52 protein-coding genes (1 of these 52 running past the window's edge) are annotated in these 57,671 nt (G+C 31.6%); 30 read left to right on the top strand and 22 right to left on the bottom strand.

Going from position 1 to position 57,671, the window contains the following annotated elements; genetic code table 11:
* The 4 genes from ES044_RS08500 to ES044_RS08485 form a co-directional block, all read left to right on the top strand.
* Window positions 1–4,273, top strand: the 3' portion of a protein-coding gene (locus tag ES044_RS08500; RefSeq protein WP_147187013.1) for a CusA/CzcA family heavy metal efflux RND transporter. The gene continues 47 nt to the left of window position 1, outside the view; the window shows 4,273 of its 4,320 coding nt (coding positions 48–4,320); the start codon falls outside the window, past its left edge; the stop codon is at window positions 4,271–4,273.
* Between the two features lie 2 nt (window positions 4,274–4,275).
* Window positions 4,276–5,391: an efflux RND transporter periplasmic adaptor subunit gene (locus tag ES044_RS08495; protein ID WP_147118959.1), complete on the top strand. Its 1,116-nt coding sequence runs from the start codon at window positions 4,276–4,278 to the stop codon at window positions 5,389–5,391.
* Between the two features lie 111 nt (window positions 5,392–5,502).
* Window positions 5,503–6,030 carry a DUF3575 domain-containing protein gene (locus ES044_RS08490; RefSeq protein WP_147118960.1) on the top strand — a complete coding sequence of 176 codons (528 nt, stop codon included), beginning with the start codon at window positions 5,503–5,505 and terminating at the stop codon, window positions 6,028–6,030.
* A 77-nt stretch (window positions 6,031–6,107) separates the two neighbouring features.
* The gene (locus ES044_RS08485; RefSeq protein ID WP_147118961.1) at window positions 6,108–6,605 is read left to right on the top strand and encodes a DUF3575 domain-containing protein; all 498 of its coding nucleotides are present in this window, start codon (window positions 6,108–6,110) and stop codon (window positions 6,603–6,605) included.
* Window positions 6,606–6,823: 218 nt separating this feature from the next.
* Here the strand turns inward: ES044_RS08485 and ES044_RS08480 are convergent, their stop codons facing one another.
* Window positions 6,824–8,365, bottom strand: a complete 1,542-nt coding sequence (locus ES044_RS08480; protein ID WP_147118962.1) for a glycine--tRNA ligase — start codon at window positions 8,363–8,365, stop codon at window positions 6,824–6,826.
* Window positions 8,366–8,410: 45 nt separating this feature from the next.
* Window positions 8,411–9,043: a class I SAM-dependent methyltransferase gene (locus tag ES044_RS08475; RefSeq protein WP_223269166.1), complete on the bottom strand. Its 633-nt coding sequence runs from the start codon at window positions 9,041–9,043 to the stop codon at window positions 8,411–8,413.
* On the opposite strand from ES044_RS08475, the gene ES044_RS08470 reads away from it, so the two are divergent.
* From ES044_RS08470 to ES044_RS08460, 3 genes are read left to right on the top strand one after another with little or no spacing between them, the layout of a single operon-like run.
* The gene (locus ES044_RS08470) at window positions 9,024–9,710 is read left to right on the top strand and encodes a ComF family protein (protein WP_147118963.1); all 687 of its coding nucleotides are present in this window, start codon (window positions 9,024–9,026) and stop codon (window positions 9,708–9,710) included. The two genes, ES044_RS08475 and ES044_RS08470, sit on opposite strands and share 20 nt — an antisense overlap.
* 58 nt (window positions 9,711–9,768) lie before the next feature.
* A complete protein-coding gene (locus ES044_RS08465) occupies window positions 9,769–11,385 on the top strand; it encodes an Ig-like domain-containing protein (RefSeq protein WP_147118964.1) in 1,617 nt (538 codons plus the stop codon).
* A 5-nt stretch (window positions 11,386–11,390) separates the two neighbouring features.
* The gene (locus ES044_RS08460; protein WP_317132305.1) at window positions 11,391–11,624 is read left to right on the top strand and encodes a PLDc N-terminal domain-containing protein; all 234 of its coding nucleotides are present in this window, start codon (window positions 11,391–11,393) and stop codon (window positions 11,622–11,624) included.
* A 346-nt stretch (window positions 11,625–11,970) separates the two neighbouring features.
* Here ES044_RS08460 and ES044_RS08455 read toward each other — a convergent pair whose 3' ends face one another.
* Window positions 11,971–13,119 carry a cystathionine gamma-synthase gene (locus tag ES044_RS08455; RefSeq protein WP_147118966.1) on the bottom strand — a complete coding sequence of 383 codons (1,149 nt, stop codon included), beginning with the start codon at window positions 13,117–13,119 and terminating at the stop codon, window positions 11,971–11,973.
* A 211-nt stretch (window positions 13,120–13,330) separates the two neighbouring features.
* Window positions 13,331–13,786, bottom strand: coding sequence for a DinB family protein (locus ES044_RS08450; RefSeq protein ID WP_147118967.1), 456 nt, complete (start codon window positions 13,784–13,786; stop codon window positions 13,331–13,333).
* A 42-nt stretch (window positions 13,787–13,828) separates the two neighbouring features.
* Between ES044_RS08450 and ES044_RS08445 the strand changes: the two genes are divergently transcribed.
* Window positions 13,829–14,176 (top strand): arsenate reductase family protein, encoded by a 348-nt coding sequence (locus tag ES044_RS08445; RefSeq protein ID WP_147118968.1) that lies wholly within the window; start codon window positions 13,829–13,831, stop codon window positions 14,174–14,176.
* Window positions 14,177–14,198: 22 nt separating this feature from the next.
* Here the strand turns inward: ES044_RS08445 and ES044_RS08440 are convergent, their stop codons facing one another.
* The gene (locus ES044_RS08440; protein WP_147118969.1) at window positions 14,199–14,675 is read right to left on the bottom strand and encodes a DUF4252 domain-containing protein; all 477 of its coding nucleotides are present in this window, start codon (window positions 14,673–14,675) and stop codon (window positions 14,199–14,201) included.
* Between the two features lie 164 nt (window positions 14,676–14,839).
* Between ES044_RS08440 and ES044_RS18505 the strand changes: the two genes are divergently transcribed.
* Window positions 14,840–15,013 (top strand): hypothetical protein, encoded by a 174-nt coding sequence (locus ES044_RS18505; protein ID WP_189663244.1) that lies wholly within the window; start codon window positions 14,840–14,842, stop codon window positions 15,011–15,013.
* A 204-nt stretch (window positions 15,014–15,217) separates the two neighbouring features.
* Here the strand turns inward: ES044_RS18505 and ES044_RS08435 are convergent, their stop codons facing one another.
* The gene (locus ES044_RS08435; RefSeq protein WP_147118970.1) at window positions 15,218–16,201 is read right to left on the bottom strand and encodes a glycosyltransferase family 4 protein; all 984 of its coding nucleotides are present in this window, start codon (window positions 16,199–16,201) and stop codon (window positions 15,218–15,220) included.
* A gap of 69 nt (window positions 16,202–16,270) precedes the next feature.
* The gene (locus ES044_RS08430) at window positions 16,271–17,077 is read right to left on the bottom strand and encodes a hypothetical protein (RefSeq protein WP_147118971.1); all 807 of its coding nucleotides are present in this window, start codon (window positions 17,075–17,077) and stop codon (window positions 16,271–16,273) included.
* A gap of 125 nt (window positions 17,078–17,202) precedes the next feature.
* Here ES044_RS08430 and ES044_RS08425 point away from each other — a divergent pair, with 125 nt between their 5' ends.
* The 6 genes from ES044_RS08425 to ES044_RS08400 all read left to right on the top strand — a co-directional run bounded on the left by ES044_RS08425 (window position 17,203) and on the right by ES044_RS08400 (window position 23,650).
* The gene (locus ES044_RS08425; RefSeq protein WP_147118972.1) at window positions 17,203–17,880 is read left to right on the top strand and encodes a thymidine kinase; all 678 of its coding nucleotides are present in this window, start codon (window positions 17,203–17,205) and stop codon (window positions 17,878–17,880) included.
* Between the two features lie 41 nt (window positions 17,881–17,921).
* The gene (alr, locus tag ES044_RS08420; RefSeq protein WP_147118973.1) at window positions 17,922–19,022 is read left to right on the top strand and encodes an alanine racemase; all 1,101 of its coding nucleotides are present in this window, start codon (window positions 17,922–17,924) and stop codon (window positions 19,020–19,022) included.
* Between the two features lie 208 nt (window positions 19,023–19,230).
* Window positions 19,231–19,416 (top strand): MscL family protein, encoded by a 186-nt coding sequence (locus ES044_RS18860; RefSeq protein ID WP_317132306.1) that lies wholly within the window; start codon window positions 19,231–19,233, stop codon window positions 19,414–19,416.
* Between the two features lie 420 nt (window positions 19,417–19,836).
* The gene (locus ES044_RS08410) at window positions 19,837–20,832 is read left to right on the top strand and encodes a glycosyl hydrolase (RefSeq protein ID WP_223813547.1); all 996 of its coding nucleotides are present in this window, start codon (window positions 19,837–19,839) and stop codon (window positions 20,830–20,832) included.
* Window positions 20,833–20,905: 73 nt separating this feature from the next.
* Window positions 20,906–22,750, top strand: a complete 1,845-nt coding sequence (locus ES044_RS08405) for a PLP-dependent transferase (protein WP_147118974.1) — start codon at window positions 20,906–20,908, stop codon at window positions 22,748–22,750.
* Window positions 22,751–22,939: 189 nt separating this feature from the next.
* A complete protein-coding gene (locus tag ES044_RS08400; protein ID WP_189663247.1) occupies window positions 22,940–23,650 on the top strand; it encodes a DUF6090 family protein in 711 nt (236 codons plus the stop codon).
* 184 nt (window positions 23,651–23,834) lie between these two features.
* Here the strand turns inward: ES044_RS08400 and aat are convergent, their stop codons facing one another.
* The gene (gene aat / locus ES044_RS08395; protein ID WP_147118976.1) at window positions 23,835–24,461 is read right to left on the bottom strand and encodes a leucyl/phenylalanyl-tRNA--protein transferase; all 627 of its coding nucleotides are present in this window, start codon (window positions 24,459–24,461) and stop codon (window positions 23,835–23,837) included.
* A 125-nt stretch (window positions 24,462–24,586) separates the two neighbouring features.
* On the opposite strand from aat, the gene ES044_RS08390 reads away from it, so the two are divergent.
* Together ES044_RS08390 and ES044_RS08385 are read left to right on the top strand one after the other, a co-directional pair.
* Entirely contained in the window at window positions 24,587–25,216 is a 630-nt protein-coding gene (locus tag ES044_RS08390; RefSeq protein ID WP_147118977.1) for a YqaA family protein, read from the top strand.
* A 30-nt stretch (window positions 25,217–25,246) separates the two neighbouring features.
* The gene (locus ES044_RS08385) at window positions 25,247–25,489 is read left to right on the top strand and encodes a DUF1456 family protein (protein WP_147118978.1); all 243 of its coding nucleotides are present in this window, start codon (window positions 25,247–25,249) and stop codon (window positions 25,487–25,489) included.
* A 451-nt stretch (window positions 25,490–25,940) separates the two neighbouring features.
* Here the strand turns inward: ES044_RS08385 and ES044_RS08380 are convergent, their stop codons facing one another.
* Together ES044_RS08380 and ES044_RS08375 are read right to left on the bottom strand one after the other, a co-directional pair.
* Entirely contained in the window at window positions 25,941–26,309 is a 369-nt protein-coding gene (locus tag ES044_RS08380) for a DUF3127 domain-containing protein (RefSeq protein ID WP_147118979.1), read from the bottom strand.
* Window positions 26,310–26,314: 5 nt separating this feature from the next.
* The gene (locus ES044_RS08375) at window positions 26,315–27,175 is read right to left on the bottom strand and encodes a flavin reductase family protein (RefSeq protein ID WP_147118980.1); all 861 of its coding nucleotides are present in this window, start codon (window positions 27,173–27,175) and stop codon (window positions 26,315–26,317) included.
* Window positions 27,176–27,300: 125 nt separating this feature from the next.
* Between ES044_RS08375 and ES044_RS08370 the strand changes: the two genes are divergently transcribed.
* On the top strand, window positions 27,301–28,452 hold the full coding sequence (locus ES044_RS08370; protein ID WP_147118981.1) for a sensor histidine kinase: 1,152 nt from the start codon (window positions 27,301–27,303) through the stop codon (window positions 28,450–28,452).
* Between the two features lie 395 nt (window positions 28,453–28,847).
* Here the strand turns inward: ES044_RS08370 and ES044_RS08365 are convergent, their stop codons facing one another.
* The 3 genes from ES044_RS08365 to greA are packed head-to-tail and all read right to left on the bottom strand — an operon-like array spanning window position 28,848 to window position 30,728.
* On the bottom strand, window positions 28,848–29,759 hold the full coding sequence (locus ES044_RS08365) for a DUF5655 domain-containing protein (protein WP_147118982.1): 912 nt from the start codon (window positions 29,757–29,759) through the stop codon (window positions 28,848–28,850).
* Between the two features lie 47 nt (window positions 29,760–29,806).
* Window positions 29,807–30,196, bottom strand: coding sequence for an HIT family protein (locus ES044_RS08360; RefSeq protein WP_147118983.1), 390 nt, complete (start codon window positions 30,194–30,196; stop codon window positions 29,807–29,809).
* 58 nt (window positions 30,197–30,254) lie between these two features.
* The gene (greA, locus tag ES044_RS08355) at window positions 30,255–30,728 is read right to left on the bottom strand and encodes a transcription elongation factor GreA (RefSeq protein WP_147118984.1); all 474 of its coding nucleotides are present in this window, start codon (window positions 30,726–30,728) and stop codon (window positions 30,255–30,257) included.
* A 222-nt stretch (window positions 30,729–30,950) separates the two neighbouring features.
* On the opposite strand from greA, the gene ES044_RS08350 reads away from it, so the two are divergent.
* The 5 genes from ES044_RS08350 (at window position 30,951) to ES044_RS08330 (ending at window position 36,518) form a co-directional block, all read left to right on the top strand.
* A complete protein-coding gene (locus ES044_RS08350; protein WP_223813546.1) occupies window positions 30,951–31,280 on the top strand; it encodes a phosphoribosylaminoimidazole carboxylase in 330 nt (109 codons plus the stop codon).
* 52 nt (window positions 31,281–31,332) lie between these two features.
* Window positions 31,333–32,490 (top strand): 5-(carboxyamino)imidazole ribonucleotide synthase, encoded by a 1,158-nt coding sequence (locus ES044_RS08345; RefSeq protein ID WP_147187010.1) that lies wholly within the window; start codon window positions 31,333–31,335, stop codon window positions 32,488–32,490.
* 93 nt (window positions 32,491–32,583) lie between these two features.
* Entirely contained in the window at window positions 32,584–33,063 is a 480-nt protein-coding gene (gene purE / locus ES044_RS08340; RefSeq protein ID WP_147118987.1) for a 5-(carboxyamino)imidazole ribonucleotide mutase, read from the top strand.
* A 68-nt stretch (window positions 33,064–33,131) separates the two neighbouring features.
* The gene (locus ES044_RS08335; RefSeq protein WP_147118988.1) at window positions 33,132–35,147 is read left to right on the top strand and encodes a M3 family metallopeptidase; all 2,016 of its coding nucleotides are present in this window, start codon (window positions 33,132–33,134) and stop codon (window positions 35,145–35,147) included.
* Window positions 35,148–35,297: 150 nt separating this feature from the next.
* Entirely contained in the window at window positions 35,298–36,518 is a 1,221-nt protein-coding gene (locus tag ES044_RS08330; RefSeq protein ID WP_147118989.1) for a carboxypeptidase-like regulatory domain-containing protein, read from the top strand.
* Window positions 36,519–36,562: 44 nt separating this feature from the next.
* Here ES044_RS08330 and ES044_RS08325 read toward each other — a convergent pair whose 3' ends face one another.
* Both ES044_RS08325 and ES044_RS08320 read right to left on the bottom strand, forming a co-directional pair.
* Window positions 36,563–37,798: a glycosyltransferase gene (locus tag ES044_RS08325; protein ID WP_147118990.1), complete on the bottom strand. Its 1,236-nt coding sequence runs from the start codon at window positions 37,796–37,798 to the stop codon at window positions 36,563–36,565.
* The gene (locus ES044_RS08320; RefSeq protein ID WP_147118991.1) at window positions 37,799–38,272 is read right to left on the bottom strand and encodes a heme-binding domain-containing protein; all 474 of its coding nucleotides are present in this window, start codon (window positions 38,270–38,272) and stop codon (window positions 37,799–37,801) included.
* A 102-nt stretch (window positions 38,273–38,374) separates the two neighbouring features.
* Between ES044_RS08320 and lpdA the strand changes: the two genes are divergently transcribed.
* From lpdA to ES044_RS08295, 5 genes are all read left to right on the top strand, one after another.
* Window positions 38,375–39,775, top strand: coding sequence for a dihydrolipoyl dehydrogenase (gene lpdA / locus ES044_RS08315; protein WP_147118992.1), 1,401 nt, complete (start codon window positions 38,375–38,377; stop codon window positions 39,773–39,775).
* A gap of 108 nt (window positions 39,776–39,883) precedes the next feature.
* Window positions 39,884–41,185 (top strand): anthranilate synthase component I family protein, encoded by a 1,302-nt coding sequence (locus ES044_RS08310; RefSeq protein ID WP_147118993.1) that lies wholly within the window; start codon window positions 39,884–39,886, stop codon window positions 41,183–41,185.
* Window positions 41,186–41,254: 69 nt separating this feature from the next.
* Window positions 41,255–41,449, top strand: coding sequence for a hypothetical protein (locus ES044_RS08305; protein WP_147118994.1), 195 nt, complete (start codon window positions 41,255–41,257; stop codon window positions 41,447–41,449).
* 304 nt (window positions 41,450–41,753) lie between these two features.
* Window positions 41,754–41,993: a hypothetical protein gene (locus ES044_RS08300; protein WP_147118995.1), complete on the top strand. Its 240-nt coding sequence runs from the start codon at window positions 41,754–41,756 to the stop codon at window positions 41,991–41,993.
* Window positions 41,994–42,006: 13 nt separating this feature from the next.
* Window positions 42,007–42,936 (top strand): sterol desaturase family protein, encoded by a 930-nt coding sequence (locus ES044_RS08295; protein WP_147118996.1) that lies wholly within the window; start codon window positions 42,007–42,009, stop codon window positions 42,934–42,936.
* 1,127 nt (window positions 42,937–44,063) lie between these two features.
* Here the strand turns inward: ES044_RS08295 and ES044_RS08290 are convergent.
* Both ES044_RS08290 and ES044_RS08285 read right to left on the bottom strand, forming a co-directional pair.
* Entirely contained in the window at window positions 44,064–45,260 is a 1,197-nt protein-coding gene (locus ES044_RS08290) for a multidrug transporter (RefSeq protein ID WP_189663246.1), read from the bottom strand.
* Window positions 45,261–45,316: 56 nt separating this feature from the next.
* Entirely contained in the window at window positions 45,317–48,115 is a 2,799-nt protein-coding gene (locus ES044_RS08285; protein WP_147118998.1) for a TonB-dependent receptor, read from the bottom strand.
* A 324-nt stretch (window positions 48,116–48,439) separates the two neighbouring features.
* On the opposite strand from ES044_RS08285, the gene ES044_RS08280 reads away from it, so the two are divergent.
* Both ES044_RS08280 and ES044_RS08275 read left to right on the top strand, forming a co-directional pair.
* Entirely contained in the window at window positions 48,440–49,648 is a 1,209-nt protein-coding gene (locus ES044_RS08280) for a porin (protein WP_147118999.1), read from the top strand.
* Window positions 49,649–49,721: 73 nt separating this feature from the next.
* Window positions 49,722–51,974, top strand: a complete 2,253-nt coding sequence (locus ES044_RS08275; protein WP_147119000.1) for an inorganic phosphate transporter — start codon at window positions 49,722–49,724, stop codon at window positions 51,972–51,974.
* A gap of 91 nt (window positions 51,975–52,065) precedes the next feature.
* Here ES044_RS08275 and ES044_RS08270 read toward each other — a convergent pair whose 3' ends face one another.
* The 5 genes from ES044_RS08270 to ES044_RS08250 all read right to left on the bottom strand — a co-directional run.
* Complete coding sequence (locus tag ES044_RS08270) at window positions 52,066–54,264, bottom strand: patatin-like phospholipase family protein (RefSeq protein ID WP_147119001.1); 2,199 nt, start codon at window positions 54,262–54,264, stop codon at window positions 52,066–52,068.
* Window positions 54,254–56,059 carry an excinuclease ABC subunit UvrC gene (uvrC, locus tag ES044_RS08265; protein ID WP_147119002.1) on the bottom strand — a complete coding sequence of 602 codons (1,806 nt, stop codon included), beginning with the start codon at window positions 56,057–56,059 and terminating at the stop codon, window positions 54,254–54,256. Before uvrC ends, ES044_RS08270 begins: the two co-directional genes overlap by 11 nt.
* Window positions 56,060–56,089: 30 nt before the next feature.
* A complete protein-coding gene (locus ES044_RS08260; protein ID WP_147119003.1) occupies window positions 56,090–56,695 on the bottom strand; it encodes a DUF4230 domain-containing protein in 606 nt (201 codons plus the stop codon).
* A 137-nt stretch (window positions 56,696–56,832) separates the two neighbouring features.
* Complete coding sequence (locus tag ES044_RS08255) at window positions 56,833–57,450, bottom strand: lipoprotein signal peptidase (protein WP_147119004.1); 618 nt, start codon at window positions 57,448–57,450, stop codon at window positions 56,833–56,835.
* Between the two features lie 117 nt (window positions 57,451–57,567).
* A partial coding sequence (locus ES044_RS08250) for a transposase (RefSeq protein WP_147118358.1) occupies window positions 57,568–57,671 on the bottom strand: 104 nt, incomplete at its 5' end.

The following is a 57,671-nucleotide window of genomic DNA, read 5'->3' as shown; positions in this document are numbered from 1 at the left end:
TTTTATATTTACTGCTTTTATTATCGGTTTTGGTATCTATTCCTTAACCAACATTTCTGTGGGTGCTGTGCCAGACATCACCAATAATCAAGTACAAGTTATTACCACGTCTCGTAATTTATCTACACAAGACGTAGAACAATTTATTACCTATCCGGTAGAGCTAGAAATGGCTAATTTACCCGGAGTTGTAGAAATTAGATCTGTTTCAAAATTTGGTTTATCGGTGGTAACCATCGTTTTTGAAGACGATTTAGGCACCTATTTACCAAGACAATTAATTGCAGAAAAGATTAAATCTGCTTCCGAGAAAATTCCTGATGGTTTTGGCTCACCAGAAATGGGCCCGATTACCACAGGTTTAGGCGAAATTTATCAGTATATATTAGATGTAGAGCCGGGGTTTAAAGATCAATATTCTGTAACTGAACTCCGAACCATTCAAGATTGGATTGTTAAACGACAGCTTTCAGGAATCCCAGGAGTGGTTGAAATAAATACCTGGGGCGGCTTTTTAAAACAGTATGAAGTTGCCATCAATCCTACAAAATTAAATGCCATGAATATTTCTGTGGCTAAAATTTATGAGGCATTAGAAAAAAATAACAGTATTGCAGGTGGCGGATATATTGAAAAAACCAACGAAGCTTTTTTTATTAGAGGTGAAGGTTTGATAAAAAATCTAGACGATGTTCGCAATATCGTGGTGCAAAATGAAGGCATCCCTATTTATATAAAAGACATTGCAGAAGTAGGCTTTGGTAGTGCTACTCGTTTTGGCGCTATTACCGGAAACGGTGAAGGTGAAAAAGTACTTGGCCAAATTATGATGCTTAAAGATGGCGACTCTCAAGCCATTATTAACGCTGTTAAAAAACGAGTTGCATCCATTCAGAAAACATTACCCGAAGGCGTTTTTATCAACGGATTTTTAGAAAGAAGCGAATTAATTGATAAAATTACCTTTACCATCGCAGAGAACTTAAGTATCGGATCGCTTATTGTAATTTTTATTGTGGTTTTACTATTGGGTAATATCCGCTCTGGTTTAGTGGTAGCCTCCGTAATTCCTTTAAGCCTTTTATTTGCAATTTCATTGATGCGTATTTTTGGTGTAGATGCCAATTTAATGAGTTTAGGTGCTATAGATTTCGGAATTATCATTGATGGCGCCGTTATCATCGTAGAGTATATTACGTTTAGAATTGTCAGTAAAAGTGATGAATTAAAACTCCTAGAGAAACCAGCACAACAAGAACAAATTGATGCAATTACCTTAAAAAGTGCTTCAAAAATGATGAATTCTGCCATTTTTGGACAATTAATTATTTTAATTATATTTATTCCTATTTTAACCTTAGATGGTGTAGAAGGCAAAATGTTTAAACCCATGGCGCTTACTTTTAGTTTTGCTTTAATTGGCGCTATGTTGCTTTGTTTAACTTACGTTCCTGTAGTTTCTTCGTTATTTTTAAAACCTCAAAAACCGGGTAAAAACAACGTTTCTATAAAAATAATGAGCTTTTTAAACTGGTTTTATAATCCGATTATTAACTGGTCTTTACATCACAAAAAAATAGTCATCGGTTTTGCAAGTTTGCTTTTAATCTCTAGTATTTGGATTTTTAGTAAAATGGGCGGCGAATTTGTGCCCACGTTAGATGAAGGCGATTTTGTAATTCAGCCTGTGTTAAAAACAGGAACCTCTTTAGGAAGAACTATAGAAATTACGACAAAAATTGAACAGATTTTGTTAAATAAATTCCCCGAGGTAGACCAAGTTGTAAGTAGAATTGGTGCTGCAGAAGTTCCTACAGACCCAATGTCTATGGAAGAAAGTGACGTCATTATTAAATTAAAGCCCAAAGCAACATGGACTTCTGCCAAAAGTAAAGACGAACTCGCTGATAAATTTAAAGAAGCTTTGGCAATTATTCCAGAAATGGAAGTAGAATTTACACAACCTATAGAAATGCGTTTTAATGAATTGATTACGGGTGTTAGGGCAGATATTGCCATCAAAATATTTGGCGAAAATTTAACGGTTTTATCAGATAAAGCAGCGATCATAAAAGACCTGATTCAGCATGTAGAAGGCGCTGCCGATATTGTTGCTGAAAAAGTAGAAGGTTTACCGCAAATGACCGTTCAATTTAATAGAAGTAAAATTGCGCGTTACGGGTTAAATATTTCTGATGTAAATGATTTGATTTCTATGGGTTTTGCTGGCAAAATTGTAGGAAATGTTTTTGAAGGTGAAAAACGTTTTGATTTAGCAGTTCGTTTCGCAGAAGATAACAGAAAAGATTTGGCCAGCCTTCAAAATTTATTTGTCGATACGCCTGCCGGAAATAAAATTCCTTTGAGCGAATTGGCTAAAATCAGCTACACAACTGGGCCTGCACAAATATCAAGAGATGACACAAAACGAAGAATTGTAGTCGGTATTAATGTTAGAAACCGAGATGTACAGTCTGTAGTCGATGAAATTAGAACTATTATTGATAAAAACTTACAACTCCCAGTGGGTTATACCATTACCTATGGCGGGCAATTTGAAAACCTACAAAGTGCAAAAGCAAAGTTGTTAGTTGTAGTTCCTATCGCCCTAGCGCTTATATTTCTACTTTTGTATTTTGCCTTCGGATCTTTAAAAGAAGCGCTCTTAGTGTATGCTGTAATTCCGCTTTCTGCAGTTGGCGGTATCTATTTATTATGGCTTAGAGATTTACCTTTTAGTATTTCTACTGGCGTTGGCTTTATTGCTCTTTTCGGAATCGCAGTTTTAAACGGCATTGTATTAATTGAACATTTTAAACAACTTAAAAAAGACGGGATACAGAATATTGAAGAACGAATTAAAACAGGAACAAAAGAACGTTTACGACCTGTAATTTTAACAGCAGCGGCAGCAGCACTCGGTTTTTTACCCATGGCAATTTCTACCAATGCAGGTGCAGAAGTACAACGCCCGTTAGCAACTGTAGTTATTGGCGGTTTAATAACAGCAACGCTTTTAACCTTAATTGTGTTACCTGTTTTATATGCTTGGTTTGAAGAGAAAAAAGCAATTAAATTAAATAAAACAAGTGTACTAACCCTTATTGGCTTTTTGTTTGTATTGCAGACCAACGCACAAACAAAACGAACCTTTCATGAAACCTTAACGTTGGCTTTAGAAAATAACGCCGCTTTAAAAGCATCGAGTTTGAAAGTAGAAGAAAGCAATGCTTTGATTAAAAGTGCTTTTAGTTTTGATAAAACAAGTGTTTATTATGGGTTTGATGAAAACAATTTAGCCCTAAACAACTTGCCTTTAGCAGTCTTTGGTATTGCACAAGATTTTAAATTCCCGACTGTTTATTTTGCTGATAAAAATGTAAATAAGGCACAATCTAGTTTAGAACAAACAAATTACGACCTTGAATATCAACACATAAAAAAAGAGGTTTCTAGCAGTTATTATCAATTGGTATACACCAAGAACAAAGTAGAAAGTTATCGCTTTTTAGATAGTTTGTATCAAGATTTTGTAAAAAAAGCAACGCGTAGGTTTGAGTTGGGCGAAACTAATTATTTAGAAATGATTACCGCAAAATCGAAACAAAAGCAAATAGAAACGTTGTTTAAACAAGCGTTGCAAGAAGTACTCTTATCCAAAGAAAAATTAAGAGCATTGGTACAAATTGACAGCTTACATATTGTTGATGAAACCTTGGTAATGTTAACAATGAATACCATTTCTGCCAAAGACAATGTGGGATTACAGTATTTTGAAAACGCTAAAAATCATGAAGATGCGCTTTACAAATTAGAGAAACAGCGTTTACTGCCCGATATTAGTTTCGAGTATTTTCAAGGAAGCAATAGTTTACTGAATACTAATTTAAGAGGCTATCAAATAGGCTTAAAAATTCCGTTGTTATTTTCTGGAAATTCAGCAAAAATAAAAGCTTCAAAAATTGCTAAAAATATTGTTGTTGAACAAGAGCAAAATTATAAAGTAATGCTAAAAGCGAAATACAATGAACTTTTAGCCGTTTTAAAGCAACATAAAGAAGCCATCAATTATTACGATCAAGAAGGCGAAAATCTTAAAAATGAAATTATAAAAACAGCGAATAGAACCTTTAAAGAAGGCGAAATAGACTTTTTTCAATATATACAAAGTATTGAAACTACCAAAGAAATAGAGCTTTCTTATTTAGACAATTTAAACGCTTACAATCAAACTATTATCAGCATAAATCACCTTATTTTAAATCCTTATTAAAGATGAAAAGCATATATATACTCTTATTTTCGTTTGTACTTTTTGCTTGCGGAAATCCAGAAAAAACTACTGAAATCATTGATGAAACAGCAATAAACAGTACCTTAATAACCATTAGTAAAAAGCAATTTGAAAGCGAAAAAATGGCCTTTGGTCAACTTTCAGAACAAGCGTTTTATACCACGGTAAAAACAACTGGCATTATTGATGTTCCGCCAGAAAACAAAGCGAGTGTGAGTACATTTATTGGTGGTTATATTACTAAAATTCCGCTTTTAATTGGTGATAAAGTAAAAAAGGGCCAACTAGTTGCTAGTTTACAAAACACAGAATTTGTAGAAATACAACAACAGTATTTAGAAATTACAGCACAATTAAGTTATTTAAAAAATGAATATGAAAGACAAAAAACATTATTTGACGAACTCATTACCTCTGAAAAAAACTATCTAAAAGCCGAAAGTAATTACAAAAGCAATTTGGCAACTTACAATGGTTTGCGTAAAAAATTAGAAATGATGCACATCAATCCTACTGCAGTAGAACAAGGAGAAATTTCATCGACCATAAATTTATATGCACCAATAAGTGGGTTTGTAACTAAAGTAAATGTTAGCAATGGTTCTTATATTTCATCGGCAGATGAGTTGTTAGAAATAATAAATACAGATCATATTCATTTAGAATTGAATGTTTTTGAAAAGGATATTTTAGGAATTAAAAAACATCAGAAAATACAATTTAAAATTCCAGAAGCATCCAATAAAATATTTGATGCCGAAGTGTATTTGGTGGGTACTTTTGTAAATACGGATAGAACTATAAAGGTTCACGGTCATATTAATGATGATGAAAATAGCAATTTTATAACAGGTATGTTTATTGAAGCTTCTATTATTAGCGATGTATCAAAAGAGATATCGCTCCCTAAAAGTGCTATTTTAGAAAGTGAAAGCAATTATTTTGCACTGGTTTTAAAGGATGAGAATACAGATTCATATCGTTTTGAAAAAATAAAGATCACTATTGGTTTGCAAGAAGAAAACTATGTGGAAATTAAAAATCATCAACAACTAAAAGATCAAAAAATACTTACAAAAGGGCTTTCTATGTTTTAAAAAATAGTTGGTATCGCTACCTTAAAAAAACAAATGAATCTATTAAACCATTTTCTATTTTTAATGGGTTGCTTTTTGCTACTTTTGTTATTCATATTAAAAAAAAATATAATGAAAAAAATCACGCTAGCACTTCTATTATTGGCAAGTTCTTTTTTAGTTGCACAAGACAAAGAAAAAGAAGAGTACCCCCAAGATATTAATAAGAAACACGAACTAAAAATAAATGCGCTAACGCTGCTTGCGGCAAAATGGATAGATGTTTCTTACGAAAGATTAATAGATGAAGAGTCTTCTTTTGGAGCCGCTGTAACTTTAAATACAGATGCCGATGTTTCTGATTTAAACTATGCAATAACACCTTATTATAGACGTTATTTTTCTGGAAAATTTGCACGAGGCTTTTTTGTTGAAGGTTTTGGGATGTTATTTTCGGCAGAAGACGATAATTTTCTTTTTGGTAGTAATAACAATGAAGACGTTACTGGGCTTGCACTTGGTATTGCTGTTGGTGGTAAATTTGTTTCTTATAAAGGTTTTACAACTGAATTAATATTAGGTGTTGGTCGAAATTTTTTAGAAAGCGATAATAATGAAGCTGTTGGTCGATTAGGAATCTCTGTTGGTTATAGATTTTAAAAATAATTTTGCACGTAGCATTTTTGGAACTTTCATAAGATAGACTCAAACAAATTATTATTCTAAAAAATAAATCGATGAAAAAAGTTATTATACTATGTACACTGTTTATAAGCACTTTTGCCTTTTCTCAAAAGGAAATAAAATTAGATATTGCCGATGCGCTTGTAATTCGAAGTTTAGAATTTTCTTATGAAAATTATTTAACTGAAAACTCTTCTTTTGGTGTGTCTGCTCTTTTTAATTTAACCAAACAAGATGTAAATTTCAGGTACAATGAAAATATGATGATTACGCCTTATTATCGTCATTATTTTACAACCAATAAACAATGGAACTTTTTTGGAGAAGGTTTTGTGGGTATTAATTCTGGTAAAAAAGAAATGATGAAAGACTCCGGAGTTTACGATATTAGCTATACTGATGGCGCTTTAGGTATTGCCGTGGGCACAAAATATGTTGCAACAGGCGGTTTAATTATTGATGGGTACGTAGGTGTTGGTCGTAATTTATTTGGTTCAAACTCACCAGTTCTAGTACCTAGAATTGGTTTAAATATAGGCTGGAGGCTTTAGTGTTTAGTGTTTAGTGTTTAGTGTTTAGTGTTTAGTGTTTAGTGTTTAGTGTTTAGTGTTTAGTGTTTAGTGTTTAGTGTTTAGTGAAAATTAAAAAAAAATCCGTTAGAAAATAATTTCTAACGGATTTTTTTATGTTCAATTATAAATATGTTTCGATATGCTGATTCTGTGATACTCAAAAAAGTTCAGCACAAGCGCACAACAATTAATTGTCATTACATTTTTTGCAACCACGTTTTTACATCAACTTCAGCTTTTATAATTTCTTTTAAATCTGCAATGGCAACTCTTTTTTGTTCCATGGTATCTCTATGTCTAATCGTTACGCAATTATCCGTTAAAGAATCATGATCTACTGTGATACAAAAAGGAGTACCAGCAGCATCTTGTCTTCTATACCGTTTACCAACGGCATCTTTTTCGTCGTAAAATACATTAAAATCCCATTTTAAATCCTCCATAATTTCACGAGCAACTTCTGGCAAACCATCCTTTTTAACCAAAGGAAAAATGGCCGCTTTAAAAGGTGCCAAAACTGATGGTAATTTTAAAACCGTTCTTGTGGTTCCGTTTTCTAGTTCTTCTTCTTGCAAAGAAGTAGAAAAAACAGCCAAAAACATTCTGTCTAAACCAATAGAAGTTTCTACCACATAAGGCACATAACTTTTATTTTCTTCGTGATCAAAATACTGTAGTTTTTTACCAGAATGTGCTTCGTGCGCTTTTAAATCGAAATCGGTTCTTGAGTGTATTCCTTCTAATTCTTTAAATCCGAAGGGAAAATTAAACTCGATATCTGCCGCCATATCTGCATAATGTGCTAATTTATCATGATCATGAAAACGATAATTTTCTGCGCCTAAACCCAAACTTAAATGCCATTTTAAACGGTCTTCTTTCCATTGATCGTACCATTCTTTTTGTGTTCCTGGTTTTACGAAAAATTGCATTTCCATTTGTTCAAACTCACGCATTCTAAAAATAAATTGTCTTGCAACAATTTCATTTCTAAAAGCCTTACCTGTTTGCGCAATTCCGAAAGGAATTTTCATTCTTCCTGTTTTCTGCACATTTAAAAAATTTACAAAAATACCTTGAGCAGTTTCTGGGCGTAAATAAACCTGTGTAGAGTTTTCTGCGGATGCACCAATTTGCGTTCCGAACATTAGGTTAAATTGCTTTACCTCTGTCCAGTTTTTAGAGCCAGAAACTGGGCACACAATATCTAAATCGATGATCAATTGTCTAAAACCTTCTAAATCACTTTCTTCTTGAACCCTAGTTAGTTCTGCAGTAATTTCATCCATTTGTTTTTGACGACGCAACACATTTGGATTTGTTTTTACAAATTCATTTTCATCAAAAGAATCACCAAAACGTTTTTGTGCTTTTGCAATGTCTTTCTTAATTTTATCTAGAATTTTCTCTCTAAAATCTTCAACTAAAACATCTGCTCTGTAGCGTTTTTTAGAATCTTTATTATCTATTAAAGGATCGTTAAACGCATCTACATGCCCAGAAGCTTTCCAGGTTGTTGGGTGCATTAAAATTGCTGCATCGATACCCACAATGTTTTCATGCATTTGCACCATTGCTTTCCACCAATAATCTCTTATATTTTTCTTTAGCTCAACTCCGTTTTGAGCATAATCGTAAACCGCGCTTAAACCATCATAAATTTCTGATGATTGAAATACATACCCGTATTCTTTTGCGTGCGATAAAACTTTTTTAAATTGATCTTCTTGTTTTGCCATAATTAGGACAAATATAACGGTTTGCTCTATTTTATCAAGAAAAAATTACTCGACTTTTTTACAACGATAAATAAAGGCCGGAGGGATGTTTAAAGGTTCGAATTCTAACGAAATAGACTCTTTAAACACTTTTTTTAGTTTCTTAAAATAACTTAAACTATACTGAAACTGAATAAAAGAACCATTTTTAGCTAAAATTTCAAAAGATCTGTCTAAAATTTCATCAGAAACTTCATCCGGAATAATGGTAAGCGGTAAACTAGAAATAATATAATTTACTTTGTAAATATGAAGTTTTTTTAATTCTTCAATAATATTTTCTGCAGATGCTTTTAAAACAATGAGTTGTGGATGTTTTAAATCTTGCAATTGACGGTAAAAATTATCATTAATCTCAAAGCAAATTAATGTTGCTTTAGGAGATAACCTCTCTAAAATATACTTGGTTATCGCTCCATTACCAGGCCCTAGTTCCACCAAAACATCTGCTTTAGAAAAATTAATTTCTCGTAGCATTCTTTTTGATAAAAACCGAGAACTTGGCGCAACGGTGCCCAATGTTTTGATGTTTTTTACAGCTTCCTTAAAAAATTTTATTTTGCTAGACAATTGTTCTTTCTTTTTTATTAAGTATCTTTCTAAAAAAAGTTCCGTAAAGATGATACTTTTAAAAGACATATTCCATCTTTTTTACCCAAATTTATGCACTATTTGTACAAAACATTTAGTTGAAAATGAAACAGCAATTTGTACTTTTTGCAGACATGATTTGCCACTAACCAACTTTACTGATTATAACAACAATAAAGTAACTCAAACTTTTTATGGCAGTATTCTTTTAGAAAAAGCATTTTCGTTGCTTTTTTACAGAAAAAAAGGAAGTACTCAAAAACTAATTCACGATTTAAAATATAAGGGAAATGAGGAAATTGGTGTCTTTTTCGGGAATTGGTTAGGTGAACTTTTAAAAGAAAATCAAGAATTTAAAGCAGTAGATTTTATCGTTCCCGTGCCTTTACATCCAAAGAAATTAAGAGAAAGAGGCTATAATCAGGTTACAAAATTCGGGAAACGACTAGAACATCATTTACAAATACCCCTAATAGAAAATAATCTAACCAGAACTTCAGCAACAAAAACACAAACTTTTAAAGCTCGTTTTGAACGTTTTAGAAATTTAGAGACGACATTTCTATTACAAGATCCTTCTTTTTTTAATGACAAACATGTTTTACTACTTGACGATGTTATTACTACAGGTGCTACTTTAGAAGCGTGCGCAAAAGAATTCGAAAAATCTAAAAACTGCAAAATAAGTATTCTAACAATGGCCTACACCGAATGAATTTTATGCTTTTTTATTCAAAAAATAATTGTTAATTTGTATAAAATTTACTTTTTTTGTGAGAGCCTTTTACAGATTTTTCTTTTTTATATTTTTACTCGTTTTTGTTTCTAATTGTGCTAGAACAGGCAGGCCAGAAGGTGGCCCAAAAGATGAGGATGCACCGTTGTTTGTTGCTGCAAATCCGCCTTACGAAAGTATCAATTTTAAGAAAAAAGAAATTGTCATAAAGTTCGATGAGTTTGTAAAACTAAAAGACCTTAATAAGCAGCTGGTTGTTTCACCCCCTATGAAATATCCACCATTAATTTCTCCTCAAGGATCTGCAAGCAAGCAAATTAAAATAGAAATTATAGATACGTTAAAACGAAACACCACCTATATTTTTAATTTTGGTAATGCTGTTGAAGACAATAATGAAAGTAACCAATTAGAGAATTTTAAATATGTTTTTTCTACCGGAAGCTATATCGATTCTTTAACAATTTCTGGCGGTATTAAAGATGCCAAACTTCTTGAAACACCCAAAAGTAGTAACGTTTTATTGTACAGAATAGATAGTGCGTTTAATGACTCGATTGTTTACAACAGAAAGCCAGACTATATTACAAGCACTTTAGATACTACTGTATTTAGATTTACCAATTTAAGAAAAGGCAACTATTTAATGATTGCTTTAAAAGAAGTTATCAACGATTATATTTTTGATCCTAGAAACGATAAAATTGGTTTTGTTGCCGATACAATTCAATTACCTCGAGACAGTATTTTAAGCACACCAATTATTTTATTTAAAGAAGATTTGCCCTATGAATTTAAACGAGGAAAAGAAATCACCAAAGGAAAAATAGCGTTTGGTTTTGAGGGTGATGCAAAAAACATGAAAATTAACATGCTTTCTAAAGTGCCTGCTGACTTTAAAAGTGTATCAAAATTTGAAGTTGATAAAGACACTTTAAACTATTGGTTTACGCCTTTTGAGGCAGATTCTTTAAATTTTACAATTACTAACAACCAATTTATAGACACTTTTACGGTTCGATTAAGAAAGAATAAAATAGATTCTTTAATTATGAGTTCTACAATAAAAGGTACTTTTCATTTTAGAGACACCTTTTTTATAACGAGTAATACCCCAATTATTAAGATTGATACTAGTAAAATTAGTCTTTTTGATAAAGATACTATTGCCGTTAACTACAGAACGTTGTTATCAAACAAAGAAAATAAAATTGGCTTTATTTTTGAAAAAGAACCGAAACAAAAATATAATCTAAAATTTTTACCCAATTCATTCACAGATATTTACGATGTTTCAAATGATACTCTTATATATAAAGTTGCCACCAAAGCAATAGACGATTATGGTAGAATTACCATCAATGTAGAGAACGCAAAGTCTCAAAATTTAATTATAGAAGTACTCTCCGGAAAAAAACAAGACGAACTTGTAGCGCGTCAATTTGTATCAACTTCTACAAAATTAGTTTTCGACTTATTAGAACCAAAAAAATATACCATTAGAGCTATTATTGATGATAATAAAAACAATAAATGGGACACTGGTAGTTACTTGAAAAAGCAACTTGCTGAAAAAATTATCTATCATAAGGTCATTAACAACACCGAATTAAGAGCCAATTACTTTTTAGAAGAGCGTTTTACTTTTGAATAAATAAAATGATTATGGAATCAACAATGATGATTATACTTCTAATTTTAACAATTTTATTATGGTTTTGGGCAATTTTTGATATTTCAAAGTCGAAATTTGAAAATCAAACTATAAATACTATTTGGCTTTTAATCGTTTTGATTTTCCCTATTTTAGGATCCATAGTATATTTCCAATTGAAGAGAAAGTTTATTAGGCTTGAAACCAGAAAATTTGAACCAAAATTTTTAAAACAATAATAAGAATTAGGTTAAAACCCAGAAAAGGTTTGAAAACCGTTTTGGGCTAAATTATTTAAAATTCTATTCGTTTAAAAGACCTCATAGGCTTTTAAAACCTGTAAGGTCTGATAAAATTCAAGTTTATTTATTAATTTAAACCTTGCTCTAAATTTACCAAAAAACACTCAAGACAAAACACTTAACCTTATTAAAGAATCTGAAACCAGAAAATTTGAACCGAAAATTCATAAAATCAAAGTATAAATAAAAAGGTCTGACAGGTTTTAAAAACCTATCAGACCTGATCATAAATTATTTTTTTATTGACGTATAAAAACCGAGGGTATTTAAAGCTCTAAATTTTTTATTGATTTAACGCTTGTTCTAAATCTGCCAATAAATCTTCGATATCTTCAATACCAACACTTAACCTTACTAAAGAATCTGTAATTCCGATTTTTAAACGTTCTTGCTCTGGAATTGATCCGTGAGACATGGTTACAGGATGATTCACCAAACTCTCTACACCCCCTAAAGACTCTGCCAAGGTAAATAACTTTGTGTTTTCTAGAAAATTAAACGTTGCTTCTTTACTTTCATCTTTTAATTTAAAGGAAACCATACCCCCAAAATCTTTCATTTGCTTTTTTGCAATTTCATGACCTGAATGATGTTCTAAACCCGGATAATAAACCGTTCCTACTTTTGGATGTTTCTCTAAAAAATTAGCAACTGCACTTCCGTTTTCGCAATGACGCTGCATTCTAATATGTAGAGTTTTGATGCCTCTTAAGGCTAAAAAAGAATCCATCGGGCTCGCGATGGCACCTGCTGCAAACTGAATAAAATGTATTTCTTTTGCCAACGCTTCTTCTTTTACCATTAACGCTCCCATAATTAAATCAGAATGCCCGCCTAAATATTTTGTTGCAGAATGCATCACAATATCTGCACCTAAAGTTAGTGGTTGTTGTAAATAGGGCGTTGCAAAGGTATTATCTACCGCAATTAAAATGTCTGAATTTATATCTTTTACCGCTGATGAGATTGCCGCGATATCTGCAATTTTCATTAATGGATTGGTGGGCGTTTCTAACCAAACTAACTTTGTGTTTTCTGTAATTGCGTTGGTAATATTCACTATATCATCGGTATCTACATAAGTAAATTCTAATCCGTACTTTTGAAATAATTGCGTAAACATTCTATAAGTTCCGCCATATAAATCGTCTCCTGTAATGATTTCGTCGCCAGGTTTTAATAATCTTAAAACACAATCAATGGCAGACATGCCTGATGAAAACGCAAAACCATGTGTACCATTTTCTATGGAAGCAAAATTATTTTCTAATGCCGTTCTCGTTGGGTTTGACCCTCTTGCATACCCATACCCTTTATGTTTTCCCGGACTGGACTGTGCAAAGGTTGATGTTAAAAAAACGGGAGGCATTACCGCTCCAGTTGTTTCTTCTGGTTGCTGACCTCCGTGAATTGTTTTGGTATTGAACTTCATTTTTATAAGTTTTCTGATGTTCTTAATTTTATGTTTCTAAACTTGCCTACATTCTTATAGTTTGCCAAAACAAGTAAACAAGTTTAGCCATGATTGAATCTTTCCTTAAGCTCAAGACACGCTAATTATTCGGCATCTCTCAACTTTTGCGTGAAACGAGCAGTGAACGCTAGAAATCTGCTTAGCAGCATGCGGGCAGCTTCAAATAATACTACAAAAACTTTTTGATAGACCTTACGATGCCGTAATGAATGCCTTCATGAAAATTATTGAACGGAATTGCCGTTTCCATAGAATTTAAAACAACGCCTGCACTTGTTGGGTATTCTGTGTAATTCTCAAAAATACCTGCTTCAAAATCTTCCTCTAATGTGTCTGGTAACCCCATTAATAAATCTTTTACTTCGTCAAACTCTTCTTCCGTAAAAACTTTTGTTGGCGCTGTTCCTTTTTTATAATCATCAATTAACTCATCTGGACATAAGCAATCTAAACCCGATAATTTATAATGTAATACTTGTTGCGTAACTAAAACGTGTGCCACATTCCAAGCAATATTGTTTTTAAATCCGTTCGGAATTTCATGCAACTGTTCTAACGTTAAACCCTCTAATTCTTTTAAAAGAAGAGCTCTCGATTTTCTTAAAATATCAAATTGTATGTTCATTTTTATGTGTAGTTTTGATCCTGTAAATATAATTTAATAAAAATGAAGAAAGTCTATTTTTTACAAACTTGTGATACCTGTAAAAGAATTTTAAAGGAAGTAAATACAGAGGGTTTTGAGCTTCAAAACATTAAAGAAAACCCTGTTACAATTGGGCAATTAGAAGAAATGTATGCAATTTCTAAAAGCTATGAAAACTTGTTTAATAAGCGTGCAAGATTATACAATTCTTTAGGTTTAAAGGATAAAAACTTATCTGAAACAGCTTATAAAAATTATCTTTTGGAAGAGTACACGTTTTTAAAACGTCCTGTTTTTATGGTTGGTGGAGAAATTTTTATTGGAAATAGTAAGAAAGTAATTGAAAAATTAAAAGAGAAGATTGGTTAAACCTTCTCTCTTATATTGGATTTTAGTCTGTTGAAAATTTGACATCTGAAGAAGAAATCATCGCGGCTAACTCGTCTTTGGTTATTTTTGTTTTTAAGCCAAATAAAACTAGGTTTTCAGAATCGCTATTTGCTTTGATGATAATTTCTCTGATATAGTTATTCTTTTCGATAAAAAATAGCGCAGCATTACTGCCACTATCTTTTACTCTTACCAATGTTTTTAAATTGTTCCTTCTTTTAAACTTGTTAAAATCTTTTGCAACAGTAGCATCTTCGTTATCAAAAATCATCAATTTAAAATCACTCGATTTTTTAATAATATTCATTAAATCACCATCATTTTCGTCATCTAAAAATGAACCCGCTAAAGAAGCCGATAAATTGATTGCAAAAGTTGACTTCGCTTTATTGACTTTATAAAAATCCTCAAAAGCGACGACTTGCGCTGAAATAGCCGTGATAAAAAATGCGAAGAAAATGGTTACTAATAGTTTCATGATAGTTCGTTTTAATTTTAGACGACTATCAAAAGGGTTTGTTACAAAACGGTATTTTTTATCAAAAGTTCATTGAAAGACCTAAACCTAAACCTTTTATATTTAAATTGAATTCAGGTTGAAAATTAGAACCCACGATTGGTAAACCCGTGTTATACAATTCTATGGCCTGCTTCGTTTTTCTATTAAATCCTTTTAAAATTGGTATAGTAGCTAAAACTAGAACAACGCCTGCACCTGCCAAAACCTATTCAAGATCTCCACCACCAATTGCCGTTCCTATCGACAAACCTATTAAAAGACCTCCTAAACCCGATAAAATCATTCCCCAAGTTTGATTTTATTTTGCCGATTTAACCAAATCAAATGCTTCAGAATTATTTTTCATCAACTCTTTTAATTGATTAATGTTTAATTTTTTGTCATTTTGATTAAATATATTTTCTCTAAAAGATCTTTTTATCTCAACTTATTAAGCATTGATCTTTGAAAATGTAAACAAACTAATTACTAAAGCAAATACAATTTTTTTCATCTTTATTTTAATTTGATTGATATACTTTCATTAAACTTTCTGCCTCTTCTTTTGCACTGCAATTTTTTATAATTTCTGCTCTAGCTTGTTTTCCTAAGAGCGGAATTTCTCCTTTTAATTTTTGAGATAACAGCCTTTCTAATTCAGAAACATTGCCGGCTTCAAATAAATATCCGTTTTTTGTATCCGTAATTAATTCTGAATGTACTCCCACATTTTTTGTGGCAATTAAAGAACATTCGCAAGACATGGCTTCTGCGGTCACTAAAGAAAACCCTTCGGAATAACTTGGGGCAACAACAATTTTTGCCGCTTGATAATAGGAAATAATCTCTCTAGTTTCATCAATAAAATATACTTGATTTTCTATTTGATGTTTTTTTGTAATCTCTTTTAATTCTTCTGAAAATGTTGGTTTATCAATTTGACCAACAATTAACAGCGCCCAATTCTTATGATCTTTTAAAACTTTTGCAGCTTCCAACAAAACAAGCTGTCCTTTTGCTTTCCTTACTCTACCCGCATTTAAAATGATATTTTCTTGCTTAATTTCTTTAAAAACAACGCCTTCTTTTGGTACAAATTCATTCACTTTTACGCCGTGACCCACTATGATATTTTCCATCCCTAGATTCGCGCTCATACTTTTAATGAGCGTAATCACTCTATCCGCTTTTTTTAAAAGAAATTTAGTCAATCCCGAAAGTTTCGTTTCTGCGTGTCTTGTTGCAATTAAAGTAAATTTTCCACCTAAAAAACGAAACCATAACATTCTTATAATTTCATTATTTCTGTGACAATGTACTACTGTTTTTACATCAGAAAATAATATAGATTTTAATTTTGAGGTAGTAATTTGTGTTCCATCAATATTAGAACCGTAAACATAAGTTTCAAAATTATCAACAAAAAAAGGAAGTACATTTTCTATACTTCTAGTAACCCCAGTTTTGCGTTTATGAAAATGTGTGTGAATTAGAACTGGTTTCAAAAGCTTCTTATTAGATTTTAAAAATTAGATTCTTAATTTTGAATTTTAAACTCAAAACTTTGAACCTATTTAAGCAAATTTACGTTCTATAATTCCCATAAAGCGCGTTTCTAATTCTTCTTTAGTAGACCAATCATAATCTGGTTTTACCATTTGATCAATAAAATCTTTTGCTTCTTTATATGATTTAAAAGTGTTTAATTGAGAAACTACTCTGTTAAAATCTTCCTGACTGCCGCCAAACAAATTTTTAACAAACACAATTCTATCATTTAGCCCTATTTGAATGTTGCCCGCTAATTTATCATTTAACGATTTAGGTTGCACATTTTCAAACAAATCTGCCATTAAATCGACAGAAAAAGTGTCTTGTAATTCTTCTTCTAAAGACGTTGTTTTACGTTGCTCTATCTGAACAATATCAAGAGGAACATCCTCTTCTACTTTATCTTCAGAAAACATTATTTCTTCTAGTTCTGCAAATGGTTGCTCTATAACTTCGTCTGCTTTGGGCTGTACTTTTTCTGGTGTTGATGCAACTTCGACCTTTTTTTCAACAAACTCTAAAGCATCCTCTAAATTGTAAACTACTTTTTCATCTACTATCGTATCATTTTCAGAAACAGTTTCTTCTGCTTTAACCTCTTTAATCTCTTCTTTTATTTGATAAGCTTTTTCAACTTTTTCTAATAATTCTGATTTTGTTTCTTTTAAATTTACAGTCGAGTTTACATATTCTTCAACAAATGCTAAAACAGATAATTTTTCATAAATTTCTTTCGATTTTTCTTTTAACAAAAACACATTTTCTTTGTTTTTCATCTCTAAAATACTGTGCGCTAAACCTATTAAATCGCTTTCTATTTTTTTGTGCATGGGTTGTTTGTTCAAGTTCTAAATCAAGTTGGGAATAAATTATTTTTTAACCTTAAATATGTATAAATTTGTTCAGCATAAAAGGTAAACAAAATTACAAAAATTATAATGCTTAAAATTACAAAATGTTTCTTGAAAATACAGTAAATCATACAGAACAATTTGGTTGGATAGAGGTAATTTGTGGTTCTATGTTTTCTGGAAAAACCGAAGAATTAATCAGACGGTTAAAACGTGCACAATTTGCAAAACAAACCGTAGAAATTTTTAAACCCGCTTTAGATACGCGTTATGATGATACCGAAGTTGTATCTCACAACGATTCTAGAATTCGTTCTACTGCGGTGCCTGTTTCTTCGAACATTAGATTATTAGCCAGTAATGTAGACGTTGTTGGTATTGATGAAGCCCAGTTTTTTGACGATGAAATTGTAGCTGTTTGCAACGATTTAGCCAATAGAGGTGTTCGTGTAATTGTGGCTGGTTTAGATATGGATTTTAAAGGAAACCCTTTTGGGCCCATGCCTGCTTTAATGGCAACTGCAGAATACGTTACAAAAGTGCATGCAGTTTGCACCCATACAGGCAATTTAGCGCATTATAGTTTTAGAAAAGCACAAAATAATAAGTTGGTGATGCTTGGCGAAATGCAAGAATATGAGCCATTAAGCAGAGCTGCTTATTACAAAGCAGTAAAAAAGAAACAAGAAGAAATTGTTTTGGGAAAAAAAACTGAACATAATAATGAAGTATTGAAACAAGTTCAGCAGGAAAAAAATACCGAAACAAATTCAAAAAACTGAATTACATAAATTAAAGAAACCGAATAAGGTTGCACCTATAGATGAATAACCACGTTACTGTTTTAGAAATTGACGGACATGCGCTAGAACACAATCTAAATTATTTTAAGAAAAAATTAAAACCTGAAACTAAAATTTTAGCAGTCGTAAAGGCTTTTGGTTACGGCAGTGATGGTGTACAAATTGCTACTTTTTTACAAGACAAAGTAGCCTATTTTGCAGTTGCCTATGCGCATGAAGGTATTGCCATAAGAGAGGCAGGCGTTCAAACCCCTATTCTTGTGCTGCATCCACAAATACCCAGTTTACAATCTATTATAGATTATAAATTAGAACCAAATCTATATAATTTTAAGATATTTAATGCTTTTTTAAAATTAGCAAGTGAAACTAACTTATTAAATTACCCTATTCATATTAAATTTAACACAGGTTTAAACAGATTGGGTTTTTGGCATACAGATATTCCTAAAATTATTTCTGAATTAAAGGAAACAACTCATCTTAAAGTGCAATCTCTTTTTTCTCATTTGGCAGCTAGTGAAGACTTAAAGGAAAAAGAATTCACGATGAAGCAACTGAATAATTTTACAAATACCGCACAACAATTCTTAAAACAATTAAGCTATACGCCAATGTTGCATGTTTTAAACACTTCTGGTGTTGTTAATTATGCACATGCACAGTTTGATATGGTGCGAATTGGCATCGGTTTATACGGTTTTGGGAATGATGACCAAGAAACTGCCCAACTAAAAAATACGCACAACTTAAAATCTATCATTTCTCAAATTCACACTATTGAACCCGGAGAAACCGTAGGTTATAACAGAGCTTTTGTGGCAAAAGGTCTTACGAGGTCTGCTACAATTCCTATTGGCCATGCAGATGGACTGTCGCGAAAATTGGGAAGCAAAAAAGGCTATGTACTCATCAACAACCAAAAGGCAGCAATTATTGGTAATGTTTGTATGGATATGATTATGGTAGATGTAACTAAAATTGACTGTGATGAAGGCGATGAAGTAATTATTTTTAACAGCCAAAAAGCCATTAAACAGATCACAACTATTTCTGAAACTATTGTTTATGAAACTCTGACAGCTATTTCTCCACGTGTTCATAAAATATTAAAACAGTAGTTGTTTTCATTACTTTTGAAGTCTAACTAATCAAAAACAAACGGGAGTACCTAAAGAGTTTAAAAACTTTGCAATGAAAGGAAACTTGATCGATATTGCGGTAAGTTTTGGCAATGAGTGCAGCCTTTAAACAAGTGGTAACTTCTTTTGTTGGCAGAATTGTTTCACAGTTAATCTGTATTATTTAATACTGATTAAAAAAAATTAAATTGCCAAAGAAGGCCTTACAGACAATACCAGAGAAATTATTGGAGAAGTAACCATTTTATATGGTGATTTTTGGACCAACCTTATCGATTTTATTATTGTAGTATTTGTTATGTTTATCACTGTAAAAGCAGTGAACGCGAGTAAAACTAAAGAAGCTCCAAAAGAACCAAAAGAACCAAATTAAAAAAAATTGTTAGCTCAAATTAGAGATTTATTAGCTAAAAAATAGCCTATTATATTTCTTATAAATATCAAAATCTTGAACTATTATTCAGGTTTTTTTTATCTATCATTACACAGTACATGTTTACCTTTTTGAAAAATAAAAAAAACTTTTAAAATTATTGCAACCATCGATAAAAAACATCCTCCTTAAAATTAAACACAAAAAGCGACGATATTTTTCTACAAAAAAATAATTCCATTTTTATTTGAGTTTTAAAACAATCATTTTCGTAAAAAATGGTCGTTTTTGTTTAAATTAGTCAGCTCAAAACACATTCTTTTACCCTTGAAAAATAAATTTATAGCCGTGCTTTCTATTCTAATTTTCATCCGTGCTATCGATGTGAATCGAATGTATGCGCAACAAAAATCAAAAGAAATGAAACAAAATAAATTTGAACCTAAAGACGGAGAATGCCTTTTTTTTATTGGTCAAGATTTAGAAGCTGTTGGTGGTTTTAATGAGTATAATGAAGGTTATGTAGATACTTTTGCTGTTCCGGCAGGTTTTACAGTTTACACAAATTTATCTGCTGGCGGTTCATCTTTTAGATACAATTTTAAAGGTTTAGACGGTATAAAAACCAAAGCCAATTGGGGTGCAGGCGATACCTGTGCACAGTCTTATATTGAAAGCCCGAAATTTAAAAACAGCATGATTTCCATAGGTTTGTCTTTGGTAAATGCTGAAAAAGAAATTGCTAAAGGAAAAAATGACGATTTAATTATTGAATTAGGTGAATGGATTAATGAAATAAAACGCCCTGTCTTTTTAAGAATTGGTTATGAATTTGACGGCTGGGATTGGAACGATTACGAAAAGAAATATTTTTTAAAAGCCTGGAAACGTATTCACAAAATATTTACAGATATGAATGTTGATAACGTTGCTTATGTTTGGCAGTCTAAAGGAACAGGTTCTAATCAAGCAATTTTAGAAGATTGGTATCCAGGCGACGAATTTGTAGATTGGTGTGGCTATTCTTATTTTGGGAATCCCGATGAAGAAATGATCACTTTTGCCAGAAAGCATAAAAAACCTGTTTTTATCGCAGAGGCAACACCTGTTTTTCAAAAAGGTGCTCTTTATTTTGATGCAAATTTATCCAAAGAAAAAATTGCAAAAAAAGCTTGGGATGAATGGTTTACGCCGTTTTTTAAAGTGATCAATGAAAACCAAGATGTTGTAAAAGCATTTAGTTATATTAATGTGAATTGGCCTTCACAACCTATGTGGATTGATAATTTGACTTTTCAGAAGGTAGATTCTAGGATTCAAAAAAGCGCGTATATTTCTAAAAAATGGGCAGAAGAAATTAATAAATCTAACTACTTAAAACCTTCGGATAGTTTGTTCTCTAAATTAGGTTATTAATAAGTTCTATGGTTTCTAATCTTTGAGAGCATCTAGTTATTGTACCTTTGATGCATATTTAAAGATAGGAATTATGCAAGAAAATAAGATAGAAAAGTATATCAAAGTTGTGTTAGAAAACATGCCAACAGACTGGTTACATCTAACCACACATAGACTAGATATTTACGATGAAAAATTAGCTAAAAATCAATTTTTAAATCACTTTGAAACCTTATTTCAAAGTAATAATGCTGAAGCATCGGCACTACACCAATTACCAACTGCGTATGATTATATTCGTTTAGGGCATCCATTATCGTGTGTTTTAGAATGGGCAATTGCGCATATAAATCATCAAAAACCAGAAAATATTATCAGTTTTTCTTCACAAACGATGCCTATTTTAGCCATTTTAAGAAAAAACTTATTAGAAAATAAGAATACTCAAATTTTGTACACGGATGAAATTCCTGATTTTTTTGATGCAGAAATTCTCAAAAATGTCTACGATTATAAATTTGATGTCATAAAGATTGATCAAGTAGCAGATATAGCCAAGTTTAACGGCAGCACTATCTTACTTTCGAATCATGATGATATTTCTAGTTTTGATATCCATTCAAATATTGACTTTCTTATCAATCTAACTACTCATTTAGGAAGTGTTTTACTGATTAATGGTGAACAAAACGAAAATTATATTTCAGACATTCAGCATGTAAGAAGAAGAGAAACGATTGCAATGACACCATCTAATGCTCTTATTGCGCTGCAATATCTTATAGAAAAAGCTTCTTTTAAAAGTAACAATAGCACCATTGAAGCAGACAAAAAAAGTGTTTTAAAATCTATCAAAGAAATTACAGGTACCACTTTAAAACCTTTGGTTGCTTCGAGCGGCTTATCTATTCAGTACCCAATTATGATGGGCTTAATTCATGATGCCCAAGAAAACCATGCAGGAAAAGCGATTAAATTTATTGTTCCGCCAAACTGCTATGGTGGCACAAATGACCAAGCAAGACGCGTTGCTGCTTGTCTTGATCATGTTGAAATCGTAGATTTACCTGTGGATGGTGATAATGAAATGGTGCAAAGTATTGAAAACATTTTAGCTAAAATTGCTCATGATGATGCAGTACCTTATATTATTGCTGAAATACCTACAAACCCAAGAGTTGAAGTCCCTAACCTCATCGATTTAAAAAACACCTTACGTAAGAAACGTACTACTGCAAATGGTGAAATGGCCATTGATCCTGTTTTTATATTAGATCAAACGTTTTGTCCTAATATTCACTTTTTAGGCAAAGGTGAAATACTCTCTACCATCAGAACTATTTCTTATGCGAGTGGATCAAAATTTCCGAGTGGCGGAAAATGTACGGCTGGTTATTGTGTAGGAAATGACAAAACGGCAAGTTTAATGGAGAAAATAGAAATTCATCTGCAACTTTGCGATAATGAAGCTACGCATCATCAAATGGCAATATTAGCAAAACAATTGCCTTCTATGAATCAGAGAATACATGATGCCTATAAAAATACACGGGAGTTTGTAAATTTTATTGGCGAGACTTTGCCAGCAGCAAAAATTAATTTTGTTTCAGAAGAACTAGCAGCGCAAGAAATTACGCCCTCTGTATTTTCATTAGATTTACCAACAAAAGGAAACACTGACGCAGAAAAAGAAACTTACAAAAGAGCTTTGAATCTGAAATTAATCAATTTAATGATTGCAGAAATTCCTGATGAAAGTAAATTTTGTGTGAGTTACGGGCAATTAAATGGATGTTATTGGACGATTCCAGCTACCTCAACACAAGGAACCACAAAAGAAGGTGATAAAGATTATATTGTGAGAGCATCACTTTCTCCGAATATGGATTTGGAATTGCATAAAAAGGTGTTTTTAAAATTTGTTGAGGGGATTTAAAATCTTGAGAGATAGCTTATTTTTTTTGGTTCAAAAATGGTGCTTTTTCCTGTTGATTTTCTGGGAAAACAATCCGAAATTCGCCAACTTGTATTATAAGTTATGAAAAGGATTTCATAGTAGTCTAACGTTGTGCTTCATTATAACTAACCAATGATTAAATTCTTTAGAAAAATTCGATACGACCTTATGCAGAAAAGCAAAACTGGGAAGTACTTTAAATATGCTATTGGAGAAATTATCCTTGTAGTTATTGGAATTTTGATTGCTCTGCAGATAAATAACTGGAATAATGAAAGGTTGAATAAATTGGACGCAGATGTTGCGAAAGAAAATCTACATAATGAATTCATTAAAAATCAGAATATTCTAAAAACATCTAAAGAACATAATCAATATGCCCTAGAAGCTTGTTTATCCTTAATTAATCTAATTGGTGCTACCAAAAAAGAATTGGCTCAACAAAATCTAGACAGTCTATTTAATTCTTCTCTTAAAGCAGAATTTTATTTCCCCACTCGCAGTTCTTTAGATAATATATTGCAAACCGGTTCAATGAAACTGATAGAAAGTGAAGAACTTAAAAACACTTTACAAACTTGGATTGCATCTCTTGAACAAATGAAGTCTTACAAAGAAGTGCAGACTAATTGGCAAAATAATCAATACACTCCCTTTTTATTAAACACTGTATCGTTTAGACAAATGGATATTTATAATCAAACAGCTTGGTCGGGGAAAAGTAAGATAAGCACAGATTATTACAGTATTTTTCAAAGCATTCAGTTAGAAAACCTATTAGATAACAACCTTTTTTTAATTGAATTAACTATTTCACAACTTACTGGTTTAGAAACGCTACAACATACTATTATTGATTTGACTGGTAAATCACTGTAACATAAAACAGAATAGCGTATTAATAAACAGGCATCACTTAAAAGAACAAAACAGGCTATAATTTATGACTAATGCTGGTCTTTAAACAGAATATTCGCAAACTTTCTATTTGTGTTTATCCATTAACTTTGGTGCTTACAACAAGTAACTATTCAAGGACAACAACTTAAAAAATTCCAAAAAATCAACCCTTTAAAATCTCCAAAAACAAATCTCTATCAATTTCTTTAGCGCCCAAACTTGCTAAATGATCATTATAAACCTGGCAATCTATCAATTTGTAATTCTTACTTTTTATCAAATGAATAAAAGCTAGTTTAGAAGCATTAGAAACTTTACTAAACATACTTTCTCCGCAGAAAATAGTGTTAATTTCTAATCCGTATAACCCCCCAACCAATTCGTTGTTGCACCAAACTTCAATAGATTTTGCAATTCCTTTTTTATGCAAGTTGATATAAGCTTGTTCCATATCATCTGTGATCCATGTTCCGAAACCATCATTTCTATCAATATTTTTACAATTGTAAATGACTTGTTCAAAAACTGTATTTTCTGTAACGGTAAACTCTTTTTTATTGATAATTTTCCGCATTGATTTTGACACTTTTAGCGCTTCAGGAAATAAGACCATCCTTTTATACGGGCAATACCAAACAATTGGATCACCAGCTGAAAACCAAGGGAAAATTCCGTTTTTATAGGCAAGTATTAATCTCTCTACAGATAAATCCCCGCCTAAAGCAAGAATACCCTCTTTAGTTGTATATCTATACGCTGGAAATTCTATTTTTTCTGTTAACCAAATCATACTATAAACTCTTTTTTTTTTGGCGAATTTAGTGAATTCTTAAAAAAAAAGTTAATCTAAACTACAAAACCAATTTATCTATAATTTGTTCTTATTTTTGCATTACTATTAAAACAATTAATTTCTTGGAAAAAAAGCGTAAAAAAAGAAAAAAAAGAACTGCATTTATAGGGAAAAGGCTCCATAATTACTATGGTAGAACAGGCTTCTATCTATTTGTTTGGGAAAGTGTGAAAAAAGCTTTTTTACCCATTGTTCTTGTCGTTGTGGCCTTATATTTTTTTAATAGATATGTATATGATATTAATAAAGGTCTAGAAACTGTCACAGAAACTTTTTCTAAAACAGGCGTTTTAATTACTTTCTTTATTTCTGAAACCTTGTTAGGATTAGTTCCTCCAGAAATATTTATTGCTTGGTCTAAAAAAACGGCTCATCCTGTTATAAATTTATCTATTCTGGCCACACTTTCATATACAGGTGGTTTAGTTTCTTACTTTTTAGGTAAAATGACTTTAAGAATAGCCTCTATAAAAAATTATCTGCAAGTAAAAATGGCAGAAAACCTTAAAAACACCAGAAAGTGGGGCGGTTTTCTAATCCTAGTAGGTGCTTTATTACCACTACCCTTTTCTATAGCATGTTTTGCCGCAGGAATGATAAAATACCCTTTTAGAAACGTTGTTATCTTTGGTCTATTCCGATTTTTACGTTTCGCACTCTATGCTTGGGCAATTTTTCAGGTTGTAGATTAAATCAATATTAAAAATAAGTACCTTTGCTTTATGGGATTAACGAATAATGACATTTTTAAAAAATTACGCGTTGCACACAAGTTTCGTGATACCGATATTATTGAAATCTGTGCTTTGGTTGATTTTGAAGTAACTAAAGGCGAATTAGGCGCTATTTTTAGAGCAGAAGAACATCCGAAATATATAGAATGTGGCGACCAGTTTTTACGTAATTTCTTGAATGGCTTGGTAATTCATATGCGAGGACCAATGCCGAAGAAAAAAGAAAAATAATATTTCTTTTTTCTTCTATTAAATTGCTTCGCTTTTAAATGCAAGAACCAAGACAAAATAAAAAAGACTTTTTAGTATTATTTTTGTCTAGTAAAAGACTCAAGATTATTTCGCTTTAGAGCCACGCTAGTAGGCAAGGTAACAAGACTTGACCCTAACTATCTGACAAACATACATAATTTGAAATATAATTATTTACTTTGCCTTCCTGAAATTATTCTCAAAAAGCAAGGTATCATCTAAAAAAATCTTGGCATCACTAATTTTAAAAGGGTTTATCAGGCTAAAAACATTTTTAATCAGACACTACTGTTTTAGTAGGTAAGATTTATGGCTCGTGAATGATTCCTAATAGAAAAATAAGTCATAAAAAAAAGAGTGAAATTTTAAAAAATTGCACTCTTTTTTTTATTATGATTCTTGACTTTAAAAAGTCTTGTCTCATTTTTTTTTAAAATGGTAAATCATCTGGCTCTTCATCAGAAACATTAGATGCTGGCTCAAACTGATCTACTGGTGGTAAGTCTTTTCCTTGTGGCGCTTGAGCTAAACTCTCTATTCTCCAACCTTGAATTGCATTAAAATATTTAGCTTCTCCTTGTGGGTTAATCCATTCTCTACCTCTTAAATTGATCGAAACTTTAACCTCTTGCCCCACTTTATAACTATTCAATAAATCTGTTTTATCTTGTACAAATTCAATCATAATCATTTGCGGATACTGCTCGTCTGTAGTAACAACTAACTCTCTCTTTTGAAATCCGTTAGCACCAAACGTTTGTACTTCTCCAATCAATTTTACTTTACCAATAACTTCCATAATATTTATTTTAATAAAAGTACTTTCCAAGCACTTTCTACATCATTCTTTTTTAAATACTCTTGAGCAAATGTATGTTTTTTTGTAGTTTCTAACCCAATAAATTGCGGATGTTCTTTCCCAAAGTTATCAACAGTTGCCTCCATTGGTAATTGGTCTACGTTGCCTAGCATCCCCAAATTATTACCTGTTAAAATAGTACTATTTCTAATTTCAGAAGCTATCGCATCTACTCCGATTCCTAGCGTAGAAATTGGTTTCGGAATTTCAAAAAAGCCCTCTCTAGCTCTAGAATAGTAACTTCCTCCTGCTCTTGCTACCAAATCAATTTTATGTTGATCTATGCCTCCGTTCTCATCTAAAACGTCATCAGCAATATGAATTTTTACAACTTCACAAACAATTAAATTTCCAGCACCTCCTTCATCACCAGTAAAAATTACATCTTTTACAATACACTCAAATTGTACCGGAGATTCTGCAACTCTAAAAGGTTTTATTTTGTCTGATTTTAGCATCGTAAACCCGGCCTTTTCAAACTCATTAACACCTTCTGGGTATTCTGTAGAACTCAAAGACATTTGCTGCACAATAGCATAATTTACCACATTAATCACTACTTCTTTCGTAGCTAAAGCATTCTCTAAGGTGTGTTTTGTGGTATTATCTCGCACTCTTCTGGCAGGAGAAAAAATCATAGTTGGCGGATTCGAGCCAAATACATTAAAGAAACTGAATGGAGATAAATTAGGATTTCCGTCTGCATCCATAGTACTTGCAAAAGCAATGGGCCTTGGCGCAACAGCCCCTAATAAATAACCGTGTAATTTACCTGTTGATATTTCTTTTGGATCTATAGATAGCATATTCAAAAAAATTTAAGTGAATGTCACTTTATAAGTTCACTAAAAATGACAAATAATTTTATTATTGTAAAGATACTATCTAATCTTGAAATGAGTTATATACAGGAAACCTTATATTTGTTTTGATGAAAAATTTTTCGAAATTGCTTCTTTTTAAGCGAATTACCATTTTTATATCTTTTGTAATTGTAACCTCAATTCTTTGGAACACCTATACTTTCTTTCAGAAATTTAAGCAAGAAGAACGTGTAAAAATGCAAATATTAGCAACTGCCCAAAAAGAAATAGGAAGTGATGAAAACCTAGATGCCAACGTAGATTTATCATTGATGATTATTGAGAATAACAACAGTATCCCTATGATTTTGGTTGATGAAAAAGGTGACATTTTAAATTATCAAAATTTAGATTCTATTAAAGCTTTAAACCCTACATATTTAAAGCAGCAATTACTAGAAATGAAGTCTGGAAACGCACCTATAGAGGTGAGTTATAAGGGTAAAAACAAACAATATATTTATTATAAAGATTCAGATTTATTAAACAAACTCACCTATTATCCGCTAGCCCTAGTCTTAATTTTAGTCCTGTTTTTATCTGTTGTATATTTATTTTACAACTCTACCAAAGCTGCAGAAACTAATAAATTATGGACAGGAATGGCAAAAGAAACAGCGCATCAAATTGGGACTCCCTTATCTTCTTTATTAGGTTGGATCGAAATTTTAAAAATGGAAAAAGTAGATGAAAGCTATATCAAAGAAATAGAAAAAGATGTGACGAGACTGAATGTTATTGCCAATCGTTTTTCTAAAATCGGCTCTAAACCAGCTCTTAAAAAAGAGAATATAGTGGTGCTTACAAAACAAGCTTTTGATTATTTAGAATCTAGAAGTTCTAAACAGATTTCGTTTTCTTTTTCTGCTTCTGATTCCGAAATTTATACAGCTCTCAATACAGAATTATTTGGATGGGTAATAGAAAACCTCATCAAAAATGCAATTGATGCCATGTTAGGAAAAGGAGAGTTAGCGTTGCACATTCAAAGCAATCCATCAAATGTAGAAATCACAATTTCTGATACAGGGAAAGGAATGCCTAAAAAATTATTTAAACAAATATTTAGACCTGGTTTTACGACCAAAAAACGTGGATGGGGATTGGGTTTATCGCTCTCAAAACGTATTATTGCAGACTATCATAACGGAAAAATAGTTGTGAAAAAATCTGAAATTGGCAAAGGAACCACTTTTGAAATTTTATTAGACAGAATCTAATACACGATACGATTTGGCTAAAGTATAACAGAAGGTTTTGTCACTCTGAAAGAATTCTACGTTATGTTTTTTAACAATATATGTTTCGTGAGATGCTTGCAATATAACAAACTAAATCGAGCTTGTTTGTAAAAAATAGTTTAAAGTTTTATGCAAACAGCACCTTTTATCATTCTAAAAAAATATCACGATATACTTTTAGTTTTTGCTTGAGTTCCTTGCTGAAAGACACACTAGAAGCTGTTAGTTTAATAAACGCACTATAACGTTGTTGTACAAGACTAGTTGCTGTGGTTAAGCACTAAGTTTAATAAATAAATCATAGAAAGTCAGCTAGGACTTTCCTAAATAAGCCAAAACCAAAGCAATTAATTTTGTACGATGTTAGCATTTCGTTATTTTTTATTTTTCTTAATTGACTGTTTAATCAAACTCAAAATATATTCTAAATGTTCGTCCGATTTTATTTGTAATTCATAATCTCCATTTCCCCAATGTCCAGTTGAAGAAACATCTCTTGTAATTCCTTTCGGGTCGTCAAGTTCTCCAATTGTCATATTAATCCAAATTTTCAAAGCTTTTCTTTGCGGATGAATATCAACTACATTTCTCCCTGAAACAAAAGCAATATATTTCTTTTTTGGTTTAACTTCTATGTTGTCAAAATTCAGAATTGCATTTTTCATTTTCTCATACAATTCCTTTATTTCTTCGCTTGCGTTTTCCAAATGTTCCTGTTCCGAATAGACTTTAATTTCTTTCGCAACACTGTCTATTGTATGGTCGGTTTTTGAAATAGTTTTTATACTTTCTTGAGCTCCTGGTTTTTGTCTTTGTTCGTAAGAAACAGTATTGTTTTCAAATCTTTTGACTTCCCAAAGTTCAATAGGTAAGTCTTTAAAATTTATTGCCTCACGTTGATAATTAGTAAAAGCTGGTGAAACAAATAAAACTCTTGATTGTGACCAATCCACGTCATTCCGTTTGAGTGTTTTGTCAAGATTTTCATTAAATTCCAAAATAAAGTCTGCTTTATTATTTAGCATTAATGATAAATAAGCATAACCTTGGTCAATTACGCTAAAGTTCTTATCTCTCTTATATTCAATTATTACAAAAGCATTTGCTTCTTTGTCAAACGCAAGCGTGTCAATTCGAAAATTATTTAGGGCAAATTCAGATTTCACAAAGTCAAGTCCGAGAATTGTCTTTAAATTTCTTTCTGTCAAATCTTGAATTTCTTTTTCAAGTCGAAAAGGTTTTTCCTTTATATATTCAAAAGATTTCTCAATTTTAAATAATGCCATTTATTTTCTTGATTTTCATTTTTTTTTAATAAACGCACTATAACTACCTACTCAAATTCACTAGAAATACTTTTTGCCAAAGCAACAAATTCTTCACTAGACACTTTTACTTTATCTGTAAACTGCATATCTACCATCTTATTTGTAGGCACTAAATGCACATGAACATGAGGCACTTCTAAACCAATTACACTCATTCCGATTCTTTTACAAGGAACTGCTTTTTCTAACGCTTTCGCAACGCGATAAGAAAAATCCATTAAGTTTCTATATTCCTCTATTGACAAATCAAAAATCTTATTTTCTTCTTTTTTAGGAACCACCAAAGTGTGTCCTTTTGCGTTTGGGTTGATGTCTAAAAACGCAATAAAATTGTCATCTTCTGCAACTTTGTAACTTGGTATTTCTCCTGTAATTATTTTTGTGAATACACTCATATTTTTTTAGCTTTTGGCAATTTGCTAATGACTAATTGCCAAAAGCCAAATATTTTTTTTACCTAGAAATCTCTATAACTTCAAATTTCATAATTCCGTTTGGCACTTGAATTTCTGCTACATCACCTAATTTCTTACCCAATAAACCTTTACCAATTGGCGAGTTTACAGACAATTTTCCGTTTCTAACATCTGTTTCAGAATCGGCAACTAAAAGATAAGCGAACTCCATTCCGTTTGCCGCATTTTTTATTTTCACTTTAGAGTGAATCAATATTTTTGTGGTGTCTAACTGACTTTCATCTAAAATACGTGCATTAGAAATTACATTTTTTAATTTTGCAATTTTAAACTCTAAATGAGACTGTTCTTCTTTTGCTGCATGGTATTCTGCATTTTCACTTAAATCACCTTTATCTCTTGCATCTGCAATTTCTTGGGTTACCCTTGGTCTTTCATATTGCTCAAGTTGTACCAATTCATCTTTCAATTTCTTTAATCCTGCTTCCGAATAATAAGATATGTCACTCATAGTTTTTTAATTTAAAAAATCCCACTGCCTAAAAAAAATCCCATTGCCTAAATTAGCAATGAGATTGGTTTACAAATGTACAAAATATTTGTAACTTGTCATCGTTTTTATATAAAACGCAACGCTTATATGTTTAAAAAAATAATGCTTTTAGTTTGTTTCTGTTTCTTTATAAACTGTTCAGACACAACCAATTTAACCAATTGTATTCGGTCTGTTAACTTGAGTTTTAATACAGATTTAAACAATCCTTCGTTGATAAATGCACAAACTCCGGGTGGTTTTGCAGAACTTCCTGGCGGAATTAAAGGAATTTTACTTTTTAATAAAAACGGCTTTGACAATGGTTTTGTAGCTTTCGATAGATTATGTCCGCAAAATAAATGTGTAACTCCAATGACCTTTAAAAACAGACTTTTAAAATGTGTTTGTCATGAAAGTACATATAGTGTAGATTTTGGTGGTGCACCACAAACGGATGGTTTTGAATGCCCCGCAATTGAATATAGAGTTACAAAAAACGGAAGTTCGATTCGAATCAGTAATTTTTAGTAGCTTTCTGTCCTTTAGATGATTATTTTTGCTAAACACAAAACTTTACAACGTGATAAACTATTTCTCTTCAGATTTTAAATTAGGTATTTTAGGTGGCGGTCAATTAGGCAGAATGCTATTGGCAGAAACTCAAAAATTAGACATTCATACTTCAATTTTAGACAACAATAAAAATGCCCCTTGTGCAAAAATTTGCAATACTTTTGTTGTAGGAGATTTATTAGATTTTGATGCCGTTTATAACTTTGGTAAAACCGTAAATCTGTTAACCATAGAAATTGAAAATGTAAATTTAGATGCGCTAGATAAACTAGAAGAAGAGGGATTAAGCATTTATCCGAAACCTAAAAATTTACGCATTATTCAAAGTAAAGCCAAACAGAAAAATTTTTATATAGACAATCAAATACCCACGGCAGCATTTTCTCATTATGCGTATTTAGAAGAATTAAAACATTCTTATGAAAATGACATCATCAGTTTTCCTTTTGTATGGAAAGCCGCACGTTTTGGTTATGATGGCACTGGCGTAAAAATTGTTAGAAACAATAAAGATTTAGAAAACTTGCCAAATGTAGAGTGTATTACAGAAAAACTAATTCCTTTTAAGAATGAATTGGCTGTAATTGTGGCAAGAAATAAAGCGGGCGAAACCAAAACATATCCTGTTGTAGAAATGGAATTTCATCCAGAAGAAAATCAAGTAGAGTATGTAATTTGCCCAGCAAGAATCGATTTTAAAGTTGCTGAAAAAGCAAGAGAATTGGCTTTAAAAGTAGTCAGTAAATTAGACTTTATTGGTTTGCTAGCCGTAGAAATGTTTCAAACAGAAGACGATAAAATTTTAGTAAATGAAGTTGCACCAAGACCTCATAATTCTGGTCATTATTCTATAGAAGCCAGTTACACCAATCAGTTTGAGCAACATTTACGCTCTATTTTAAATCTTCCTTTAGGAAATACTAACAGTAAAGTTGCCGGAATTATGGTAAATTTAGTAGGTGAAGAAGGGTTTTCTGGTGATGTGGTCTATCAAAATATAGAAGAAATTTTAAAGATTGATGGTGTTACTCCGCATATTTACGGAAAAAAAGAAACCCGCCCTTTCAGAAAAATGGGTCATGTTACCATTATAAATGCTGATATTGATAAAGCCAGAGAAATTGCGCAAAAAGTGAAGGAAACGATTAGAGTGATCTCAAAGTAAGTAGTCTTAAAAACAAAATTTAAATTATTTGACTGATTTTGATTTCGTTGATAAAAACAAAATAAATAGAAAAAAATTAGCATAATAAAGAGTATGATAGGAATAATAATGGGAAGCGATTCAGATCTTCCAATAATGCAAGAGGCAATCGATATTTTAGAAAGTTTTGATATTCAGATAGAAGTTGATATTGTTTCTGCTCACAGAACACCAGACAAGTTAGTTGAGTATTCTAAAAACGCGCATTTACGAGGTATAAAAGTAATTATTGCGGGTGCTGGTGGCGCTGCACACTTGCCGGGAATGGTGGCAAGTATGAGTCCTTTACCTGTAATTGGCGTTCCTGTAAAAAGCAAGAATTCTATTGACGGCTGGGATTCTGTTTTATCTATTTTACAAATGCCAGGTGGCGTTCCTGTTGCCACCGTTGCTCTAGATGGTGCCAAAAATGCAGGTATTTTAGCTGCACAAATTATCGGAACATCAGACAAGTGTGTTTTAGATAAAATAATTGCGTACAAAGAAGGCTTAAAACTAAAAGTTGAGCAAGCCTCTAAACGTGTAAGAAAATAAATCAATAAATTTAATGACAACAAAACCACGCAGGTTTTTAAAACCTATGAGGTTTAAACATACACAAAATGAATCCACTTTTACAAGATTTTAATACAGCGCCGTTTTCTCAAATAAAAACGGAACATTATATACCCGCAATTAAAAAAGGAATTGAAATTGCAAAGTCCGAAATTGATGCAATCGTTAATAATGCAGATGCACCAACTTTTGAAAATACAACGGTTGCTTTAGATTTTTCTGGCGAACAGTTAAACAGAATTAATGGTGTTTTTTTTAATTTAAATTCCGCAGAAACTTCGGATGAAATTCAGAAAATTGCCCAAGAAGTATCGCCTTGGTTAAGCGAATTTAGAAATGACATTACCCTAAATGAAGCACTTTTTAAAAGAGTAAAATCTGTTTTTGATCACAAAGAAACTTTAGATTTAACCTCTGAGCAACACATGTTAGTAGAAAAACAATACAAGGGTTTTGCTAGAAATGGTGCCAATTTAAAAGATGCTGATAAAAATAAACTTCGTGAAATTGATGCAAAACTTTCTAAATTATCATTACAATTCGGAGAAAATGTTTTAGCAGAAACCCACGCCTTTGAAATGCATTTAACAGATGAAAAGGAAGTTTCTGGATTGCCAGAATCTGTAAAAGAAGCGGCAGCAGAAGTTGCAAAATCCAAAGAAAAAGAAGGCTATATTTTTACATTAGACTACCCAAGTTACATTCCGTTTTTAACCTATGCAGATGACAGAGAGTTGCGTAAAAAAATGGCAATTGCAGCTGGTAAAAAAGCTTTTCAAAACAACGAATTTAATAATGAAAAAGTAGTTTTAGAAATTGTAAATTTACGCCATCAAAGAGCAAATTTATTAGACTATAAAACCCACGCACATTTTGTTTTAGAAGAAAGAATGGCAGAAACGCCAGAAAAAGTAATTGAGTTTTCTAACAATTTATTAGAAAAAGCGAAACCTGCTGCCGAACGTGAATTTAAGGATTTAGAAAATTACGCTAAAAAATTAGACGGAATTGATCAGCTTCAAAAATGGGATGGCGCTTATTATTCAGAAAAGTTAAAAAAAGAAATCTTCGATTTAGACCAAGAAATCTTAAAACCATATTTTAAATTAGAGAACGTAATTAATGGTGTTTTTGAAATTGCAAATCGTTTATATGATTTAAAATTTGAAGAAGTTTCTACGATTGACAAATATCATCCAGATGTTAAAACTTATAATGTAACCGATACAAAAGGGAATTTTGTTGCTGTTTTCTACGCTGATTATCATCCGAGGAAAGGAAAAAGAAATGGTGCTTGGATGACCTCTTATAAATCGCAACAAATTAAAAACGGCATCAATGAAAGACCTCATATTTCTATCGTTTGTAATTTCACGAAACCAACTGCAACAAAACCATCTTTATTAACCTTTAATGAAGTAACAACCTTGTTTCATGAGTTTGGGCATGCGTTGCATGGAATGTTAGCAAACACAACATACAACAGTTTATCAGGCACATCTGTTTCTTGGGATTTTGTAGAGTTACCAAGTCAGGTTTTAGAGAATTGGTGTTACGAAAAAGAAGCTTTAGAGCTGTTTGCAAAACATTATGAAACGGGTGAAGTTATACCTATGAAATTTGTAGAAAAAATTAAAGAATCTGCAAGTTTCCATGAAGGCATGCAAACATTACGTCAATTAAGTTTTGGCTTATTAGATATGAGTTGGCACTCACAAAATCCGTCAGAAATAAAATCTTTAAAAGACTTTGAAAACGCTGCTTTTGCAGATACAAAATTATATCCTGATGTTGCAGAAAATTGTATGAGTACCGCTTTTTCTCATATTTTTCAAGGAGGATATTCTGCTGGATATTATTCGTATAAATGGGCAGAAGTTTTAGATGCAGATGCTTTTGAATACTTTGTAGAAAAAGGAATTTTTAATAAAGAAGTAGCAACAAAATTTAAAGACACTATTTTATCTAAAGGTGGAACTGAAAAGCCGATGGAATTGTATAAACGTTTTAGAGGACAAGAACCAAAACCAGATGCTTTATTAAAAAGAGCAGGTTTGGTTTAGTATTGCTTTTTTAGTGGCAGTTTGCAGTATTTATCTGACTACAAACAGTTCCTAAAAACCGAGACTGAATGCTGATATTTCTTTAATTAGCTAAACACTAATTAACATTAAATTTTATAAAATCGATTTTTCTTTGATTATTTTTATCAAATGAAAAATCGATTTTTGTTCGTCTGCCTTTTTGTAACCTCCATTTGTTTAGCACAAATTACCATAAAAGGGAAAGTTTATCAAGTAAACGAACCTTTAGAAGGTGTTGCTGTATATTTAAACAACACCATGTTGGGCGCGACAACAAATACCGATGGTGAATTTTCTATTCCTGTAAAAGAAGGGCAATATGATTTGATCATTTCTTATTTAGGTTTTAAGAAAATTAATTATGCATTAAACACAACAGAATACAACAAACCTTTAATTTTTAATTTAGAGGAAACCTATGATCTTTTGGATGAAATTACCATTAAAAAAGTAATTTACGATGAGGACTGGCAGTACAATTTAACTGCTTTTAAACAAGATTTTATTGGTATTACCGAATTATCTGAAAAATGTATACTTCTTAATCCGCATGTTTTATATTTTGATTTTAATACCAATAAAAATATTTTAACAGCGTATGCAAAGAAACCTTTACAACTAAAGCACAAAGGGTTAGGGTATTTAATCACCTATGAATTAGAGAGTTTTGTCAGAAATAAAAACACAGTTACCTATTTAGGCTACTCTCGTTATCAAGAATTAAAAGGGGGTAAACGAAAACAGAAAAAATGGAAAAAGAATCGATTAAAAGCGTTTAATGGCTCTGTAATTCATTTTTACAAAGCCGTATTAAACAACTCGTTTACAGAAGATGGCTTTATTGTAAATCAATTTAAAAGAGTTCTGAACCCAGAAAGACCAACCGATACTGTGATCAAGAAAGCTAAAGAACTAGTACGTTTAAGTAGCACGAAAATTAATTTTTATACGGATATTAAAAGACCGAAGAGTGCATTAGACAGCGCAATGGTTGTGTTAAAAAAAATTCAATTGCCTAAATTTATCGATTATTTATATAAATCTAAATTGAGTAAAGACGATATTATTACTTTTAAAAATGAGGCTTTTTACCTCTCTTTTAAAGATAACTTAAGCATTGTGTATACTAAAGAAAAAGAAGAACTGCGCTATATTACAAGAAATGCTTTTAGCAAAAAAAGAGAACCACTGCCGCAAACGTCCTCGTTAATCCCTTTAGAAAAAAATATATTTTTAGACAGAAATGGTATTTTAATAAATCCTTTAGCTACTTTTTATGAAGGCTATTGGTCTTATGAAAAATTTGGGAATTCTTTGCCGTTAGATTACATTACGGATTCTAACTTTTAGTAAATCTGTTTGTAATATAGCATCGATTATGTCATCAAAACTGCCTACTTATTTTTAGCCTCAATCCATTTACTCATATATTTTGTAGCTTGTAGTGTTTGATGTTGTATTAAATTTCCTAAAAAATTATGCGTTCTATGTTGCTCTAAATTTTGTTGTATTTCTTGTATTTTTTTGATAAAAAACGGACTAATTTTATCTTTATCATAGATTTCATTTATAATCTCTATTCCTGTTTCTTGTGCATTTTGCCACACATTTTTCTTTGTGTAAAGTTCTGTAGCGATGCATGCAAAATCAGAAAAATCATCTTCAATAAAACCATTCCAAGGCAAGTTACCACACATCCCTTCTGCCCCAATTGAGCTGGTTACGCTTGGCGTTCCGCAAATCATCGCTTCTGTTAACTTTCCTTTTATACCCGCACCAAAACGCAAAGGCGCTAAAACCACTTTAGCATTTGTTACAACCTCTTTAGAATTCTCTGCAAAACCTTTAATTAAAAAGCCTTCTTTTTTGTCCTGTAATTGTTGAATTTGAGGAGTTATGTACGCACCGTAAATGTGAATTTCTGCTTTAGGCAGCAACTTTCTTACAGTTCTCCAAACTTCTTTTTTTAAAGTAATGACGGCATCAACATTAGGTTTATGAAAGAAATTACCTATAAATATAAAATGATTTCTTTCTTCAAAAGACTTCCATTTTGTAATTTGACTTGCATCAATCTTATCCAACAGAAAAGGCAAATAATAAAGAATGTGTTCATCAATCTTAAAAACCGATTTTAATACATCCATTTCATACGTAGAAATAATTAAAGACAAATCACATCTTAAAATAGCGGCAATCTCTCTTTTTGCATTCTCAGAATTTAACAAGGCTTCGTTGGTACAATCTTCTCCTTTTTTTAATTGTTGATGTCTTACTTTTCTTAAAAAATGTAAATCTTCGGTATCTAAAATTCGGATAGCATTTGGACAACTTTCTGCAACGCGCCAACCAAATTGCTCTTCTGTCATAAAACGATCAAAAACAACTATTGTTGGGCTTAAATTCTTAATAAAATCATCAAACGAAGACGAGTTTAATTGAATAGAAACCTCCTCAACTCCTAAAGAAGTTAAATTTACTGCCTTTTCTGATTTTTGAGAAGCCGACGCAAAAGTAACCGTCCAATTTCGTTTTAAAAAAACCTCAATTAACTGCAACATTCTACTGCCAGCAGCAGACGAATTCGGTTCTACCCAAACGGTTCCAATAATTAAAACAGATTGGCTCAATTATTTTGCACCCATTTGAGCTCTATAATCTTCTTGCACAATTTTACCCCAATTAACAACAGCATCAATCTGTTCTTGCGTTAAACTTGCTTCAGCGTGCGTCCAAGTATACGAATTTAAAGGCATTTCTTTTTCGCCCACTTCTTCGTGCAACTCATCCATTTTATGCTCTTTCTTTTTTAAAGAATAATTGTTCCAATCAGAAAAATTTAAGTGTTTTTTTCCGTCTTTCACATGGCTATCTAACCAATAATTTACGGGTGTCATAGAATTATACCAAGGATAATTGGTTTTAGAAGAATGACAATCGAAACACGTAGTATTCAAAATTTTTAAAACATCTTGTGGCGGATTCGTTTCTGCAATAAATGCATTTACGGTATCTCGTTCTCCATCATTTTTTTCAGGACTAAAAAATTGTGCAACTACCAGTGCTATTATTAAAACGATTCCTATTTTTTTAAGAATTTTCATGAAACAAATTTAAAGATCTATAAGAATGTAAAACTAATGATTTCTACCAATATTCTATAAAAATATGCTTATTTTTGTTTGATTTTCATTTAAAAACATCTCATGAAATACGATATTATTGTAATTGGTTCTGGTCCTGGAGGGTATATTGCTGCTATCAGAGCATCACAATTAGGAAAAAAAGTAGCGCTTATAGAAAAATATGCAACTTTAGGTGGCACTTGTTTAAATGTTGGATGTATTCCATCAAAAGCATTATTAGATTCTTCTCATCATTTCTATGATGCTGTTCATCATTTTGAAGAGCACGGAATTTCCGTTGAAAAACCAACAGTCGATTTTACAAAAATGGTAGCAAGAAAAGCGAATGTTGTAGAAACTACTACCGGTGGAATCAAGTTTTTAATGGACAAAAATAATATTGATGTTTTTGAAGGTATAGGCTCTTTTGAAGACGCTACACACGTTAAAATAACCAAAAATGACGACTCTTCAGAAATAATTGAAGGGAAAGACATTATCATTGCAACGGGTTCAAAACCAGCAAATTTACCTTTTATCACCATTGATAAAGATAGAATTATTACCTCTACAGAAGCGTTAAAACTAAAAGAAATTCCGAAACATTTAATCGTAATTGGTGGTGGTGTGATTGGTTTAGAATTAGGTTCTATATATGTGCGTTTGGGTGCAAAAGTTACTGTTATTGAATATATGGACAAAATTGTTCCTGGAATGGATGCTGATGTTTCTAAAGAATTACAAAAAGTATTTAAGAAACAAGGAATTAAATTTGCAACGAGTCATAAAGTAAATTCTGTTAAAAGAGATGGCGAAACTATTGTTGTAAAAGCAACGGATAAAAAAGATAGAGAAATAGAGTTTTCTGGTGATTATTGCTTGGTTTCGGTAGGAAGAAAAGCATATACAGCAGGTTTAGGTTTAGACAAAGTTGGTTTAGAAGTAAACGAACGCGGACAAGTTTCTGTAAACGATCATTTACAAACCAATGTTAGCAATATTTATGCTATTGGTGATGTCGTAAAAGGAGCTATGTTAGCGCACAAAGCGGAAGAAGAGGGTGTTGTGGTTGCCGAATATTTAGCCGGTGAAAAACCACATATCAATTATAATTTAATTCCTAATATTGTATATACTTGGCCAGAAGCGGCTTCTGTTGGTAAAACTGAAGCCGAATTAAAAGAAGCTAAAATTGAATTTAAAGCAGGTAAATTTCTAATGCGTGCTTTGGGTAGATCTAGAGCAAGTGGAGATATTGATGGTTTTGTAAAAGTTTTGGCTGATAAAAATACAGACGAAATTTTAGGCGTTCACATGGTGGGTGCACGTGTTGCAGATTTAATTATGGAAGCTGCTGTAGCGATGGAATTTAGAGCATCTGCAGAAGATTTGGCAAGAATTTGTCATGGACACCCAACCTATTCTGAAGCTGTAAAAGAAGCTGCAAAAGCTGCTTGGGACGGGAAACCGTTAAATGCATAAACAAATTTATAGAATTACAGACCTCACAGATTACATACTGAATCACCTTCAGCATACATCTGTGAGGTCTTTTTTATTTTAAAAATTTTCAAATATTTTTACACCAGTATGCAAAGAACCATAAGAAGTTTTTCTGTGGATGATATTTCAGAATTCAAAAAACGATTATTGCCTTGGGCGCAACAATTTGAAACTGTTTTGTGGTTAGATTCTAATACCTATAAACAACAATATAGTAGTTTTGATTGTGCTTTGGCGGTCGAAGAATTTACGGCTATAAAGACAGATTATTTAAATGCTTTTGAGAAGTTAAAAGAATATCAAACCATTACAAAAGATTATATTTTTGGATATATTTCTTATGATGTAAAAAATGATGTAGAACAACTTTCTTCTAAAAATTTTGATGGATTAGATTTTGCTGATGTCCACTTTTTTCAGCCGCAAAAATTATTTTTCATCAAAGGAAATACCATTGAATTTCAGTATTTAAAAATGGTCGATAATGAAATTGAAGATGATTTTGAAGCCATTAAAAAACATGAAGATTCCAACCCTCAAGAATTAGCAAATGACATTAAAATAAAACTACGAATTCATAAAGACGAATATTACGCAAAAGTAAACACCGTTTTAGAACATATTAAAAGAGGTGATATTTATGAAGCCAATTTTTGTCAAGAATTTTACGCAGAAAATAGTACTATAGATCCGCTAAAAGTTTACCACCATTTAAACGAAATTTCTACACCTCCCTTTGCTACTTTTTTAAAGATAGAGCATCAATATGTATTATCTGCTTCCCCAGAAAGATATATTAAAAAAGTAGGAAACAAAATTATTTCTCAACCCATAAAAGGCACTGCAAAACGTTTACGGAGTAAAATTGATGATGATAAAATTGCCTCTGATTTATCGAGAGATATTAAAGAGCTTTCAGAAAACGTAATGATTGTAGATTTGGTAAGAAACGATTTATCTAAAACTGCAAAAATAGGTTCTGTAAAAGTTGAAGAACTTTGTAAAGTATATACTTTTAAACAAGTGCATCAAATGATTTCTACAGTGGTTTCTGAAATTAACGAAACTACACACCCTATAGACGTTTTACAAAGCACTTTCCCTATGGGAAGCATGACTGGTGCTCCTAAAGTTTCTGCCATGAAAATTATAGAACATTTAGAAGAAACAAAGCGTGGTTTGTATTCTGGCACAGTAGGCTATTTTACTCCTGAAGGAGATTTTGATTTTAATGTAATCATTAGAAGCATCTTATATAATGAAGAAAAAAAGTACATATCGTATTCGGTTGGAAGTGCTATTACCGCAAAATCGAATCCTGAAAATGAATATGAAGAATGTTTGTTAAAGGCAAAAGCAATGAAATATGTCTTATTAAACTCTAAATAACTTTACAATTACTTAATTTTATTTCGCGTGCCGTCCTATAATTATTGCCTAGATTGTAAGAAAAACAAGATGAGTAGTAAATTATCAGAAAAAGAGTACAAAAAGCTAGTTATTGAAATTGCCGTGCATATTAGCCCTGTAATAATTGATAAAAAACTAGACAGTATTACTGCCGCAGATCAGATTGCAGTATTTGCGAAAGATATTGCAAACGCCGTAAATTTAGTTTTAGAAAATCAAATTAAAAAAGATTACATAAATTAATTATCATTAGTGTGCGGTTACAAATATTGTTAGTTTGATAAACTCTGTTAAAATAAGGGATTCCACGAATTTTTTAAATGATACCTTGCTTTTTTGAAGATAATTTCAGCAAGATAAAATTGATAATTATATTTCAAATTATGTTTGTTTGTCAGATAGTTAGGATCAAGTCTTGGTTCCCTTCAAAGCAATCTTGCCTCTTTTACCAGACAGGAATGATGAATTATACTACTTTTTACTAATTAATCAAAATAAGCCCTGTATCACAGTTGATTTTCTTTTTTTTTCTTTTTATATTTACAAAATGCTTTTAGACCAAGAAGAAAAATTCCAACTTATCTTTGAGAAACTCCAAGAAAAACAGACTGAACAGAGCATGTTCAATAAGTTTTTAGCGATGTATCCTGAAGAATGGAAGCAATTAAAAATTACGTTTTCTAAATTTAATAGGAGTAAACAATTCGGAAAAACGATTCCTTTACCAAAGCCAGAGCAATCTTTAAGAAAACAGATTAGAGCTTGGTTGAAAAAAAATAATCAATAAAAACTAGTAAACAATGGATTTCACAAACCCTTTAATATATGGTGTTCCCTGTTTTTTGGGACTCATTTTATTAGAACTAACCTACAGCAAAACACACGATAAAAAAGATCTTTATAACTGGAAAGACTTGACATCGAGTTTAACAATGGGCATTGGTTCTGCCATTCTTGCGCCTTTAATTAAAACAATTTCGGCAATTATTATTTTTAATTATGTGTACGAATTTTTTAATCCTTTATTAGAGGGGATTCGTACTAATATTATGGGATGGGAATCTTTTGGATATGCTTGGTATGTTTGGATTATTTGTCAAATATTAGATGATTTTAGTTATTATTGGTTTCATAGACAGAATCATATGGTGCGTTTTCTTTGGGCGGCACACATTGTTCATCACTCGTCAGATAATTTTAATTTAGGCACCGCCGTCCGTAACGGTTGGTTTACTATTTTATACAAACCTTTTTTTTACATGTGGCTGCCAGCTATTGGTTTTCCGCCAGAAATGGTTGTGGTTTGTTTAGGTATAGAGGCTTTATGGCAATTTCAATTGCACTCTGTTTACATACCAAAACTTAAATTTGTTGATAAGATCTTTAACACCCATACCATGCATCAAGTACATCACGCAAAAAATGTGGAATACATGGACAAAAATCATGGTGGTTTTTTAAATATTTTTGATAGAGTATTCGGAACTTGGAAAGAGTTAGACGAGAATATTGATATAGAATATGGAGTTACAAAAGCACCAAACTCTTACAATCCTTGGACAATTTTAACCCACGAATATAAAGATATTTGGAACGACACAAAAAAGTCTAAAAACTTGTATCACAAAGCAATGTATGTTTTTGGACCTCCAGGATGGAGCCATGATGGAAGTTCTGTAAGCGTAAAAACGATGCAAAAAATTATTTTACAAGAAAAGCAAAGCTCTTAAACAAATAGCTTAACTAGATTTAATAGAACATTTTATTTAATCGCTTTATAAAGGGTTTGTAAAGGGTTTGTAAACAGTACATACTATTGCTAAACTTAATCAAACACCTCTCTAACAAAATAATAGCATGTTAATATAACGCTCTAACTTTTAAATACAGAATCTTACATTTAAAAAAGCACTTAATCTTAAGTGCTTTTTTTGCGCTACTATTAGTACATTCTCGTTGTTTTCGGGCGCAATTATGAAGTAATTTCTCTAATGTCTTTATAGTGCTTTAACCTTAAGTTAGTTGGTAAACTTTAATCTACAAAAAATAAACCTCGCTTTTAAAAATATAATACTCATTGCATCCATCCTTACTTTTTTAGGATGTAGTTCACTCCATAATTTATTTGTGAAAGATATTGACGCTTTGCAGGATAACTTTGGGACTGCAAATAAATTTGAAAAAGATCAGGAAAATAATTCATGGAAAAGCCTTGCGTATTATGTTTTAGAAAATAACTATTTTCAAAATAACAACAATAGTAAGAACAAAAGACTATGTAAAGTTAGGAGTCAAAAAAAAAATCAACAGGAGCCCGTAAATGAAGCATTTTTATACCGAAATCTACCTTGTATAAACAAATTAATATTGGGTCTTTTTTCATCACAATCAACAAAAAGAATATGAATTTAAATTTGTGATTGGTTTAGGGAATAAAGAATACCTATAAAAAATCAACCTAAAAAAATGAAGTATTTATGTTTTATTTTCAATGTTTTCAGCATCGAACTCCAATCATTTTTCTGCAAAAATGACTGAATATTTTGATTTTAAAATGAAATTGACAGCTGTAAATGGTTTCTATTTGGTAAAATGGACCCCCAATAATAATTTGGTAAAAACCTTACAAACAGATCTAAAATGCACGATTAACTTTAGAGTCCATAACAGTTTAGAAAACTTACATTTTTTGAATGACGTACAAAAAACAAAAAAATAGGTGCTATTTGAGACTTTAAGTTATGAAAGTACTCGTTAGTAATATTATTTTTTGAAGCAAAAAAAGAGTGTCTAAAATTTAATTTTAGACACTCTTTTACTACTTAAATATTCTTGTTACTAATTCTTTAGACTAGCATTACTGTCTTGTCCAACCTGCACCCCAAGTTGCATAATCTGTTCCCATTAAAGTGGTATCTTCTGTATAGAAATCTGCATCTGTAAAAGTGAAATCTGTGTCGTTTTGTAATTTTTTTGTTACATCCGCAAAAATTACAGAATTTACTTTTAATGTACCATCTAACACTCCTTGACCCGTTGGGCTGTTTCCTGTATTACCATCTAAATCAAAAGCTTCTGCAAAACCTTCAATCCAAACATTTGTAAAAACACCTTGAGTTCCTTCTCTTAAACGAACAGCTTCATTCGCTGTACCGCTTCCTAAACCAATGATTGTTAAATTAGTTACGGTTGGGCTAGACCAAAATATTGGGCTAGAATTGTTACCAATATCAGAATTATAACCATCTGCTTCAATACCTTTATCGTGTTCTACACCGTGCTTTACATATGCATCTGTTATATTACCCGTGTAACCTTCTGTCCAGTCTATAGAGTCATCTTCTGCATTTACAATAGATAAATAACGCACATTTACAGTACCTCCAAAAAACTCGATACCATCATCTTTACCTTCAAACATTTGAATGTACTCTAAAACAGTTGTATTCCCAACTCCATAAAGAGAAAAACCATTATTTTCTGACTGCCCATCTGCTTTTCCTCCAGAATATTCTACTCTTACATACCGTAACATTCCAGAATTATCATCTGCAAGTAAACCTCCATAAGGTAAATTTGCAATTTCTGAAGTTGCTGTTGCATTACCTGAAACCGAATTTACTGGCGCTTTACCTAACATAATTAATCCGCCCCAATCTCCTGCATTTGGAGTAGATGCAGCAGATGTAAAAATAATTGGTTGAGATGAAGTACCTTCTGCATTAATTTTTGCTCCTTGAGCAATCGCTAAATAAACATCTGCACCAGTTGCAGCAGCTTTAATTGTCATCCCAGCAGGAATCGTTAAAGTTGTTCCATCTTCGAAAATAGTAGGCCCTGTAATGGTATACGTATTTGCTATATCTAGCGTTAAGCTTTCTGTGTAGTTCCCTGATAATGAAATAGCTTCGCCCGTAGTTCCTGAATTACCCGTTCCGTTATTATTGTTTACAACGCTATTATCATTAATTATGATGTCAGCAGTTCCGTCTTCGCCACATGAAGTGAAAAGTGCAGCAGCAATTGTCATTGCAAATAAAAATTTATTTCTCATTGTTTTAAAGTTTAATTTGTTCATTTTTAGTTTCTAATTCTAGTTATTTATACTATTTAAAATTTATAATTGAAGCCGATGCTTATGGTTCTTCCTATTTGATATTCTGATAAAATTACATCTCCCAAAGAAGTGTTTTCTCTTAATCTTGTAATATTAGGATCTAATAGGTTTCTAGCATTTAGATTAATTTCTATGTTCTCGCCTATTTGATTTTTAAACACAAAATCTAAAGTTGATACAGATTTTTCTATAATATTGCCTAATTGACCTGCGCCTAAAGCATCTATTCTATCAGAAAAGTAAGAAAACACTATAGATGCTATTGGTTTATAGTTTTCAAATTTTGTTGGACTATATGTAAGATTTGCATTTAATAAAATTGGTGATGCACCTTGAAGTTGGTCTGAAGCTCTATTAAAGTTTGCACTAAACAATCCGTTTACATCTTTTAAATCTTGTTTGGTGTGCATGTAGGTAAAATTAAAACCTGCGGATAATTGCGTTTCATCATCATCATTGGTAATGAAATTTTTTCTGCCTTCAAACTCAACGCCAAGAACAGTTGCTTTGTCTCCTGTTCTAAAATAACGCTGTGTACCTGTTGCATCATTTGCAATAACGAGGTTTATAGGATTGTTAATTTGCTTACCAAAAGTACTTAACGATAAGATTTCTCCTCTAGATAAAAACCATTCATATTTTAAATCTAAATTAAATACTTCTGAAAAAGATGGGTCGTTTAACAAATCTGGGTTACCACCAACTCTTTGACTTACCGCCTCATAAACAAACGGAGCTACTTCTTTAAATTCTGGTACAGAAACGGTTTTACTAAATGTAAAACGTAAATTTTGATTATCGTTTAAAGCATATTTAATATTTAAACTTGGTAAAATAAATGTTTCATTTGCTTGTCTAAATTTAGGATCATTTGGGTTGATGTTGATCACATCATAATTAATCTGTTGGCTAAAAGCTTCTACACGAACTCCAGGGACAATCGATAATTTTTCGCTCGCTAAAAGCACCGCAGAAATAAAACCTGCATGTATCTCTAACTCGCCATTATAAGTATTTTCATTAGCTCCAGGAAAATTTGTTGTTCCGTATCTGCCCGGTGCAATAGAATTAAAAACCTCAGTATTGTAAACTGTTCCAAAATTTTCAACGTTAAAAACAGCATCTAAATTATTAGGATCTGCAACCTGCAATCTTGGAGTGTTAAAATCGTACCCATAACGTATGTTCTCAAAATCACGTTTTTTAATCCTTCCGTTATACCCATAATTCAAAGTAAACGTCTCTGAAATAGTATGTTCTAAATTTATTCGGCTATTTAATTCCTCATCGATAATTTTTTGAAAATATCTTTGATTATCAAATACCGTATTGCTGAAAAAAGAAGCATTGGTGTTTGGATCTGAATCTAATGCATATTGATAATTTTCTAAACTTATTCTTTTTCTGTCTGGCTCGTGTGCAAAAACATTATTGTAACCTACACCCCAAGTAAGTTTATAAGTAGGATCTTCTTTACCATAATCATAAAAATTATGTTCTCCTGTAAGCTGATTTACAAAAATTAAATCTTGATTAAACTGAACGTTCATCTGATAAAAGCCTCTGTCTGTATCTAAAATAGCATCTCTATTTTGACCCAAACCTTTTACACCATAATAACCAACTTGATCAGAAGAGCTATTAAAAAACATCGTGGTATACTTTACTTTATGATTGTTATTAATTTTATAAATAGCATTACCCATTACCGTGCTTGCTGTAGAATATTCAAATTCTTGAGCATTTGGATAGCGTACTTTATAAACATTTGTAAAATCTACAACAGGTCCTTCTCTGTATTCGTATCCGTTTTGAAAAGAGGCTGTACCAAATAAACTTAAACGAGAATCATCTTTAAAATTAAAAGATTTACCACCACTTAAACCAATAGCTATATTTACAGGAGTACCCCCATTTTCGGGATCTACACCATGAGAAAGAACAACAGCAAAAGGATTGTGCGCATATCTTCTATAAAAGCCTAATTGCCCAGAACCTTGCGTTTTTCTAAAATCCTTATCGGCAGCTCTTGTGTTCACTCCAGAACCAACAGATACATCAAAGAAAGAATCTCCTTTGTATTCTTTAGAAGTTATATCGATGTTACCCGCAGCAAAATCTCCATAAAATTCTGGCGAATATGCTTTACTAATAGAAACACTTTGTATTACATCTGACGGAAATAAAGTTAAATCTATATTCTTTTTATTTACATCATTAGAAGGTAAAGACAAACCATTCATAGTTGTATTTAAATATCGATCTCCTAAACCACGAACATATACATTATTAGAGCCCTCTTGTTTAGAAACACCTGATATTTTAGTAACCGCACCAGCGGCATCACTAACCCCTTGTTTCGCTAATTCTACAGAGCCAATACTCTCCTTAATCACTGTAGCCTTTTTTTGTTCTAATAAAAGTGCGTTTGCAGTATTTTTAGTTGTTGTGGTGGTTATAATGATATCATCTAAAGCAACACCTTCTTCAGCAGACAATAATTGATTAATTGTAACCGTTTCTCCCGATTTAATAGTGAATGCTTTCTCCACACTTTTATATCCTAAAAAGCTAAAAACAACAATATGTCTTCCGGCAGGCACTTGTATCGAATACAAACCATCAAAATCTGTAGTTGTACCTGTTGTTGTGCCTTTAATAATTACATTCGCAAAAGGCAAAGATTCATTATTGGTTTCTTTATCCGTTAAGAACCCTTTTAAAGTACCTTTATCTTGAGCCGTTAGTAACTGACTCAAAAATAATATAGTGATCAATAGAATTTTCTTCATTTTTAAAACATAATTTTTACGCTACAAAAGTATATCTACATCTGTAAACTGAACGTTAGCTTTAAATTATGGTTGGGTTACAGAAACATTAACTAAAAGTAAAATCGAAAAATTTGTTAACCATTTCTTAATTTAAGTTAAACATTAAATTTAAGTTCGGGTTGCATCTTTGTAGTAATCTTTAAAGAGCTTGTCATTATAATTATATTAGTTTTTGTCGACTATGTTATATGACTTACTGCCTTTGGCCAAGGCAGTTTTTTTATCTTTTAATGTTGCATTAACATTATTGTTGGTTCTTTGCGTTGACAAAAACTAATAATAATGAAATTATCTACGCTGCAAAAAGTAGTAATACTCTTGTGCACATGCGTTTTCTTGAGCTCGCAAGCACAAGAAACGAACACTCCAAAATTCGGAAAAGGTCTTTTCAATTTAGTAGGTGAAGACAGCACTTGGGTCATGAAAATAGGTTTAAGGTTTCAAACTTTGGCAATTTCGCAGTGGGATCATCAGAATGGTTTATCGAACCCCGAAACATCCATGCTAATTAGACGGTCTCGTTTAAAGTTTGATGGTTTTGCATTTTCTCCTAAATTAAAATACAAACTAGAACTAGGATTATCTAATAGAGATCAATCTGGCGCTTCAGAATTTACGCACAACTCTCCTAGATACATTATGGATGCTGTTTTAAAATGGAACTTTTCTGGAGAATTTGTCTTGTGGTTCGGACAAACAAAATTACCAGGCAATAGAGAACGTGTTATTTCTTCTGGAGATTTACAAATGGTAGACCGATCTTTACTAAATAGTAGATTTAATATCGATCGAGATATTGGAATACAATTAAGACATAAAACAAACATTACCGACTCTTTTATAATGAAAGAAATTTTTTCAATTTCTCAAGGAGAAGGAAGGAATGTTACCAGAGGAAACAAGGGAGGACATCAATTTACAAGTAGAATAGAATTTCTTCCCTTCGGAAACTTTAAAAACAAAGGCGATTATAGAGGAAGCGATTTAAAATTTGAAGACAGTTCTAAACTGTCTTTTGCTTTTGGATATGACATTAATAAAAACGCTGTAAGAACCAGAAGTAATATGGGTGCTTATATGACTACTGATCTTGGTTTTTATGCAACCGATATTTCTACTGTGTTTATAGATGCCATGTTTAAGCGAAAAGGATTTTCATTGATGGCAGAATACGCCAACAGAGAGGCAGATGATGCTATTGCTAAAAATTCTGATGGAACTTTAACAGGAGCTGTAGTGCAAGTTGGTACTGGCTTAAATTTACAAACAGGATACTTGATCTCTAAAACTGTTGAAATCTCTGCACGTTACACCAATATTTCTCTGAATAAAAATATTACAGGAAAAGGTTCAGAAAATCAATATACTTTGGGTTTATCTAAATATATTGCAGGTCACAAATTAAAATTTCAGACAGATATAAGTTACACAGCTATTGGTTTTAACTCAAACCAATTAATGTATAGATTACAAGTAGATATTCATTTTTAATATAAATTAAATAACATAAGCATAACATTCACAATTTATTGTGTTTGTAAATTTGCAAACTAAATTCAAAACAATGGGAGATCCATATATTTTAATGCTTGTTGCTTTAGCTGTTTTAGCGATTGTAGACTTGGTTGTAGGTGTAAGTAATGATGCCGTAAATTTCTTGAATTCAGCAATTGGCTCTAAAGCAATTTCTGTTAAAAACATTATGATTATTGCTAGTTTAGGTGTGTTTTTTGGAGCCATTACTTCTAGTGGAATGATGGAGGTAGCCCGTAAAGGTATTTTTAATCCTAATATGTTTATGTTTCAAGACATTATGTTCATTTTTATGGCCGTAATGATTACTGATATTCTACTTTTAGATATTTTTAATTCTTTAGGCATGCCAACATCAACCACAGTTTCTATTGTATTTGAATTGTTAGGTGCGGCTGTTTGTATCTCTTTAATAAAAATATCTGCAAATAATGACCATTCAATCTCCGATATCTGGAACTATATTAATCATAAAAAAGCGCTAGAAATTATTAATGGAATATTACTTTCTGTAGTGGTAGCTTTTTCTGTTGGTGCTATGGTTCAATTTTTATCAAGATTAATCTATACTTTTAATTTTAATAAGAGACCTATTTATATAAATGCATTGTTTGGCGGCTTTGCGATAACGGCCATTACTTACTTTATATTTATTAAGGGTATGAAAGGAACTCCTTTCTACGATGATATTAAGTTCTTAATTGAAGGAAATTCACTTTCCATAATAGCGGGTAGTTTTGTTGTTTGGTCAATTATTTCTCAACTATTAATACAATTCTTTAAAGTAAATATTTTGAAGTTAATTATTGGGGTTGGTACATTTTCTCTAGCCATGGCCTTTTCAGGAAACGACTTGGTAAACTTTGTTGGCGTGCCAATAGCAGCTTGGAATTCTTACCAAGCATGGGAGGTTTCTGGCGTAAATGCAGATGCTTTTTCTATGGGTATTTTAGCAGAAAAAGTACCCTCTAATGTGTGGTTACTATTAGCTGCAGGTACTATAATGGTTATTACTTTATGGACTTCTAGTAAAGCTCAAAACGTTATAAAAACAGGGATTGACTTATCTCGCCAAGGAGAAGGGCATGAAAAATTTCAGCCAAATCCCTTATCAAGAGTTGTTGTAAGGTTAGCAATGAGCATCAATACTGGTATTAGCTATATTGTTCCAAAATCAACTTTATCTCTTATCGATTCTAAATTTCAAAAACCAAAAATTGAAATAAATAAAGATAAAAGCTATGAATTACCTGCTTTTGACTTGGTAAGAGCTTCTGTAAATTTAATTGTTGCTGGTATTTTAATTTCAGTTGCAACCTCTATGAAGTTACCTTTATCTACAACATACGTTACTTTTATGGTTGCCATGGGTACTTCTTTAGCAGATAGAGCTTGGGGCCGTGAAAGTGCTGTTTACAGAGTTGCGGGTGTACTTAATGTTATTGGGGGTTGGTTTTTAACAGCTATCACAGCATTTTTAGCCGCTGCTTTAGTAGCGTACTTAATTAGTTGGGATATGGTTATGATTCCTGTTTTGTTAGCAGTTGTTGCCATTTTAATAACTAGAAATACTTTAATCGTTAGAAACAAATCTAAAGAAGTTAAAAAAAGAGAATATATTGAAAGAGCCGAATTAATAACCATAAACGGTGTTATTGAGGAAAGTGCAGATCATATATCAGAAGTTGCAACTCGTGTAAATAAATTATATACCAATGTTGTAAATGATTTATCGAATCATGATTTGAATAAACTTCGTAAAACAGATAAGCACGTAGCTAAATTAAATGATGAAATTGATGGTTTAAAAGACGGTGTTTTCTATTTTATAAAATCTTTAGATGAAACCTCTGTGCAAGCAAGTAGGTTTTATATTATGGTTTTAGGCTATTTACAAGACGTAGCACAATCTATTAGTTACATCTCTAGAGCAAGTTACAAACACGTAAATAACAATCATAAAAACTTAAAGAAGGCACAGTTAAACGATCTAAAACAGATCAATGAAGAATTAACTGAACTTTTAATAAAAGTAGCACAAACTTTTGAAAAAAGAACCTTTGATAATTTAGGTGATATTTTATTCGAAAAACAAGAATTGATAAAAAACGTATCTTCCTCAATTGAAAAACAAGTTGCAAGAATAAGAACGGATGAAACCAGTCCTAAAAACACCACTTTATACTTTAGCCTATTGCTAGAAACTAAAGACTTAATTTCTGCTCTAATGAATCTTTTAAACACCTATGAAGAGTTTTATTTAAGCACAAAACAAGTAAAATAAAGAAAGGTTGTAGCTTATATGATGCTTAAATAAGCGCTATAAAAATTATTTAAAACGGAAACCAGTGAACTTCTTTTCACTGGTTTTTTTATTAAAACCAAAAGCCTAAATTAAACAACCAGTAATTTTGCTTGGTGTCTGGAGACCAACTATATTTTAATTCAATAGGACCAATTAAAGAATCATAACTGTAGCCTAAAGCATAACCCGATTTAATGTTTTTAAAAATCTCTATATCTTTAAAAACATTGTCATCTAAACGACCATAATTCGCAATAGCGGTGGCGTAATGTTTGTCATAAAAACGGTATCTTAAATTGAATTCTGACTTTACAAAAGAGTCGTTAGATAAATCTGCAAATTCATATCCATAGAAAGAAACAAATGTGTTTATAAAGTTTTGATTATACCCCCCAACATAAAAATCAAAAACGTCTGATGTAGGATTGTTAAACGTAAAACCAGCCTCGTTGGTGTTTTGAAACGTTAACCTATCACCAAAAGTAGTTGCAAAGCCCAAAGTGCCTTTGGCTTGAGAAAATGATCTAAAATTGTTATTAAAATCAGATGATGCCGTATACCATTTAAAGTTTAAATCGGCAAAATATCCTTTTGTTACAAAATATTTTTTATCATAAGTGTCTAACCTTAAATACCCATAGAGGCTATAGTAATTACTATCGTCTAATATCGTTTCATTATTATTGGTTGTAATTGTTGCTGTTTTGGCACTTATGTATTTATGTTCTACGCCAAGGCCCAGTGCAAATTTTCTATTAAATGTAGTTTGTACAAATAATTGGTTGGTAATATCGGTGTAATTTAAGTTGATGTTTGTAACATTAGGAACTTGAGATGCTACTAAATTAAACTTTGCATTGTCTCTAAAATGATCGTATCGCGACCTAAAACCGTAGCTAATATAAAAACCATTATCTACAAAATAGCTTAAATTATACCGTAAATTATCTCCTAAAACGACATCTAAAGCCAATAGATCGTTCTTATTTAAAAGGTTCTTCTGCTTGTAACTTGCCAACACACCAGATTTGTATAATAAATCATAATGTGCACCCAAGCTAAGTGTCGCATTTTCTTTCGTCTCTTTTAAAGTAAAAGTTAATTGATAAGAAGCATCCTTTTGCTTTTTTAAACTATAAACAATGCGCTCATAATTTTTAGTGGCAGATAATAAATTAATTCTTCTAGAAATCTCTTCCCTATAAACACTATCTCCTTCTTTAATCTTTAATTTACCCAGCACAAAAGCTCGTGTATACTCTTTGGCTCCAATAATATTGATATCTGAAATATATCTTTTCTTTCTATTTATTATAATTGGTTTTCGCTCTTTTTTAATAATTTGCTTTGTTGCTATTTCTCTAAAAATTTTTTTAAAATTTTTTACCTCCTGCTCGCCTTTGTTAATAATCTCATTTTTTCTATCAAAATCTACCACGCTATATTCAAAAATATCAGGATGAATGTAGACATCTAATTTTAATTTTTCTTGCTTTGTTTTCGCATACATTTTATAGCTTACAATCTGGTTTAAAATAGCTATCGCCGAAGTTAATTTTTCTTTTTCGTATAACCTTCCTTCTACATCAACCCCAATTACAATATCCATATCTTTAGATTTCATAACGCTTACAGGAAAATTATTGGCAATACCACCATCTACTAAAAGTTTATCTTCTAAAATAACAGGATTTAATAATGTAGGAAAAGAACCACTTGCTCTTAACGCTAGCGGTAAAGAGCCTTTTTCTAGTAATACTGCACCGCCATTCTCTACATCGGTTGCAATACAAAAAAAAGGAATTGGTAGTTTAGAAAAATCGGTTACATCTTCTGTACTATCTAATAGTTCAAAAAGCAGATTCAAAATATTTTGTCCTTTAGAAACGGCTCTTGGCAAACCCAAAGAACCCTTTGTTACCGGTAACGTTATTTTTGTCTTTTCTCCGTATTCCTTTTCAAAAAAAGTAGAAGTACTTCTTGGTAGCTCATCTCTTAACAAAGAAATAAAGTCTATTTTTTGAACAATTTCTTCTATCTCTAAACCAGAATAGCCAACTGCATACAGCGCACCAACAATTGCGCCCATACTTGTACCACCAATATAATCTAACTGAACACCTGCTTTATCAATCTCTTTTAAAACAGCAATATGGGCAAAGCCTTTTGCCCCACCACCACTTAAAACCAAACCCACTTTAGGTTGTTTTTGTTGCGAAAAAACAAGCATAGGAACTATAAAAATTAAAAGAAATATTTTATTTTTCATTTTCTTTTTTTGGGTGATAAAACTGATATATTTTCATGGCTCTCGCATTTCCTATTTCTTCTTTTATCTCATTAAAAGTAGCTTCTTTTACACGCTTTGCCGATTTAAATTTACGCAATAAAGTTGTAATAGTCTGTTTACCAACACTAGGAATTTGTTCTAACTCTGATTGTATAGCACCTTTACTACGTTTATTTCTGTGAAAAGTAATACCAAATCTGTGTGCCTCGTTTCTTAAATACTGCGTAATTTTTAAAGTTTCAGATTTTTTGTCAAGATACAACGGTATTGGATCATCTGGATAATAAATTTCTTCCAAACGTTTTGCAATGCCGATTATCGCAATTTTACCCCGTAGCCCTAAAACTTCTAAACTTTTTAATCCTGATGATAATTGTCCTTTTCCACCATCCACAATAATTAGCTGTGGCAAAGATGAACCTTCTTCTAACAGACGTTTATACCTTCTATACACAACCTCTTCCATCGAGGCAAAATCATCGGGCCCGTTTACGGTTTTTATATTATAATGTCTGTATTCTTTTTTACTAGGTTTCCCATCTCTAAAAACCACACAGGCCGCCACCGGGTTTGTACCTTGTATGTTCGAGTTGTCAAAACATTCTATATGTCTTGGCTCTTCATGCAAACGCAAATCTTTCTTCATTTGCGCCATAATTCTTTTTACATGTCTTTCTGGATCAACAATTTGTGTTTGCTTAAACTGTTCCATTCTATAATATTTAGCATTTCTTTCAGAAAGCTCTACAATACGCTTTTTATCTCCTAGTACAGGCACCGTTACTTTTACACTTTCGCCAATATTTACTTTAAAAGGCACATAAATTTCTGGTGATTGTGAGTTAAAACGTTGTCTTATTTCAACAATAAAAAGCTCTAATAATTCTTTATCAGTTTCATCTAATTTTTTCTTAATTTCTGTGGTATTTGATTGAATAATTGATCCGTTAGAAATCTTTAAAAAATTTGCATATCCGTGTGTTTCATCAGAAATTAAAGAAAAAACATCTACATTGTTTATAGACGGATTTATAATAGTACTTTTTGATTGATAATTGCCTAATAAAACTAATTTTTCTTTAATTTTTTGCGCTTCTTCAAACTCCATCTCCTCTGCAAAATGCAACATCATTTCCTGAAACTTCTCTAAACTTTCTTTAAAGTTTCCTTTTACAATGTTTCTAATTTCTTTGATAGATTCGTTATACTGCGTCTCGGTTTCAAAACTTTCACAAGCTCCTTTACAGTTTTTTAAATGATACTCTAAACAGACTTTATACTTGCCTTCATTTATATTTTGATGGCTTAAATCGTAGCTACAAGTTCTAATAGCATATAGTTCCTTTATTAAATCTAATAAAATTCTTACCGTTTTAATCGAAGTATAAGGGCCAAAATATTCAGAGCCATCTTTGATAACTCTACGCGTCATAAAAATTCTAGGAAACCGTTCTTTTTTAATACAAATCCAAGGATATGTTTTATCATCTTTTAAGAGAACATTATAGCGTGGCTTGTACTTTTTAATTAAGTTATTTTCTAATAAAAGTGCATCTGTTTCTGTATTAACAACGATGTGTTTTATGTTGACAATCTTTTTTACAAGAACTCTCGTCTTGCCATTTTCATGAGTTTTAGTGAAGTAAGAATTTACTCTTTTTTTTAAATTTTTTGCTTTACCAATATATATAATAACATCGTCTTTATCAAAATATTGATAAACACCAGGTTCATTTGGTAAGGTTTTTATTTGAAGTTCTAAAGGTGCAGACATAATAAAAAATACTTCTTTTTGTGTGATAAATTAATCTAGTTTGCCGACAAATTCTGTGAAAAAACTTGAATTTGTATTGTCTACAACTTCCCAACCATAGAGCGCCGAGAGTTGATAAATTTTAGATATTTCTTCTAAAAGTCGTGTTTTTGCATCTTTTTTTAAGGTTGTTAACGCAACAGTTTGCTTAATTTTATCGATGCTTTTTTTGTTAATTTTATTTAAGTCTTCTTTAGAAAAAGTATTAAACTGACTTTGTTGTAAATCGAAATATTTTACATCTGGAGCAATGGTAATTTCTTCTTTAGGAATTTTATTAATATAAATTTTCTTTGCGACAGAATCTGCTCGAAGTTCTAATTTAGATAGATCATAACCCACCTCTACTTTTGCATTTACAGTAACAATGGCTTGTTTATCAAAAGAGACATAATCGTAAAAGTATTTTTTAGAATCAGAAAAATTATAAACTTCAGAAAAACTTCCGCTAGCAACGACCAATTTGCTCATGTTTTTAACGGCATTTAAAACTACATTAATTTCTTCTTTCGGTTGCTCGTTTTCTTCCTTTTGATACCAAAATTTAGCTATAAAGAAACCAACAAAAAAAACGAGAATATATCTAGAAATACGCATTACAAAGAGCTTAAGTTTTACAATAAAAACACAAGTTAGTGAAAAATAAAAGCTATTTTATGGTAAACACACAGATTTCATACACAGGCGTCTTACATTTTTTGCAAAGCTCTATTTAATCTCTTTAAAACAATCAACTATTGCTCCACTACTTTTTCTTCTTTTGGGAAAGCCTGTTTGCTAAAAACAAAAAGTAAAGCAACCCCAATGCTTATAAAAGAATCTGCGGGATTAAAAATATATTGGAAAAAAGTAAAAGGATCACCGCCAATAAAAGGAATCCAACTAGGCAAATCTCCACTCCAAATAGGAAAATAAAACATGTCTACAACCTTGCCAAAAAACAATTTTCCATCTGTACTTTCAGGAAATAAGGTTGCTAATCTATTGGAAGGATGATCAAAAATAACGCCGTAAAATACAGAATCTATGATATTGCCCACAGCACCAGAGAAAATTAGAGAAATTCCGATAATCACTGCGTTATGCACTTTGCGTTTTATGTTACCTATTAACCAAAACATAAGTGCCGTTACTGCAACCAGTCTAAATAGTGTTAAAAAAAGTTTACCTCCTTTTCCACCAAACTCAAAACCCATTGCCATGCCGTTATTTTCTGTAAAATGGATTTTAAACCAATCAAAAATAACAACCTCTTCGCCCGAAACAAAATTTGTTTTCACGTAAACTTTTATAACTTGATCTAAAATAATTGCAATTATAATTGTTAAAATAGCAAGATTTTTCTTTGACATTTATTTGAATTTAAAATCACAAAAATAGCATTATTATTGTGTTTATTTAGTGCTTAAAAAAATATTAGCCCTTAAAGAAGTTATTAAAATTTCTGGTTCTTCGCCAAAAGTTATGGATTAGTGATTCCCTAAGAAATATATCATATTACAAAAATTATCAATATTCCTGAAACCTCTAGCTCTAGATCGTGCTAATTGCATGACACTATTTAATCCTTCCG

Source organism: Polaribacter sp. IC066, from assembly GCF_007997085.1.
Lineage (GTDB): Bacteria > Bacteroidota > Bacteroidia > Flavobacteriales > Flavobacteriaceae > Polaribacter.
Note: the sequence above shows the minus strand (reverse complement) of the source record. Positions and strands in the feature narration are given on the sequence as shown.

Excerpts from the sequence above, each read along its gene's own strand:
- ES044_RS08365 (WP_147118982.1), bottom strand. The coding sequence starts at position 29,759 with ATGGCATTATTTAAAATTGAGAAATCTTTTGAATATATAAAGGAAAAA.
- ES044_RS08480 (WP_147118962.1), bottom strand. The coding sequence starts at position 8,365 with ATGGCAAAACAAGAAGATCAATTTAAAAAAGTTTTATCGCACGCAAAA.
- aat (WP_147118976.1), bottom strand. The coding sequence starts at position 24,461 with ATGATTTGGTTAACAGAAAAAATAGAATTTCCAGCGTATAGATATACA.
- ES044_RS08440 (WP_147118969.1), bottom strand. The coding sequence starts at position 14,675 with ATGAAACTATTAGTAACCATTTTCTTCGCATTTTTTATCACGGCTATT.
- ES044_RS08475 (WP_223269166.1), bottom strand. The coding sequence starts at position 9,043 with ATGTCTTTTAAAAGTATCATCTTTACGGAACTTTTTTTAGAAAGATAC.
- ES044_RS08285 (WP_147118998.1), bottom strand. The coding sequence starts at position 48,115 with ATGAAGAAAATTCTATTGATCACTATATTATTTTTGAGTCAGTTACTA.
- ES044_RS08280 (WP_147118999.1), top strand. The coding sequence starts at position 48,440 with ATGAAATTATCTACGCTGCAAAAAGTAGTAATACTCTTGTGCACATGC.
- ES044_RS08450 (WP_147118967.1), bottom strand. The coding sequence starts at position 13,786 with ATGAACATACAATTTGATATTTTAAGAAAATCGAGAGCTCTTCTTTTA.
- ES044_RS08375 (WP_147118980.1), bottom strand. The coding sequence starts at position 27,175 with ATGCTATCTATAGATCCAAAAGAAATATCAACAGGTAAATTACACGGT.
- uvrC (WP_147119002.1), bottom strand. The coding sequence starts at position 56,059 with ATGTCTGCACCTTTAGAACTTCAAATAAAAACCTTACCAAATGAACCT.
- ES044_RS08425 (WP_147118972.1), top strand. The coding sequence starts at position 17,203 with ATGTTTCTTGAAAATACAGTAAATCATACAGAACAATTTGGTTGGATA.
- ES044_RS08310 (WP_147118993.1), top strand. The coding sequence starts at position 39,884 with ATGCAAAGAACCATAAGAAGTTTTTCTGTGGATGATATTTCAGAATTC.
- ES044_RS08360 (WP_147118983.1), bottom strand. The coding sequence starts at position 30,196 with ATGAGTGTATTCACAAAAATAATTACAGGAGAAATACCAAGTTACAAA.
- purE (WP_147118987.1), top strand. The coding sequence starts at position 32,584 with ATGATAGGAATAATAATGGGAAGCGATTCAGATCTTCCAATAATGCAA.
- ES044_RS08370 (WP_147118981.1), top strand. The coding sequence starts at position 27,301 with ATGAAAAATTTTTCGAAATTGCTTCTTTTTAAGCGAATTACCATTTTT.
- ES044_RS08290 (WP_189663246.1), bottom strand. The coding sequence starts at position 45,260 with ATGAGAAATAAATTTTTATTTGCAATGACAATTGCTGCTGCACTTTTC.
- ES044_RS08430 (WP_147118971.1), bottom strand. The coding sequence starts at position 17,077 with ATGCACAAAAAAATAGAAAGCGATTTAATAGGTTTAGCGCACAGTATT.
- ES044_RS08255 (WP_147119004.1), bottom strand. The coding sequence starts at position 57,450 with ATGTCAAAGAAAAATCTTGCTATTTTAACAATTATAATTGCAATTATT.
- greA (WP_147118984.1), bottom strand. The coding sequence starts at position 30,728 with ATGAGTGACATATCTTATTATTCGGAAGCAGGATTAAAGAAATTGAAA.
- ES044_RS08305 (WP_147118994.1), top strand. The coding sequence starts at position 41,255 with ATGAGTAGTAAATTATCAGAAAAAGAGTACAAAAAGCTAGTTATTGAA.
- ES044_RS08320 (WP_147118991.1), bottom strand. The coding sequence starts at position 38,272 with ATGAAAATTCTTAAAAAAATAGGAATCGTTTTAATAATAGCACTGGTA.
- ES044_RS18505 (WP_189663244.1), top strand. The coding sequence starts at position 14,840 with ATGGCCTGCTTCGTTTTTCTATTAAATCCTTTTAAAATTGGTATAGTA.
- ES044_RS08295 (WP_147118996.1), top strand. The coding sequence starts at position 42,007 with ATGGATTTCACAAACCCTTTAATATATGGTGTTCCCTGTTTTTTGGGA.
- ES044_RS08300 (WP_147118995.1), top strand. The coding sequence starts at position 41,754 with ATGCTTTTAGACCAAGAAGAAAAATTCCAACTTATCTTTGAGAAACTC.
- ES044_RS08405 (WP_147118974.1), top strand. The coding sequence starts at position 20,906 with ATGCAAGAAAATAAGATAGAAAAGTATATCAAAGTTGTGTTAGAAAAC.
- lpdA (WP_147118992.1), top strand. The coding sequence starts at position 38,375 with ATGAAATACGATATTATTGTAATTGGTTCTGGTCCTGGAGGGTATATT.
- ES044_RS08490 (WP_147118960.1), top strand. The coding sequence starts at position 5,503 with ATGAAAAAAATCACGCTAGCACTTCTATTATTGGCAAGTTCTTTTTTA.
- ES044_RS08270 (WP_147119001.1), bottom strand. The coding sequence starts at position 54,264 with ATGAAAAATAAAATATTTCTTTTAATTTTTATAGTTCCTATGCTTGTT.
- ES044_RS08385 (WP_147118978.1), top strand. The coding sequence starts at position 25,247 with ATGGGATTAACGAATAATGACATTTTTAAAAAATTACGCGTTGCACAC.
- ES044_RS08400 (WP_189663247.1), top strand. The coding sequence starts at position 22,940 with ATGCAGAAAAGCAAAACTGGGAAGTACTTTAAATATGCTATTGGAGAA.
- ES044_RS08410 (WP_223813547.1), top strand. The coding sequence starts at position 19,837 with ATGAAACAAAATAAATTTGAACCTAAAGACGGAGAATGCCTTTTTTTT.
- ES044_RS08485 (WP_147118961.1), top strand. The coding sequence starts at position 6,108 with ATGAAAAAAGTTATTATACTATGTACACTGTTTATAAGCACTTTTGCC.
- ES044_RS08460 (WP_317132305.1), top strand. The coding sequence starts at position 11,391 with ATGATTATGGAATCAACAATGATGATTATACTTCTAATTTTAACAATT.
- ES044_RS08380 (WP_147118979.1), bottom strand. The coding sequence starts at position 26,309 with ATGGAAGTTATTGGTAAAGTAAAATTGATTGGAGAAGTACAAACGTTT.
- alr (WP_147118973.1), top strand. The coding sequence starts at position 17,922 with ATGAATAACCACGTTACTGTTTTAGAAATTGACGGACATGCGCTAGAA.
- ES044_RS08275 (WP_147119000.1), top strand. The coding sequence starts at position 49,722 with ATGGGAGATCCATATATTTTAATGCTTGTTGCTTTAGCTGTTTTAGCG.
- ES044_RS08260 (WP_147119003.1), bottom strand. The coding sequence starts at position 56,695 with ATGCGTATTTCTAGATATATTCTCGTTTTTTTTGTTGGTTTCTTTATA.
- ES044_RS08470 (WP_147118963.1), top strand. The coding sequence starts at position 9,024 with ATGATACTTTTAAAAGACATATTCCATCTTTTTTACCCAAATTTATGC.
- ES044_RS08335 (WP_147118988.1), top strand. The coding sequence starts at position 33,132 with ATGAATCCACTTTTACAAGATTTTAATACAGCGCCGTTTTCTCAAATA.
- ES044_RS08455 (WP_147118966.1), bottom strand. The coding sequence starts at position 13,119 with ATGAAGTTCAATACCAAAACAATTCACGGAGGTCAGCAACCAGAAGAA.
- ES044_RS08445 (WP_147118968.1), top strand. The coding sequence starts at position 13,829 with ATGAAGAAAGTCTATTTTTTACAAACTTGTGATACCTGTAAAAGAATT.
- ES044_RS08495 (WP_147118959.1), top strand. The coding sequence starts at position 4,276 with ATGAAAAGCATATATATACTCTTATTTTCGTTTGTACTTTTTGCTTGC.
- ES044_RS08330 (WP_147118989.1), top strand. The coding sequence starts at position 35,298 with ATGAAAAATCGATTTTTGTTCGTCTGCCTTTTTGTAACCTCCATTTGT.